Origin of the sequence: Burkholderia catarinensis (genome assembly GCF_001883705.2) — a bacterium.
Lineage (GTDB): Bacteria > Pseudomonadota > Gammaproteobacteria > Burkholderiales > Burkholderiaceae > Burkholderia > Burkholderia catarinensis.
Map to the genome: position 1 here is coordinate 1 of NZ_MDEQ02000034.1, position 55816 is coordinate 55816.

Genomic DNA, 55816 nt, shown 5'->3' on the forward strand with positions numbered 1-55816 from the left:
GCACGCCCGGATGGATCGGCCCAATCCTGCAAGCCGTGCTTACGTAACCATACCAGTACGGTCGAGCGTCCCTGAATTCCGTAGCGTCGCTGCGCCTCTATGTACGTCAGCTCGCCTTTTTCGACCTGCGTCACCACCGACAGCTTAAAAGCCAGACTGTAGTCCCGCTGGGTCCGCTTGATCCCTTGCTCCACTTGGCACCTCTTCGTTTCGGCGAAAAAGTGTCAACCTATTTCAGGACGGGTCACACACAAAGAAAAAGCGCCGGCTTCCGCCAGCGCTTTTTTCGTTTCGGACTGCGGCCGAATCCCGCTCAGGCGGCATCCTGCAGCGGATCGCCCGCTTTCGCGTGCCGTGCGCGCTCGGCGAACGCGTCGCCGATCATCAGCAGGCTCGGTTGTGCGGGATCGAGCCACGCCTGCGCGTCGCCCGCCGCCATCTGCGCGAGCGTCAGCGTCAGCGAGCGCTCACGCGCGGTGCTGCACGCCTCGACGATCGCCACGGGCGTCGCCGGCGCACGGCCGGCGTCGATCAGCTCCTGCGCGATGCCGGGCGCGCTGTCGCGGCCCATGTAGTAGACGATCGAATCGGCGCGCGCGGCTTCGCGGATCTCGTCGCTGCCCGGCGCACGGCTGTGTGTCGCGAACGCGACGCTGCGGGACACGCCGCGCAACGTCAGCGAACGCTTCAGCGTCGCCGCGCCGGCCAGCGCCGCGGTGATGCCCGGCACGACCTCGTAGTCGATGCCGGCCGCCTCGAGCGCGCGCATTTCCTCTTCCGCACGACCGAACAGCATCGGGTCGCCGCCCTTCAGCCGCACGACGCACGCATGCTCGCGCGCCGCATCGACGATCTGCTTGTTGATGAAGTGCTGCGCGGTCGAGCGCTGCCCGCAGCGCTTGCCGACCGCGATCCGGCGCGCGTTCGGCGCGTAGTCGAGCATCGCGGGCTCGACGAGCGCGTCGTGCAGCACGACGTCCGCCTGCTCGAGCAGCCGCGCGCCGCGCACCGTGATGAGGTCGGCCGCGCCCGGCCCTGCTCCAATCAGATACACCTTGCCCATGTTTGTCGCTTCGCTTGGTCGCTGCTACGGCGGCGGCCGGCCCGCGCCGCCGGATGGCGGCACGGTTCGCCGGTTACGCCGAAAATGCCCGGATCATGCCGGCGGCGACCGTGTGGTGCGTCGCCTCGTCGATCAGCACGAACGCGCCCGTGCCCGGATGCGCGTCGTACGTGTCGCAGACGATCGGCTTCTGCAGCGTCAGCGCGACGCGGCCGATGTCGTTCATCTTCAGTTCCTGGCGGTCGGTCGCGTGCGACAGCGTATGCACGTCGAGCACCTGCCTGACCGCACCGATCTTCGCGAACACCGTGCTCGTGGTCTGCTTCAGCAGGTATTTGCGCTGCGTCGACAGCGGCGTTTCGTCGAACCAGCACAGATCGGCCTCGAGCTTCTTGGCCGGCTCGACGGGTTCGGCCGTCGTCACGAACATGTCGCCGCGCGACACGTCGACATCCTCCTCGAGACGGATCGTCACCGTCTGGCCCGCGAACGCGTGCGCGATGGACGCGGTGCCGCCCGGCACCGGCGCGACGATCTCGGCGACCGTTGCGGTGCGGTTCGACGGCAGCACGACGATCTCGTCGCCGACCTTCACCTCGCCCGACTCGATCCGGCCCATGTAGCCGCGGAAATCGTCGGCCGAGCTGCCGTCCTGGCGCGCGACCCACTGCACCGGGAAGCGCAGCGCGTCATGCGCCTGGGTCTCGACCGGCAGCGCTTCGAGCACGTCGAGGAGCGGCTCGCCCGCGTACCACGGCATGCGCTCGCTCGCGCCGACGATGTTGTCGCCCTTCAGCGCCGACACCGGCACGAAGCGCACGTCGGCCAGGCCGAGCTGCTTCGCGAGCGTGACGTATGCGTCGCGGATCTCGTTGAAGCGCGCCTCGCTGTAGTCGACGAGGTCCATCTTGTTGATCGCGACGATCACGTGCTGCAGCGCGAGCAGCTTGACGATCGCGCTGTGGCGCTTCGTTTGCGGCAGCAGGTCCGCGACGCCGTTCTCGACCGTCACGCGCGTCGCGTCGACCAGGATGATCGCCGCGTGCGCGGTCGATGCGCCCGTCACCATGTTGCGGGTGTACTGCTCGTGGCCCGGCGTGTCGGCGATGATGAACTTGCGCTTCGCCGTCGCGAAATAGCGGTACGCGACGTCGATCGTGATGCCCTGCTCGCGCTCGGCTTCGAGACCGTCGGTCAGCAGCGCGAGGTCGAGCTCGTCGCCGACCGTACGCTTGTTCTTCGCGCGCGACAGCGCGGACAGCTGGTCGGACAGCACGGCCTTGCTGTCGTACAGCAGGCGGCCGATCAGCGTGCTCTTGCCGTCGTCGACGCTGCCCGCGGTGATGAAGCGCAGCACGCCGAGGTCTTCGTTGTTCTCGATGATGCTCATGATGTGAATGTCCTCGTGTGCTTCAGAAATAACCTTGCTTCTTGCGCTGTTCCATCGCGGCTTCGGAGGCCTGGTCGTCCATCCGGGTCGCGCCGCGCTCGGTGATCTCGGTCACCGCCGTCTCGGCGATGATCTTCTCGACGACGTCCGCGTCGCTCTCGACCGGGCACGTGCAGCTGATGTCGCCGACCGTGCGGAAGCGCACCTGCGCGAGCTCGCTCGTCTCGCCGTCACGCATCGGCGTGAGCGGCGTGACGGGCACGAGCAGCCCGTTGCGGCGCACGATCTCGCGCTGGTGCGCGTAGTAGATCGACGGCAGTTCGAGATTCTCGCGCGCGATGTACTGCCACACGTCGAGCTCGGTCCAGTTCGAGATCGGGAACACGCGAAGGTGCTCGCCCTTGTGCAGGCGTGCGTTGTACAGGCTCCACAGTTCCGGGCGCTGCGCCTTCGGATCCCATTGGCCGAATTCGTCGCGGAACGAGAAGATGCGTTCCTTCGCGCGCGCCTTCTCTTCGTCGCGGCGCGCGCCGCCGATCAGCGCGGTGTAGCCGTGCTGCTCGATCGTCTCGAGCAGCGTGACGGCCTGCGCGGCGTTGCGCGAATCGGTTTCGCGGCGCAGCACGACCGTGCCGCGCTTGATCGAATCCTCGACGTGGCCGACGACCAGCTCGGCGCCGAGCTCCTGCGCGCGGCGATCGCGGAAGTCGATCACTTCGTCGTAGTTGTGCCCCGTGTCGATGTGCACGAGCGGGAACGGCAGCGTCGTCTTGCGGTTCGCGCCGAGGCCGAACGCCTTCAGCGCGAGATGCAGCACGACGACCGAATCCTTGCCGCCCGAGAACAACAGCGCCGGCTTGCTGCATTCGGCGACCAGTTCGCGCAGGATGTGGATCGACTCGGCTTCGAGCCAGTCGAGGTGGCCCATGCGGCTGTCGGCACCGGTGGGCGGGGCAAAGGCGGATTGCTCGAGCGTCGTGCTCATGATTTCAGTCCTTCTCTTCCGGGTTCGTGCCGCCCGCTTTCCGGGCAGCGCAAGATTCAGTATTTTTGCAAGTGGCTCAGTGCGTGGCGCCGGCTTCGGCTGTCGCAGGAATCGGCGTGATCGCGATGTGCAGGCCGCATTCCTTCGTGTCGCGCGACTCCCACCACCAGCGGCCCGCACGGCTGTCCTCGCCGGGGCGGATCGCTCGCGTACACGGCTCGCAGCCGATGCTCGGGTAGCCGCGCGCATGCAGCGGGTTCACCGGCACGTCAAACGCCTTGAGGTACGCCCACACGTCACTTTCCGTCCAGTCGGCGAGCGGATTGTACTTCGCGATCCCGCGCGCCTCGTCCTGTTCTTCCTCGTGCAGCTCCGCACGCGTGACCGACTGCTCGCGGCGCTGGCCCGTGACCCATGCGCCGACGTCCGACAGCGCACGGTTCAGCGGCTCGACCTTGCGGATGTGGCAGCACGACTTGCGCAGCTCCACGCTCTCGTAGAACGCGTTCAGGCCGTGCTCGGCAACGTACTGGTCGACCGCATCCTGCTGCGGATGAAACTGCTCGATCTCGTAGCCGTAGCGCTCGCGCACGCGATCGATCATGCCGAGCGTTTCCGCGTGCAGCCGGCCCGTGTTCAGCGAGAAGATGCCGATCGACACCCCTTTCGACAGGATCGCATGCGTCAGCAGCATGTCTTCCGCCGCGAGGCTGCTCGCGAACTTCACTTTCTCGTGACGTGCACCGATCTGCGCGAGCAGCGCGTCGAGGCGCTCGACCTTCGCGGCGAGTTCCGGCGTCAGCGCGGTGGCGGTGGTGGTCGCGGTGCTCATGCGCTCACCTTGGCGTCGGCCGCGGCCGCGCGGCGGCGGAACAGCGGCGCCGGCTCGTCGAACGCGCCCTGGTAACGCTGCGTGAATTCCGTGAAGGCATTCAGCGCGTCGTGGATGTCCTTGTCGGCCCGCACCGCGAATGCGTCGAAGCCGCAACGCGACATGTACAGCAACTGGTCACGCAGCACGTCGCCGATCGCGCGCAGCTCGCCCGTCCAGCCGTGGCGCTCGCGCAGCAGGCGCCCGATGCTGTAGCCGCGGCCGTCCGCGAAGCGCGGGAACTCGACGGCGATCAGCGAAATCGCGCCGAAATCGTCCACGAGACCGGCCGGTTCGCTGTCCGGCGCGAGCCACACGCCGAGTTCGTCCTTCGTCTTCGCGGCGACGAGCGCCGCGCGCTCTGCCTGCCACAACGCGAACGGCACCAGCACCTTGCCGGCCGGCAACGCGTCGACCACGGGCAGCGTACCGTCTTCCGCCGCGCGCACGACCTGCCATGCGTCGTCGATCACTGCGCGGTTCTTGATAATCGAAGCCATCTGCAAATTCCCTCTACCCGGTTGGTTACGCGTTCACTGCCTGGCGCGCCGCATACACGCGCTCCTTGAACGGCGCGATGCCGATGCGGTCGTACGTGTCGACGAAGCGCTCGCCGTCGATGCGCGAATCGACGAACGTGTCGATCAGCTTCGCGATCACGTCGGGCACTTCTTCCGCCGAGAACGACGGCCCGATCACGCGGCCGAGGCGCGCGCCGTTCCGGCCCGTGCCCTGCTCGCCGCCGAGCGACACCTGGTACCACTCGGCGCCGTCCTTGTCGACGCCGAGGATGCCGATGTTGCCGACGTGGTGATGACCGCACGAGTTCATGCAACCGGAAATGTTCAGCGACAGGTCGCCGAGGTCGTACACATAGTCGAGATCGTCGAAACGCTGCTGGATCGCCAGCGCGATCGGGATCGACTTGGCGTTCGCGAGCGAGCAGAAGTCGCCGCCCGGGCACGCGATGATGTCGGTCAGCAGGCCGATGTTCGGCGTCGCGAAACCGGCCGCCTTCGCCTTTTCCCACAGCGCGAACAAGTCGCGCTTCTTCACGTTCGCGAGAATCAGATTCTGCTCGTGCGACACGCGCAGCTCGCCGAACGAGTAAGCGTCGGCCCAGTCGGCGACCAGTTCCATCTGCTGGTCGGTCGCGTCGCCCGGCGCCACGCGGTGATCCTTCAGCGACAGCGTGACGGCTGCATAGCCCGGCACCTTGTGCGGCGCGACGTTGCGCTCGACCCAGCGCGCGAACGCCTTGTTCTCGAGCAGGTGCTGTTCGAACGACGCGTCGGTGTCGGCCACCTTCTCGTAGACGGGCGGCGTGAAGTACTGCGACACGCGGTCGAGCTCGGCCTGCGTGAGCGTCGACGGGCCGTCCTTCAGGTGCTGCCACTCTTCCTCGACCTGCTGCGCGAACTTCGCCGGCGACAGCGCCTTCACGAGGATCTTGATGCGCGCCTTGTACAGGTTGTCACGACGGCCGTAGCGGTTGTACACGCGCAGCACGGCTTCGCAGTACGTGATCAGGTGCTGCCACGGCAGGTCTTCCTTGATCACCGCGCCGACGATCGGCGTACGGCCGAGACCGCCGCCCGCGAGGATGCTCGCGACCACTTCGCCCTGCGCGTTCTTCTTCAGGTACACGCCGAGGTCGTGGATCTGCACGGCCGCGCGGTCGTGCTTCGAGCCCGACACCGCGATCTTGAACTTGCGCGGCAACCATGCGAATTCGGGATGGAACGTCGACCACTGGCGCAGGACCTCGGCCCACGGACGCGGATCGATCTCCTCGTCCTGGGCGACGCCTGCGAACTGGTCGGCCGTGATGTTGCGGATGCAGTTGCCCGACGTCTGGATCGCGTGCATCTGCACCGACGCGAGCTTCGCGAGGATTTCGGGCGAGTCTTCCAGCTCGATCCAGTTGAACTGGATGTTCGAACGGGTCGAGAAGTGACCGTAGCCGCGGTCGTGTTCGCGGGCGATGCGTGCCAGCATCCGGAGCTGGTCGCTGCGCAGGTTGCCGTACGGAATCGCGATGCGGTGCATGTACGCGTGGCGCTGCATGTACAGGCCGTTCTGCAGACGCAGCGGACGGAACTCGTCTTCGCTCAACTCGCCCGACAGCCGGCGGCGCACCTGATCGCGGTACTGCGCGACACGCTCGTCGACGATCGTCTGGTCGTATTGGTCGTACTGATACATTCGGGGACCCCAGGGTTTTCGTGGTGACCGCGCGACGTCCTAGCCACGTCGCGCCCGAATCTCCGTTCCGCCGTCACCGCCGCCAGCCGCTGCCGGGTGGATTGCTAATGACGAAAACAGATATCCATATTTGAAAAACTCCGGTGAATCGTAATAAACTCGCCTTATATTTCAAACGACTAAAAAATTCTGTTGATATGCGGAAGGGTTATAAATGAACCTGCACCAGTTTCGCTTCGTGCGCGAGGCCGTCCGGCAGAATTTCAACCTCACCGAGGCCGCCAAGGCGCTCTACACGTCGCAACCGGGGGTATCGAAGGCGATCATCGAGCTCGAGGACGAGCTGGGCGTGGAGATCTTCACGCGGCACGGCAAGCGCGTGCGCTCGCTCACCGAGCCGGGCAGGATCATTCTCGCATCGGTCGAGCGGATCCTGCAGGAGGTTGAAAGCCTTAAAAGGGTCGGGAAGGATTATGCAGCGCAGGACCAGGGCAACCTGACCATCGCAGCGACCCACACGCAGGCCCGCTACTCGCTGCCGGCCGCGATCGCCGAGTTCAAGAAGCGCTTCCCGAAGGTGCACCTGTCGATCCTGCAGGGCAGCCCGACGCAGGTCGCCGAGATGGTGATCCACGACCAGGCCGATCTCGCGATCGCGACCGAGGCGATCTCCGACTACAAGGAACTCGTGTCGCTGCCCTGCTTCCAGTGGCATCACGCGGCCGTCGTGCCGGCCGACCATCCGCTGCTCGAACGCAAGCCGCCGACGCTCGACGATCTCGCGCAATACCCGCTGATCACGTACGACAACGCGTTCGCGGGCCGCAAGAAGATCAACCATGCGTTCGCGCTGCGCGGGCTGTCGCCGGACATCGTCCTCGAGGCGATCGACGCCGACGTGATCAAGACCTATGTCGAACTCGGCCTCGGCGTCGGGATCATGGCCGACATCGCGTTCAATCCCGAGCGCGACCGCAACCTGCGGCTGATCCCGGTCGGCCACCTGTTCGGCAGCAACGTGACGCGCGTCGCGCTCAAGCAGGGCGCCTATTTGCGCAGCTATGTGTATACGCTCGTCGAACTGCTGTCGCCGACGCTGAACCGCAAGCTGATCGAGCAGGCACTCAAGGGCGAATCCGAATCGTACGAGCTTTGATAAGCGCCCCCAGACCTGTCGCGTCGCGCCAGGCCTCCCGAGGGGGTCAGCCCCCAAGGGGACTTCCTGCGGGGCGGAAAACTTGGGACGGCCCGGTGTTTTCCTGAAGCGTCCCCAGACCTGTCGCGTCGCGCCAGCCCCCCGAGGGGACTTGGCACCCCTTTTTGCTGCCTGACGGAGATCCCCGCATGACGCTTCCCGCCCTGTTGCGCCGCGCCGCCGCCGGCGCCCTCATGCTGGCCTGCGCGAGCGCGCATGCCGACCTGAAGGTCGGCGTCGACCTGTCGTCGACCGGCCCGGCCGCCGCGATCGGCATCACGAGCAAGAACGCGATCCTGATGTGGCCGAAGACGATCGCCGGGCAGCCCGTGCAGGTGACGGTGCTCGACGATGCGTCCGACCCGGGCATCGCGGTGCGCAACATCCGCAAGCTGGTCGACGAGGATCACGTCGACGTCGTGGTCGGGCCGAACATCACGCCGGCCGCGCTCGCGGCACTCGACGCGGTGGCCGCCGGGCAGACGCCGATGATCACGCTGGTCGGCTCCGGCGCGATCGTCGAGCCGCAGGAAGGCGCGCGGACCTGGGCGTTCAAGATGGCGCAGAGCGACCGCGCGATGGCCGACGTGATGACGCGCTACATGGCGAACCACGGCGTGAAGACGGTCGGCTTCATCGGCTTCGCGGACAGCTACGGCGACAGCTGGCTGAACGAGTTCACGCGCTTTGCGGACCTGCGCAAGATCCGCGTCGTCGCGACCGAGCGCTTCAACCGCACCGACGCGAGCGTCACGGGCCAGGCGCTGAAGCTGATCGCGGCGAAGCCCGACGCGATCCTGATCGCGGGCTCGGGCACGCCGGCCGTGCTGCCGCAGCGCACGCTGATCGAGCGCGGCTACAAGGGCCCGGTCTACCAGACGCACGGGATCGCGACACCGGAATTCATCAAGCTCGGCGGCAAGGACGTCGACGGGACGCTGTTCCCGACCCAGCCGGTGGTCGTCGCGCACACGCTGCCGGCCGACCATCCGGCCCGCAAGGCCGCGCTCGCGTTCGTCGATGCGTACGAGGCAAGGTACGGCGCCGGCACGGTCACGCAGTTCGCGGGCGACGCGGCAGGCGCCTACCCGCGCCTCGCCGACGCGGTCGGCCGCGCGCTGAAGACCGCGCAGCCCGGCACGCCCGCGTTCCGCGCGGCGCTGCGGCGCGAGCTCGAACGCGCGCACGAGCTCGTCGTGCCGAACGGCGTCGTCAACACGAGCGACAAGGATCATGTGGGGCTCGATCAGCGTGCGAGCGTGATGGGGATCGTCAGGCAGGGCCGGTTCGTCTACCTGAGCCAGTGACGTGCGCGGCCGGCGCCCGGGCGGCTTGCCCGGCGTCGGGATTTCAGCCATAATCCGCGTTTCGCCGCGCACGCTCGCATGCGCGGCCAGCATCAAGCCCAGGTGGTGAAATTGGTAGACGCAGGGGACTCAAAATCCCCCGCCGCAAGGCGTGCCGGTTCGATTCCGGCCCTGGGCACCAGAATTCGCAGCGTCATGCGCTGCACCTGTCGAAACCCGCGCAAGCTCGCTGCTTCGCGGGTTTTTTGTTTTTGCCGCGCGTACCGCAACGCATGCCCCTGCGCAACGGTCCAAGCATCACGGAGATGTGCGGCACGGAGGCACGCCATGCCCATGCACATGATTTCATGCCCGATCTGCCGCGGCGTGCTCGCCATGGCGCTGGCGCTCATGCTGGGCGGATGCGATGTGCTGAGCGCGCCGCCGGTGCCGGACTGGCCGGGGCCGCACGCCCCCTACCCGTTCCCGGACAATATCCCGCATCGCACCGAATGAACCGACGGGAAGACCGCCGGGCCACCCGCCCGCCTTCTTCCGCCGTGCCGGCTCAGGCCATCAACTCCCGCACGAAGTCGAGAAACGCGCGCACCTTCGCGGCAACGAGATTGGACGCGTGGTGATACGCGTAGAGCGGGAATGTCTCGTCCGCCCACTCCGGCAGCAGCAGCACCAGCCGCCCGTCGGCCACGATGTCGCGCGCATAGAGTTCCAGCAGCTGCGCGATCCCCGCGCCGCCAAGGCACGCGCCGAGCAGCATGCCCGTATCGTTGACCATCAGCCGGCCGGCGGCATCGAACGGCACCACCTCGTTGCCGCGATGGAATTCCCATTCGAACGGCCGCCCCGTCACCGGATCGCGGATCAATACGCAACGATGCCCGTCTGCAAGATCCCGCGGATGCCGCGGTTCGCCGCGACGTGCGACATAGGCCGCCGACGCGCAGGTGAGCACGCGCGTCTCGAGCAGCAGCCGCGCGCGGTATGACGACGGTTCCGGAACGCCGAAACGCACCGCCACGTCGAATCCGTCGGCGACTAGGTCGCCCATCCGGTCGCGCACGCTGATCTCGACGGACAGGTCGGGGAAGCGGTCGAGAAATTCCGCCATCCTCGGCGCCAGCACGTAATGACCGAAGGTCGCGTCGACGTTGACGCGCAGCCGCCCCCTGACGCGTGCCTTCGATTGGCCGGCGTCGACCGCCGCCTCCTCGATGCCGGCCAGCAGCGGCGCGACCGCCTCGTAAAAGCGCCGGCCTTCATCGGTCAGCGTGATCGCACGCGCCGTCCGGTTGAAGATCCGGATGCCGACGCGCTCCTCCAGCCGGGCAACGGCACGGCTCACCGCCGGCTGCGTCAACCCCATCGCCTCGCCCGCGCGCGCGAACGTGCCGGCCTCGATCACCGCCGAGAGCACGCCAATACCGCTCAGGAGCCTGCTGTCGAATGCCATAAGACATACTTTTAGTCATTCTTGATCTGATCATTATTCATTATTTTTATTTATCGAGGAAGCCTACATTGAGTCCTGTCGCCGGATCGCACGGCACCTACGAAACAAGGAGCAGGACATGAGCACATCGGAACAGGTCGCCCTCGTCACGGGCTCGTCGCGCGGCATCGGCGCGGAAATCGCACGCCGTCTCGCCCGGGACGGTTTCAGGGTCGTCGTGAACTATGCCGGCGGCGCCGGCCCCGCCCGGGAAGTGGTCGACGCGATCGTCGCCGGCGGCGGCGAAGCCGTCGCGGTGCAGGCGGACGTCGCCGATCCGGCGGCGGTGGCCGCGCTGTTCGACGCGGCCGAGCAGGCGTTCGGCCGCGTCGACGTGGTCGTCAACAGCGCGGGCATCATGAAACTCGCCGCCATCGCCGACTTCGACGACGCTACCTTCGACCAGACCGTCGCGATCAACCTGAAGGGCGCGTTCAACGTCTGCCGCGAGGCGGCAAAGCGCGTGCGCGACGGCGGCCGCATCGTCAACCTGACGTCGAGCGTGATCGGCATGCGCCTGCCGACCTACGGCATGTACATCGCGACCAAGGCGGCCGTCGAGGGCATGACGCAGGTGCTCGCCCAGGAGATGCGCGGTCGCGGCATCAGCGTGAACGCCGTCGCGCCGGGGCCGGTGGCGACCGAGCTGTTCCTGCACGGCAAGAGCCCCGAACTCATCGACCGGATGGCGAAGACGAACCCGCTGGAGCGGCTCGGCCAGCCCGAGGACATCGCCGGCGTCGTCGCGTTCCTCGCCGGCCCCGACGGTACGTGGGTCAACGGTCAGGTCCTGCGCGCCAACGGCGGCATGTGCTGACAACCCGCACGAACGGACCGCCCGTCGCGGCCCGCCCCCCCTATTGCCGGAGATCGATCATGAAGGAAGTCATTCTCGTCACGGGCGCATCCAGCGGCTTCGGCCTGCTGACGGCCCAGGCGCTCGCCCGCGCCGGCCATACCGTCTACGCGTCGATGCGCGAAAGCGCCGGTCGCAACGCGCCGCGCGTCGCCGCCATCGCCGCCTACGCGCACGAACACGGCGTTGACCTGCACACCGTCGAACTCGACGTCGGCGACGACGCGTCCGTCGCTGCCGCCATCGATCGCGTGATCGCGGACAGCGGCCGCCTCGACGTCGTCGTCCACAATGCCGGCCATATGGTGTTCGGCGCGGCCGAAGCATTCACGCCCGGGCAGATGGCACAGCTCTACGACATCAACGTCGTGTCGACCCAGCGCGTGAACCGTGCGGCGCTGCCGCACCTGCGCAGCCAGGGCCGCGGCCTGCTCGTCTGGGTGTCGTCCTCGTCCGCGCGCGGCGGTACGCCGCCGTTCCTCGCGCCCTACTTCGCCGCGAAGGCCGCGATGGATTCGCTCGCGGTGTCCTACGCCGCCGAACTGGCCCGCTGGGGCATCGAGACGTCGATCGTCGTGCCGGGCGCCTTCACCAAGGGCACGAATCACTTCGCCCACGCGGGCAAGCCGGCCGATGCCGCCGTTCAGGCTGCCTACGACAGCGGCCCCTACGCGGGTGTCGCCGACCAGGCGCTGCGGGGCCTCGCCGCCCTCGAACCCGCGGATGCCGATGCCGGCGCCGTCGCGACGGCGATTGCCGGCATCGTCGCAGCTCCGGCCGGCAAGCGCCCGTACCGTGTGTTTGTCGATCCGTCGCAGGACGGCGCGGAGGAGGTGTTCCGCGTCGGCGATCGCATCCGCCGCGAGATGTTCCGCAACCTCGGCCTCGACGACCTGCTCGCGCCCCGCGCCGCCGGGTAAGCGCCTGCGCGGCGGGCCGGCCGGCGCGCGTCAGCCGCGCTCGCAGAACCCGAGGATCGCGTCCGCGACCGCCGCCGGCGCCTCGCGCTGCGGAAAGTGGCCCGCCCCGTCCAGCACCTGCCGCGCGTAGCGTCCCGCAAAGAACCGCTCCCGCCCGGCCGAACCGTCCGGATGATTGCAGGTGTCCGCGCCGCCGTGCAGCACGAGCGTCGGCACCGACAGCACCGGCGCCGGGTTCAGCCGCGCATCGTCGTCGGCATAGGCCGGCGTACCCGGCGCGAATCCCCAGCGATGCCGGTACGAATGCAGCACGACATCGATCCAGTCGGGCCCGTCGAACGCGGCGGCGGCAGCCTCGAAATCGCCGTCGCGATACCAGCCCGGCGGCGACCACGTGTCCCACATCAAGCGGGCAAACGCGCGGCGATCGTCGCGCAACGCCTGCTCGCCGCGCGGCGTCGCCATGAACCAGTGATACCAGTAGTTGCGCGCCTGCTGCAGCGACAGCGGCTGACCGGGATCGTTGGTGCCATAGCCCACCGACAGCATCACGAGATGCGATGCGGCGCCGTCGCGCAGCCCGCACGCGTTCGCGGCCGCCCGGGCGCCCCAGTCGTGCCCGACCACCACGGGCCGCTCGACGCCGAGCGCATCGACGAATTCGAGCAGGTCGCGTCCGAGCGCCGCGAGCTGGCCGCTGCGCGGCACGGCTGCATCGCGAAAGCGCGTGGGCGCAAAGCCGCGCAGCGCGGGCGCGAGCACGCGGTAGCCGCGTGCGGCGAGCGCCTCGGCCACGGCGCCCCAGCCGACCGGGCTGTCCGGCCAGCCGTGCAGCAGCACGGCCACGCGTTCGCCGCGCCGGTTCCATTCGAGATAGGCAATATCGAGCGACGCGGTCGTCGCATGCGCATAGGTCATCATCGTGTGCTCCGTTGGGTCAGCCCGAGCGCACGATGGTAGGCCGGCCTTTCATCACGATTCACGGAGTATCATGATTCATTATTCGAATATCGCGTTGAATTGATCGATGGAATCGCTGACCGACCCCGCGTCGACCTCGCTCGACATCACGCTGCTGCGCACCTTCCTCGAAGTCGTCGACAGCCACGGGTTCGCGCCGGCCGCGGAACGCCTCGCACTGACGCCGTCCGCCGTCAGCGGTCACATCAAGCGGCTCGAACAGGCGGCCGGCACGGTGCTGCTCGCGCGCACGACGCGCCGTATCGCGCTCACGCCGGCCGGCGACACGCTGTACGCGTATGCGCGCAACATCGTCGACATGGAGCGCGAAGTGCGCGCGAGGCTGCGCGGCGCACCGGCGCACGGGCGGCTGCGTGTCGGCGCATCGGAGGATTTCGCGGGCGCGTGGCTGCCGCAGGTGTTGCGCACGTTCCGCGACCGCCACCCGCACACGGCGATCGAGCTGAAGGTCGGCATCACCGCGTCGCTGCTGCGCGAGCAGACGCTCGGCCGGCTCGATGTCGTGTTCGGCAAGCAGTGCCGGCAGGTCGACACGCCGGGAGAACTGCTATGGGAGGAGCCGCTCGTGTGGGCATTCGCGTCGGATCGTACGCTCGACGCCGACGGCGAAGTGCCGCTCGCGCTGTTTCCGCAGCCGTGCGTCTATCGGGAAGCCGCCGTCGCGGCGCTCGCCGCCGCGCTGCGGCCGTTCCGCGTGCTGTTCGAGAGCAGCAGCATGGCCGGCTGCGTATCGGCCGCGCTCGCGGGCTTCGCGGTCACCGCGCTGGCGCGCAGCCAGCTGCGCGACGGCCTGCGCGAATGCGGGCCGCAGGACGGCCTGCCGGCGCTGCCGGCCGCGCGCTTCCATGCGTTCATCGCGAAGCCGGACGGCGCCGCCGCGGCGTTGATCGATGCAGTGCGGGAGGCCGGGCGCGGCCGGCGGTTCGCGGCGCTGCCCGACTGAAACAGGCGCGACGGCACGGGACGCAAACCGGCCGCACCGGTCAGTCGCCTTCGATGCCCGTCGCTTCCCCGGTCCTCGCCAGCGCGTCCGCCATCAGTTCTCCGAACCACTCGACGAACGCATTGAGCCGGCGCGAGCGGTGCCGCCGATGCGGATAGACGGCCGACACGTCCATCGGCGCGGCGCGATGGCCGGGCATCACGTCGACCAGTAGGCCGCTGTCGAGCAGATGCTCGACGTCGAAGCGCGGAATCTGGATCAGCCCCATCCCGGCGATACAGCCGGCGATATAGGTTTCGGCGTTGTTGACGATCACGCGGCTCGGTACCGTCAGCGTGTGCTGCTGGCCGTCCGCGCAGTATTCCCACCCGAGCTCGCGCCCCGTCGTCGGCGACGCATAGCCGATCGCCCAGTGCCCGTGTGCGAGCGCATCCGGATGCTCGGGCACGCCGCATTCGCGCAGGTAGTCGGGGCTCGCGCAGTTGATCAGCGTGAACTGGCCGAGCGGCCGCACGACGAGGCTGCTGTCCGCGAGCCGCCCGACGCGAATCGCGCAGTCGACACCCTCCTGCACCAGGTCGATCGAGCGGTCCGTCGAGCCGAGCGAAAGCTGCAGCTTCGGGTAGCGGCGAAACAGCGACGGCAGCGCGGGCGCCACCATGCGGCGCGCGATCCGGCTCGGCACGTCGACGTTCAGCCGGCCGATCACGTCGTGGTCTCGGCGGCGGAACAGGCGGTCGAGTTCGTCGGCCTCCGCGAGCAGGCGCCGGCCGCGTTCGAGCAGCAGCACGCCGTCGGCGGTCAGTTGCACCTGGCGCGTCGTGCGATGCAGGAGGCGCGTGCCGAGCCCGGCTTCGAGCTGCTGGACGGCCGCCGACACGGTCGCGCGCGGCACGTCGAGCGCATGCGCGGCCTTGATGAAGCTGCCCATCTCGGCAACCTGCAGGAAGATTCTGACCTGATCCAGCTTGTCCATCGGCGGGAAACGTGGTTCGGATGATCGCCGCCGCCAGCCGTCGCACGTCGCGGCAGGGCCCGGCGGTACCGAGAAAACGGGCGCGCGGCCTCGCGGCTGCGCGCCCGTCCATTGTCCACGCAAACGAGCCATTGCGGTGCGCCGCGCGCCCGCGACGGCCGCCGGCGCGGCCCGTTATCCCGGCCGGTTACTTGGTCGTATAGCCGCCGTTGATCAGGATCGTCTGGCCCGTGATCCACCAGCCGTCGGTCACGAGATGGCGGATGAACGGCACGACGTCCTCGATATCGGTCAGGCCCGTCTTGCTGAACGGCGACAGCGCGGCCGCCGTCTTGTGATACGCAACCGCATCGGCGCCTTCGGCCGGGTAGAAGAACGGCGTGTCCATCGGGCCCGGCCCGACGGCCGTCACCGAAATCCCGCGTGCGCCGTACTCCTTCGACGCCGCGCGCGTGAAGTGCTCGACCGGCGCCTTCGACCCTTCGTATGCCGCATAGAACGGCGTGAACGCGCCGAGCAGCGACGTCACGAGCGTGACGAGCTTGCCGTGATCCTCGAGGTGCCGCCCCGCTTCCTTGATGAAGAAGAACGCCGACTTGCTGTTGACCGCGAACATCTCGTCGTACTCGGCCTCGCTGATCTCGGTGAACGGCTTCTTCAGCACCTTGCCGACCGTGTTGATCGCGATGTCGATCTTGCCGAAGCGCTGCTTCGCGTCGTCGAACAGCTTCTCGACCGCGGCGGCCGTCGTCAGGTCGGCCTGGAACGTCGCGGCGTCGGCACCGGCCGCGCGCACCGCGGCGGCCGTCGCCTCGGCCTGCGCCTGCGATGCCGCGCTGTTGTAGTGAATCGCCACCGCCTTCGCGCCGTGGCTCGCCAGGTCCCGCGCGATCAGGCCACCGAGATTCTTTGCGCCGCCTGCGATCAGGACGACCTTGTCTGCGAGCGTATGAGTTGCCACGGTTGACTCCTTTTTTCGTTGAGCGAAGCTAGGAGTGTAGGCACGCGCGACTTGCCGGTCAGCCGGTCGCGGCTGGATGGATTATCCAGAAAATAGATCCAATCGGAACGACGCAGTGCGGTCTGCCGCACCGACAAGGGCGCCGGAATCCGCGTTCGATTGCGCAACCGCCGCCGGCTCAGCGCGCGTACAGCGCCGCGTCGATCTTGCCGAGCAGCCACTGCATGCCGGCCAGATGCTGCTGGTCGTGGCTGCACAGGTAATGGACGAGCCCGCGCACGGTCAGCGAACCGTAGCCGTCGAACTCGCCGGTGCGCGCGAGCTGGTCGGGCGTGAGGCGCGACACGAGTTCCAGCGTCTCGCGTCGCGCCTCGCGGATCGCCGCGAGCACGTCGGATGCATACGCGTCGTTGTAGCGGCGCTCGATCGCGAGCGCGTCGCCGTCGATCGACACGAGCAGCGGCCGGTCTTCGTCGAGCATCCGCCGCAGCCGCACGTGATAGCCGTCGATCTCGATGTCGCGCACGTGGCAGAGCTGCCCGAGCGGCGAGAAGTGCTCGCTCGGGATTCCGGCCCAGTCGTCGGGCGTCCAGCGCGCGTAGCCGTCGGGCACGGCAGCGAAATGCGCTTCGAGCAGACGGGGGAAATCGGCGAGTGCGTCGAGCGTCGTCGGAGTCATGCGGGAAGCTCCCTGTCGGATAAGGGCGGCGGCAGCCCTGGCACGGGCCTGCCGCCGCCGTTGCGTCATTTCACGCTGAAGCCGTACGCCCCCTGCGTGCGGTGCCCGTCGGTCGCGACGGCCACCCATTTCACCGTATAGGCGCCTGCGCCGACCGCCGTGAGCGGCACCGTCATCCGCTTGCGGTTCGACGCTTCGATGCGCGCGTTGCCGTCCGACACCGTCTTGCCGTCGCCGTCGACGACGACGATCGAGCTGAACGCCGGCTCCAGCGGCTCGGTGAAGTCGATCGTGACGGCAGCCGGTGCGGCGGCCACCGCCGCGCCCGCCGCCGGGTCGCTCTTGGCGAGATGCGCGTGAGCGAACGCGGCCGACGAAACGGTCGCGGCAAGGATGACGGCGGCAGCCCTGCGGCCGAGCGGGAACGAAGCGAAATGCATGGACTTTCCGTGAACAATGAACGGGCGCCGCGCGCGGCGCGGTTCCGGCAGCTTACCAGCGCATGCGCGTTCATGCCGCTCGCGCGTCGCCGCTTGATAGAATGCGCGCGCTATGGATCTCGAAAGCATTCTCTACACCCAGGGCTTCGGCTCGCGCCGCCAGTGCCGCGGCCTGATCGAAGCGGGCCGCGTCGCCGTCGCGGGCACCGGCGCGACCGACCCCGACGCCGCGTTCGACACCGACGGGCTCGTGTTCTCGGTCGACGATACGGCATGGCCGTTCCACGCGCATGCGTACCTCGCGCTCAACAAGCCGGCCGGCTACGAGTGTTCGCGCGATCCGCAACACCATGCGAGCGTGTTCAGCCTGCTGCCCGCGCCGCTCGTCGCGCGCGGCGTGCAGTGCGTCGGGCGTCTCGACCAGGATACGACGGGCCTGCTGCTGCTGTCCGACGACGGCCAGTTCGTCCACACGTACACGTCGCCGAAGCGCAAGGTGCCGAAGACCTACGTGGCGACCGTGCGCCACCCGCTCGACGACGCGCAGCTGCACGCGCTGCGCACCGGCGTGCAGCTGCATGGCGAGCCGAAGCCGATCGCGGCGGTCGCCGCGGACGCGCGCGACACGCACGTGCTCGCGCTGACCGTCCTCGAAGGCAAATATCACCAGGTCAAGCGCATGGTCGCGGCGGCAAGCAATCGCGTCGAGTTGCTGCACCGCGAGAGCATCGGCGGCTTCGCGCTGCCCGGCGACCTCGAACCGGGCGCGTGGCGGTGGCTCGACACCACCGACCTTTCAGCGTTGCGCAATCCCGTCAAAACCCTGTAAGGGAAAATCCGCACGATCGTTCGGTGCCCGGCCGCATCTCGGCCGCACGATCCCCCGCTATACTGAAACCACAAGCTGTACGAGCAGCGATGCAGGGGGAGACATCATGAACATCAACCATTCTTTCGAACTGTCGTCCGTGACGATCGCGTTCGCGGTCGTCGGCGTCATCGTGATCGGCGGCCTGCTGGCCGCGATGCACCTGAAGCACAAATATCATCCGAACCTGATCGGCGCGCTGATCGGCGCGCTGTTGTGCTTCCTGCTGATCGAGGCGTTACCGGCGCTGACCTGATGCGCTGCCCGGCGCGAGCGTTTGAAGGAAATCGTCTACCGTCGGATATCGCAACGTCACGCACAATTCGGCCTTGAGCCGTGCATTGGACAGGCGCCGCGACTCGCGCATGAATGACAGCAGCGTCGGTTCGAGCTGGCGTTCGGCGTCCGCGCGGCTGACGCGCGGCGGCCTCGGCAGGCCGAGCACCTGCGCGACCCGGTCGAAATACTCCCCCATCCGCAGTTCGCTGTCGTCCGACGCGTGCACGGCGCGCGCCGGCTTGCCGCGCTCGGCCGCACGGCGCAGGATCGCCGCGAGATCGTCCGCGTGGATGTGGTTCGTGTAGACGTCGTCGTCCGGCTCGAGCGCCGGCGTGCCGCGCTCGAGCCGCGCGACCGGCAGACGATTCGCCGCGTAGATGCCGGGAATGCGGACGATGCGCGCGGACAGCACGCCGCGCACCGTCGCCGCGCGCAATTGCCGCTCGGCCGACACGCGCCGGAACGCGCGCGGATTCGCGGGGCGCAGCGGGTGCGTTTCGTCGATGCGCGCGCCGCCGCAGTCGCCGTATACGCCCGTCGTGCTGGCATAGACGAGCCTCGGCGCGCGAAGGCCGTCGGGTACAATACGCGCTGCCCGGACGGGCGCGCCGGCTTGTCGGGCAGCGGCGCGCAGCGTTCGGAGCCGGCCGACCGCCGATGCCGGCGGCACCGGCGGCCGTCGCGCAGGTACGGACATTGCGGCGATCAGCGCACGCGTGCGCCGGTCGTCGCGGCCGTCGGACTGCGGCGGCGCGAGATGCAGGATCGTGCGGGCAAGCCCCGCGAGGCGGCCGAGCGTCGCCGGGCGATCGAGGTCGCCGACGATCGGCGTCGCGCCCGCGGCGCGCAGTTCGTCGCGGCGGGCCGGGTGGCTCGTCAGCGCGAAGATCCGCAGGTTGCGGCGCGAGTCGCGCCATTGCGCGACGCAGCGCATGCCGACGTCGCCGCAGCCGACGATCAGTGCGCGCGGCCGGCGCAGGATTCGTGTCGCGATCATGTTGGTTGCGAAATCAGTAGCCACCGCTGCGCGACGCGCAACGGGTTTGCATTGTAGCTGCCGTGCGCGATATGCACGGTCCCCACATTTTGTTCTAGTTTGGTTCTATGGCATTCAACGTCACTCTCAAGCAAAGCGGCCGGCAATTCCAGGTCGAGTCGGACGAAACCGTGCTGGCGGCCGCGCTGCGCCAGAACGTCCACCTGCCGTACGGCTGCAAGAACGGCGCGTGCGGCTCCTGCAAGGGCCAGATCGTGTCGGGCCAGATCGAACAAGGCCCGCACGCCGCGTCGGCGCTGTCCAATGACGAGCGCACACGCGGCCTCGCGCTGCTGTGCTGCTCGAAGGCGCAGTGCGATCTCGAGATCGACGTGCGCGAGATCGCCGGCGTCGACGGCGTGCAGGTCAAGAAGCTGCCGTGCCGGATCGCCGCGCTCGAACGCAAGGCCGACGATGTCATGGTCGTGAAGCTGCAGTTGCCGGCCAACGAACGCCTGCAGTATCTCGCGGGCCAGTACGTCGAGTTCATCCTGAAGGACGGCTCGCGCCGCAGCTACTCGATGGCGAACGCGCCGCACGAGGAAGGCCCGGTCGAGCTGCACATCCGCCACATGCCGGGCGGCAAGTTCACCGATCACGTGTTCGGCGCGATGAAGGAGCGCGACATCCTGCGCTTCGAAGGCCCGCTCGGCACGTTCTTCCTGCGCGAGGATTCCGACAAGCCGATCGTGCTGCTCGCGTCGGGCACGGGCTTCGCGCCGATCAAGGCGATCATCGAGCACGTGAAGCACACGGGCATCACGCGCCCGATGACGCTCTACTGGGGCGCCCGCCGCAAGAAGGACATCTACCTCGGCGAGCTCGCCGAACAGTGGGCGCGCGAGATCCCGAACTTCACGTACGTGCCGGTGCTCTCCGAGCCGGACGCCGGCGACCAGTGGGCAGGCCGCACGGGCTTCGTCCATCGCGCGGTGATCGAGGACCTGCCCGATCTGTCAGGTCACCAGGTGTACGCGTGCGGCGCGCCGGTGATGGTCGAATCCGCGCAGCGCGACTTCACTCAGCACCATGCGCTGCCGGCCGACGAGTTCTACGCGGACTCGTTCACGAGCGCCGCCGATCTCGCGCATCCGGTCTGAGGCCCGCGCGCCCGCGTCCCGCGCTGCACGCCGTGATGTCATATCCGTGGCATCGCGGCGGTTTACAGTGGGGCGCGGGATGCCTTATGCTTGCGCACATGAACTGCTTCCTGTCCGCTCTCCGACGTCGCCGCTCGCCGCTCCGCCCGGATGCCGCAGGCTCGTCACGGACTCGCGCGTAACCCGCACCTCGCTTCACCGGTTACGCACAAGCTGTTCGAACTCACCAGCCACGGCCTTCCGTGGCTTTTTTATTGCCCGCTTCCCTTTCAACGCCCGCTGGAGTCTGCTGCCATGCCCCTGAACGATTATCCGATCGACTCGCTGATGTACATCACGAACCGCCCCGACATCGTGTTTACGCACGGCAAGGGTTCGTGGCTCTACGATCACACGGGCAAGCGCTATCTCGACTTCATCCAGGGCTGGGCCGTCAACAGCCTCGGCCACTGCAACGACGGCATCGTCGAAGCACTGAAGACGCAGGCCGAAAAGCTCCTGAACCCGTCGCCCGCGTTCTACAACGAACCGATGGCGAAGCTCGCGGGCCTGCTCACGCAGCACAGTGTGTTCGACAAGGTCTTCTTCACGAACAGCGGCGCGGAAGCGAACGAAGGCGCGATCAAGCTCGCGCGCAAGTGGGGCCGCAAGTTCCGCAACGGCGCGTACGAGATCATCACCTTCGACCACAGCTTCCACGGCCGCACGCTCGCGACGATGTCGGCAAGCGGCAAGCCTGGCTGGGACACGATCTACGCACCGCAGGTGCCGGGCTTCCCGAAAGCCGAGCTGAACGACATCAACTCGGTCGAGAAGCTGATCACCGACAAGACCGTCGCGGTGATGCTCGAGCCGATCCAGGGCGAAGGCGGTGTCATTCCGGCGACGCGTGAATTCATGCAGGCGCTGCGTGCACTGACGAAGCAGCACAACCTGTTGCTGATCGTCGACGAGGTGCAAAGCGGCTGCGGTCGCGCGGGCACGCTGTTCGCGTACGAACTCGCCGGCATCGAGCCGGACGTGATGACGCTCGCGAAGGGCATCGGGGGCGGCGCGCCGCTCGGCGCGCTGCTGTCGAAGGCCGATGTCGCGGTGTTCGAGGCCGGCGACCAGGGCGGCACGTACAACGGCAACCCGCTGATGACGGCGGTCGGCTATTCGGTGATCTCGCAACTCGTCGCGCCGGGCTTCCTCGAAGGCGTGCGCGCGCGCGGCGAATACCTGAAGCGCAAGCTGCTCGAACTGTCGGAGGAGCGCGGCTTCGAGGGCGAACGCGGCGAAGGCCTGCTGCGCGCGCTGCTGCTCGGCAAGGACATCGGCCCGCAGATCGTCGAGAAGGCGCGCGACATGCAGCCCGACGGCCTGCTGCTCAACGCCGCGCGGCCGAACCTGCTGCGCTTCATGCCCGCGCTGAACGTGACGACCGAAGAGATCGACCAGATGATGGCGATGCTGCGGTCGATCCTCGACACGCTGTAAGGAAACCGCCGCGATGGATGCCGCCGCCGATGCTGTCGCTATCCGCCCGTTCGAACGCACCGACACCGATGCCGTGCTCGCGGTATGGCGCGACGCGTTCCCGCAGTACGACGAAGCCGGTGCGCCGCCGCACCGTGATCCGCTGCGATCGATCGGGCTGAAGCTCGCAACGCAGCCGGAACTGTTCTTCGTCGCGACCAGCGGCGCGCGCGTCGTCGGCACGCTGATGGCGGGTTTCGACGGACATCGCGGCTGGCTCTATTCGTTCGGCGTCGCGAACGACGCGCGGCGGCTCGGCGTCGGCCGCGCGCTGATCGCGCACGCGGAAAGCGTGCTCGCCGCGCGCGGCTGCCTGAAGATCAACCTGCAGGTGCTGCCCGGCAACGACGACGCGTGCCGCTTCTATGCGGCACTCGGCTATCGCGTCGAGGAGCGCATCTCGTTCGGCAAGACGCTGCCGGCCGCGTGACGCCGCCGGCGCCCCCTATCAGCGCGTGATCGGCCCCGCGCCCGGCAGCGGATTGCCGAGCGCGTCGGTCGGCACGGCCTGCTGCTCGAACGCCGCGAAATACGCGGCCCACTGCGTATCGCTCACGCGGACGATCAGCGCGCCGTCCTGCCATACGTCGTTGTGGTCGTTATGATCGTCGCCCGCGCGATGCAGGTAGTTCGGGCCCGTCGAGCCCTGGTTCATGTGCGTGTCGTGGATCCCGTTGCCTTCCGTATAGGTGCGGCCGAACACGACGACGTCGAGGCCCTGCGACTGCGCGGCGCTGACGAGCCGCAGCAACGACGGAATCGGCTCCGGGTTCTCGGTGCCGTCCATGACCGCACTCGCGCGCCATGCGCCCGTCTCGTTCAGGATATCGCTGCGCAGGTAGTCGAGCGCGGGCAGCGCGGCCTGTCCCGTGAGGTCGGTGTAGCCTTCGGCCGCGGCCGCAAGCGTCTGCGTGACGGGATGGTGGAAATCGTAGACGAGCTTGTAGTTCAACAGGTCGTCCGCATCGCTGGTGCCGACATTGATCGCGACATCCCAGTCGCCCGCCGGCAGCGCCAGCGTCAGGTGGATGTGATACTGGATCTCGCTGCCGTGCGGCGAGCCCTTCAGCTTCGCCACCGATGTCACCTTCGCCTTCACGAAACCGTAATCCAGACTCATGCGTGTTCTCCGTGTCCCGATGGGCCGTCGATGCTACGCGGCCCGTGTGTCGGTTTGCCGGCGACCGGCATCGGGCGGCCGACCCTGCCGATCCCGCGCCGCATGCGCGGCGCAACTGTCGAATGGAGTCGACTTCGCGCGCACAGTTCGACTCGAATCGCACAACACGAAAAAAAAGGCTGTCACGGCATCCCGTGACAGCCTTTCGAAAGCCCTGGTGCGGCGCGCGCGGCCTGTGCCGTCGCGCGTCACCGGGCCTGCTCGTTCACTCGCTCATTCGCCCAGATACGCAGCCCGCACCTTCGGATCGTCGAGCATCTTCTTCGCATCGCCTTCCATCGTGACCGTGCCCGAGTCCATCACGTAGCCGCGATCGGCCGCCTGCAGCGCGAGGCGTGCGTTCTGCTCGACCAGCAGCACCGTGATGCCCTCCTTCGAGATCTCGCGCACCACTTCGAAGATCTTCTCGACCATGATCGGCGACAGGCCCATCGACGGCTCGTCGAGCAGCAGCAGCTTCGGCTTGGAGAGAATCGCGCGCGACATCGCCAGCATCTGCTGCTCGCCGCCCGACAGCGTGCCGGCCAGCTGCGTCGCACGCTCCTTCAGGCGCGGGAAGAAGCCGAACATCCGGTCGACGTCCTTCTTGATCTGCTCGTTGTCGTTGCGCAGGTACGCGCCCATCTGCATGTTCTCGATGATCGACATCCGCGCGAAGATCCCGCGGCCTTCCGGCACCATCGCGAGGCCGCGCTTGAGCAGTTCGTGCGACGGCACGCCCTTGATCGACTTGCCGTCGTATTCGATGTCACCCGCCGAATACGCCTTCAGGCCCGTGATCGCCTTCATCGTCGTGGTCTTGCCGGCACCGTTCGCGCCGATCAGCGTCACGAGCTCGCCCTGGCTGACTTCCATGTCAACGCCCTTGACGGCCTGGATGCCGCCGTAGTTGACCTGCAAGCCCTTGATTTTCAACATTGCCGCTGCCATCAGTGCACCCCTGCGCCGAGATATGCCTCAATCACCTTCGGATTCTTCTGCACGTCCTGCGGCAGACCCTCGGCGATCACCTTGCCGTAATCGAGCACCGTCATCCGGTTGCACAGCCCCATCACGAGCTTCACGTCGTGCTCGATCAGCAGGATCGTGCGGCCGTCCGAGCGGATCTTGTCGAGCAGGCGCGTGAGTTCGACCTTCTCGGTCGCGTTCATCCCGGCCGCCGGCTCGTCGAGCGCGAGCAGCTTCGGGTCGGTAGCGAGCGCGCGGGCGATTTCCAGCCGGCGCTGGTGGCCGTACGACAGGTTGCGCGACGTGTAGTCGGCATACTGCAGCACGCCGACGTATTCGAGCAGCTCGATCGCGCGCTCCTTGATCTCGCGCTCTTCCTTGCGCTCGGCCGGCGTCTGGAACACCGCGCCCAGCAGCCCGTGCTTGGTGCGCACGTGGCGGCCCACCATCACGTTCTCGAGTGCGGTCATCCCGCCGAACAGGCGGATGTTCTGGAACGTGCGCGCGATACCCGTCTTCGCGACCTGGTGCACCGCGGTCGGCTTGTATTCCGTGCCATCCAGCTTGAACTCGCCGGAGTCCGGCGTGTAGAGGCCCGTGATCACGTTGAAGAACGTCGTCTTGCCGGCGCCGTTCGGGCCGATCAGGCCGTAGATCTCGCCTTCGCGGATCTGCAGGCCGACGTCGGACAGTGCCTGCAGCCCGCCAAAGCGTTTGTTCACGCCCTGCACGGACAGTCGGATTTGCTTGTCGCTCATGTGGTTATCCCCTTGTCCGTTGGTTAGGCGCGCACCGGCTTCTTGGCACGCTTCGCCAGTTTCGCGATCTTGTCCTCATGCTTCGGCGCGGGCCACAGGCCTTCCGAGCGGTACAGCATGATGATCACCATCGCGAGGCCGTACAGCGCCTGACGGATCACTTCCGTATCGACGATGTCGTGACCAAACAGCGCGTGCTGCAGCGGGCTCATCGTCGAGCGCAGGAATTCCGGGAAGATCGCGAGCAGCACCGCGCCCAGGATCACGCCCGGGATATGGCCCATGCCGCCGAGCACCACGCATGCCAGCACCACGATCGATTCCCAGAACGTGAACGATTCCGGCGACACGAAGCCCTGGAACGAACCGAACATCGCACCCGACAGGCCACCGAACGACGCGCCCATCGCGAACGCGAGCAGCTTCACGTTGCGGGTATTGATGCCCATCGCCTTCGCCGCGATCTCGTCCTCGCGGATCGCCGCCCACGCGCGGCCGATACGCGAGTGCTGCAGGCGCGTACACACCCAGATCACCAGCAGCGAGCACAGCACGAACAGGTAGTAGTACAGGTAGACCGACGGCAGCTGGATCCCGAACAGCGAGTGCGTCTGCGCGAGGCTGAAATCCCCGACGTGCACCGGATCGATGCCCGTGATCCCCTTCGGGCCGTTGGTGATGTTCACCGGACGGTCGAGGTTGTTCATGAAGATCCGCACGATTTCACCGAAGCCGAGCGTGACGATCGCCAGGTAGTCGCCGCGCAGGCGCAGCGTCGGCGCGCCGAGCAGGATCCCGAAGGTGGCCGCCAGCGCCATGGCGACCGGCACGATGATGAAGAACGGGATGTGCAATCCGTTCGGCGCCAGCGCCGCGATCCACTCGAACTGCGAGCTCAGGTGCGGCGAGCTCAGGAGCGCCGCCGTGTACGCGCCCACCGCGTAGAACGCGATATAGCCCAGGTCCAGCAGGCCGGCGAAGCCGACCACCACGTTAAGGCCCAGCGCGAGCATCACGTACAGCATCGCGAAGTCGAGCACGCGGACCCAGTAGTTGCCGCCGGCCGAGCCGATGATGATCGGCGCCGCGATCACGAAGGCCGCGGTCAGGATGCCGATGATGACGGTCTTCGCGGTGTTGCGCTCTTCGACGAGCGACGTCGAGGATTCGATCGGTTGAATGGATGTCATGTTGTTTGCTCCCCTTCCGTTACGCGCGATCCGCGACACGTTCGCCCAGCAGGCCCGACGGTCGGAACACCAGCACGATGATCAGCACGATGAAGGCGAACACGTCCTGGTAGTTACTGCCGAATACGCCGCCCGTGAGGTTGCCGATGTAGCCCGCACCGAGCTGCTCGATCAGGCCGAGCAGCACGCCGCCGACCATCGCGCCGCCGAGGTTGCCGATCCCGCCGAGCACCGCGGCGGTGAACGCCTTCATGCCGGGGATGAAGCCCATGTAGAAGTGCACGTTGCCGTATTCGGACGCGATCATCACGCCGGCCAGCGCGGCAAGCGCGGAGCCGATCATGAACGTCGCGGAAATCACGAAGTTCGGGTTCACGCCCATCAGGCTTGCCGTATTCGGGCTTTCGGCGATCGCACGCATCGCGCGGCCGAGCTTGGTCTTGTGCACGAGCAGCAGCAGGCCTGCCATCACGATGAACGCCACCGCGATGATCACGATTTCAGTCACCGAGATCACGGCGCCGGGCGTCGTGTCGGTTGCCTTGATCACGTTGATCGGGTCGGTCGGCAGCAATTGCGGGAACGGCAGCGGGTTGCGCGACCAGATCATCATCGCGGCCGTCTGCAGCAGGATCGACACGCCGATCGCGGTGATCAGCGGCGCGAGGCGCGGCGCGCGGCGCAGCGGCCGGTACGCGACCCGCTCGATCGTGAAGCCGACGAACGCACAGACGACCGCGGCGATGCCAAGGCCGATCGTCAGCGTCGCCACGTTGCCGAGTCCGGGAAAATGGTTCTGCAGCACGGTGATGGCCGACAAGGCGACCATCGCGCCGATCATCAGCACGTCGCCGTGCGCGAAGTTGATGATGCCGAGAATGCCGTACACCATCGTGTAGCCCAACGCGATGATGGCGTAGACACTGCCGAGCACCAGCCCGTTGAGAACCTGCTGGACGAAAATATCCATTTGAAGCTCCTTGGCCCGTGCTGCCGGAGGACGTTGCGCCCCGCGGGTAAGCGAGGAATCGCGCCTTCTCGGCGACACTGCGGGTACTAGTCGATACCGGTAAGGGTGGATCGTCCCGGCGCGCGCCGCCCGGCCTGTACGGCCGAACCTGCCGCCGGAGCGGATACAAAAACGGCACCGCACTGTTCCGGTGCCGTCATGAGTCCCGTCGCTAAATCGTCACGACATCGAGGACGGTGTTCGTGGCCTCCTTGAAGTCGTGGGGCAGCATGCCGAGACGGCCATCGTCCGGTTGCCCGGCATCCGTGCCTTTTTCCGTCCGGTGCGAGGCAAGCCCCGCACCCGGGCAGATCGGATTCCGTGCCGCGTCGCCTCGCAAGACACCGCGAAAGCGTTGCCCGACATTCGTCAGGACTGCATCGGAATCCATCGTACGAACCAGCCCGCGCGCCGCGACTCCACCGCTCGCGGCAACACGCTGTTTCGTCGAATCGAAATGAAAGGGGGCCGGTGACATCGGCACGCTGCCCGCATCGCCGCACACACGCGGCGCCGTGACCGGCATCCGTCGAGCGGCGCGCGCGGTCGCTGTCGCGCCACGATCGGCGGCTTGTTGCATGGCAACCTGCGTACCCGCTACCTGACCGTTCGTCAGGCCAAGCGCGTTGATTTCCTCGATCGTCAAACGTGCCCCGTTTTCCTTGTCCTTGCCCAATTGCGCGATACGGCATACCGATGACGCCGCCTCACCGGTTCCGGCGGCGCGCACGCCGCTGGCCGGCGGTGCCGCGAACACCGCAGCCTCCCAGCCCGCCCCGCCGTCGCTCTTTTTGCTGCAACCGGCAAGCATTGCAACCGGTGCGGCGACGGACACGGCGTAAGCCAACTTCACATGCATTGAATGGTCTCCCGCGCCTTGCCAAAATCCGATTTCAAAGCCATTCCGGCTTGAAAACGGGCGCATTGTAACTCCATTTATAGGACGCCAATAATCCTGATTCGATGGGGTTTTCCTGCATTGCAACCAATTTTGAGAGACAGTTAGGAACACGCGGGGCAACCTGGTTGCACCGCGAATCCGCATAATGGTTGCGATCGCGATTTCGACGGACAAAAAAAAGCGCGCCGGGAGGCGCGCTTCGGTGTTCCGCAGGTGCGATGCGTCAATCAGGCAGCAGGCGGCAGGTTCAACCCGCGCGGCAGCGGAAACGACACGTTTTCCTCGATGCCGTCGAGCGCGCGAACGTTGCGCACGCCGAGCTCGCGCAGCCGCGCGATCACGGCCTGGGCGAGCACTTCGGGCGCCGACGCGCCGGCCGTCACGCCGATGCGGCGCTTGCCTGCGACCCATGCCGGATCGATCTGGTCGGGCGCATCGACCATGTACGCGGCCACGCCGCGCTTCTCGGCCACTTCGCGCAGGCGGCTCGAATTCGAGCTGTTCGGGCTGCCGACGACGATCACGACGTCGCACTGCGGCGCCATGAACTTCACCGCGTCCTGGCGGTTCTGCGTCGCGTAGCAGATGTCCTGCTTCTTCGGCTCGCGGATCTTCGGATACTTCGCCTTCAGCGCCGCGATGATCTCGGCCGCGTCATCGACGGACAGCGTCGTCTGCGTGACGAGCGCGATGCGCTCGGGATCGGCGAGCACGAGCTTCTGCACGTCTTCGACGCTCTCGACGAGATGCATGCCGCGCTCGACCTGCCCCATCGTGCCTTCGACTTCGGGATGGCCCTTGTGCCCAATCATGACGATGTCGACGCCGTCCTGGCGCATCTTCGCCACCTCGACGTGCACCTTCGTGACGAGCGGGCAGGTTGCGTCGTAAATGCGCAGCCCGCGCACGTCGGCCTCGTCGCGCACGGCCTTCGATACCCCATGCGCGCTGAAGATCACGGTGTTGCCGGCCGGTACTTCCTCGAGTTCCTCGACGAAGATCGCGCCTTTCTTCTTCAGATCCTCGACCACGTACTTGTTGTGGACGATCTCGTGACGGACGTAGATCGGCGCACCGTGCATCGCGATTGCACGCTCGACGATCTCGATCGCGCGGTCGACGCCCGCGCAGAAACCGCGCGGCTGGGCCAGCAGGATTTCGGCATCGGCGGCGACGGTCTGCCCGGACAGCGTATCGGTGGTACTCATGATTACAGGATTCCGATGATTTTCACTTCGAACGTGAGCGCCTGGCCCGCGAGCGGATGATTGAAGTCGAACAGCGCCGAGGTCTCGCCGACCTCCTTCAGCACCCCCGCGTAACGGCCGCCGTCCGGCGCGTTGAACTCGATCAGTTCGCCCGGCGTGAAATCGTCGCCGACCATCCCGTTCTCGCGCAGCGTCGACAGCGTCACGCGCTGGAGCATGTCGGGATTACGGGGGCCGAACCCCTGTTCGGGCGCTAGCTGAAAAGTCGAGTGGTCACCGACCCTGAGCCCGATCAGAATCTGTTCCAGCGAGGGCGCCAGTTGCCCCGCGCCAAGCAGCAGCGTGGCCGGCTTGTCGGAGAAGGTGTTGACGATGTCGGCGCCGTCGGCCAGCGCCAACCGGTAATGCAACGTGACGTGGGAACCGGGCTTCACTTCGGATAGATCGATGAGGCTCATGAATTACTCGTTCAGTCGGCGCCCGAAACGGCCGAAAGGCCCGGCGCAAAGCCAATATTGTAAGTCACCTGAGCGCGCAAGGCGGAAAGTGCGACGACGTCGCGCACACTGCCCGCCGCCAATGGAGTTTCGACCATGCTGTCACCCTGCCTCACCCCGCCGCCGGCCGAATGCCGCGACACCGCCGATGCGCCGGCCGATCCGGCGGGCCGCGCGCGCCCGTCCGGGCGGCGCAAACGCCGTCCGGGCAACTGGCGGCCCGAGCGGCCGCGAGAGCGGTTGCTGGAGCGCGGACCGGCCGCGCTGACCGACGACGAACTGATCGCGCTGCTGCTCGGCACCGGCCAACCCGGGCACGACGTCTTCGTCACCGCGCGCGCCTTGGTCAAGCAGTTCGACACGTTGCGCGGGCTGCTCGAGGCGACCACCGACGATTTCGAGGCGCACCCCGGCATCGGCCCTGCGCGCTCCGCGCGGCTGATCGCGGTCACCGAGATCGCGCGGCGCGTGCTGAAGGAGAAAGCGCGCGAGCGCAAGCAGATCGATTCGCCCGGCGCGGTCGAGGATTATCTGCGGCTGAAGATCGGCGCGCGCCAGCAAGAAGTGTTCGCCGCAGTCTACCTCGACGCGCGCCACTGCCTGATCGACACGGAGGAAATCACGCGCGGCTCGCTGACACGCATGGCCGTCTATCCGCGCGAGATCGTGCGCCGTGCGATGGCGCAGAACGCCGCGGCGCTGATCGTCGCGCACAACCATCCGTCGGGCGCGGTGCAGCCGAGCGCGGAAGACCGCCGCCTGACCCGCGCGCTGCGCGACGCCCTGCTGCTCGTCGATGTGCAGCTGCTCGATCACATCGTCGTCGGCACCAGCGACACTTTTTCGTTCGCGCGTGCCGGTTGGCTATAGACTGTGCCCCGGCGGCCCGCCCCAGGGCGCCGTAACGACGAAGCGAAATTAGGTTTGATTTTCCTGAACTTTTTCTGCTAGAATCGTCGTCTGTATTTTTTCCAACCACCAGTTCTAGCCATCGAAGGGCCTTGTCTGTAAGGGCTACGGCGTTCTGAGTGCAGCCATGGATCACGTGGCAGTGCGATGGAACCTTCACCGGCGATCGAACCCCGAATTTAGCGTATTAGGAGTGCTCTCATGGCACGCGTATGCCAAGTAACTGGGAAAGCGCCGATGAGCGGCAACAACGTTTCCCACGCCAACAACAAGACGAAGCGCCGCTTCCTGCCGAACCTGCAAAACCGCCGGTTCTGGGTAGAGAGCGAAAACCGCTGGGTGCGCCTGCGCGTCTCGAACGCCGGCCTGCGCCTGATCGACAAGAACGGCATCGATTCCGTGCTCGCTGACCTGCGCGCACGCGGCGAAGCCTAAGCCCAAGGAGCATAATCATGGCAAAAGGCGCACGCGACAAGATCAAGCTCGAGTCGACCGCTGGTACGGGTCATTTCTACACGACCACGAAGAACAAGCGCAACATGCCGGAAAAGATGGCGATCAAGAAGTTCGATCCCGTCGTCCGCAAGCATGTGGAATACAAAGAAACCAAGATCAAGTAATCTCCGGTTTCTGCCAGCCTGACGGCGAATGAAAAGCCCCGCACATGCGGGGCTTTTTGTTTTGCGCGCACGTGCGAGCCCAACGCGGTATGCTCTCCCCTTTCCGCGGCCACGGTCGACGGAACGCATAAGATTAAAAGCGTAACGATGGAGATGCAGCATGAAATTCGACGTGGCGATCGTCGGCAGCGGCCTGGCAGGGCTGTCGGTCGCACTCAACCTGGCCAGCACCCGACGTGTCGCGCTGATCGCGAAACGTTCGATGATGGAGGGCGCAAGCGATAACGCACAGGGTGGCATCGCGGCCGTCCTCGACTCGGCGGACAGCATCGAGAACCACGTCGACGACACGCTGGTCGCCGGCGGCGGCCTGTGCGACGTAGGCGCAACGCGCTACATCGTCGAGCACGGCCGCGAAGCGATCGAATGGCTGATCTCGCAAGGCGTGCCGTTCACGAAGGACGACGCGGCGGAACTCGGCTTCCACCTGACGCGCGAAGGCGGCCACAGCCACCGCCGGATCATCCACGCAGCCGACGCGACCGGCCATGCCGTGCTCGCGACGCTGTCGGAGCGCGCGCGCCAGCATCCGAACATCACGTTCTTCGAAAACCACCATGCGATCGACCTGATCACGTCGGACCGGCTCGGCCTGCCCGGCCGCCGCTGTCACGGCCTGTATGCGCTCGACGTCGACAACGACCGCACGATCACGATCGAGGCGCCGCATACGGTGCTCGCAACGGGTGGCGCCGGCAAGGTCTACCTGTACACGACGAACCCCGACACGGCGACCGGCGACGGCATCGCGATGGCGTGGCGCGCGGGCTGTCGCGTGTCGAACATGGAATTCATCCAGTTCCATCCGACCTGCCTGTTCCATCCGTATGCGAAGTCGTTCCTGATTTCGGAGGCCGTGCGCGGCGAAGGCGGCCTGCTGAAGCTGCCCGACGGCACGCGCTTCATGCCCGCGCACGATCCGCGCGCCGAGCTCGCGCCGCGCGACATCGTCGCGCGCGCGATCGACTTCGAGATCAAGAAGCGCGGGATCGACTGCGTGTATCTCGACATCAGCCATCAACCGGAAGCGTTCCTGCGCGAACACTTCCCGACGATCCACGCGCGCTGCCTCGAATTCGGCATCGACATCGCGAAAGAACCGATTCCCGTCGTGCCGGCCGCGCACTACACGTGCGGCGGCGTCGTGACCGATCTCGCCGGGCGCACCGATCTGGCGGGCCTGTATGCGGTCGGCGAAACGTCGTACACGGGGCTGCACGGCGCGAACCGGCTCGCGAGCAACTCGCTGCTCGAATGTCTCGTGATCGGCCGCGCAGCGGCCGAGGCGATCGAGGCAGCAGGCTTCGATGCCGAAACGCCGGCCACGCTCCCCGCGTGGGACGAAAGCCGCGTGTCGGATGCGGACGAGGAAGTCGTCGTCGCGCACAACTGGGACGAGTTGCGCCGCCTGATGTGGAACTACGTCGGCATCGTGCGCACCGACAAGCGCCTCGAGCGCGCCAAGCACCGGCTGTCGCTGCTGCGCGACGAGATCCACGAGTATTACGCGAACTTCCGCGTGACGCGCGACCTGCTCGAACTGCGCAACCTCGTCGACGTGGCGACGTTGATCGTGAAGAGCGCGCACTCGCGCCGCGAAAGCCGCGGGCTGCACTACAGCCGCGACTGGCCGCACACGCTGCCGAAGGCGCTGCCCAGCGTGCTCACGCCGCGCGCGCGCCGCTGAACGGCGCGCCCTTCCCGGCTGCGGCCGCCGCACAGGAAAAAAGCCGTTGGCGCGCAAACGCCAACGGCTTTCTTGTCTGATCGCGGGACGCCCGGTCAGTCGACGATCCGCATCGAATAGTCCGTTGCGCGCACGTCCTTCGTCAGCGCGCCGATCGAGATGCGATCCACGCCCGTCTCCGCGAACGCGCGCACCGTATCGAAATTGACGCCGCCCGACACTTCGAGCACGGCTTTGCCATCCGCCACGCGCACCGCTTCACGCATCATGTCGACCGTGAAGTTGTCGAGCAGCACCGACTGCGCGCGATGCGCGAGTGCCGTGTCGAGCTGCGCAAGCGTCTCGACCTCGACCTGCACGGGCACGCCCGACTCCAGCGCGAACGCCGCGTCGAGTGCCTCGCCGACGCCGCCCGCCGCCGCGATGTGGTTCTCCTTGATCAGGATGCCGTCATACAGCGCGAGACGCTGGTTTTCGCCGCCGCCGACGCGCACCGCGTATTTCTGCGCGAGCCGCAGGCCCGGCAGCGTCTTGCGCGTATCGAGGATCTTCGCGCGCGTGCCTTCGACGCGATCGACGTAACGGCGCGTCGCGGTCGCGACGCCCGACAACAGTTGCAGGAAGTTCAACCCGTTGCGCTCGGCCGTCAGCAGCGCGCGCGCCGGCCCTTCGAGTTCGCAGACGGTCGAATCGGGCGTCATCCGGTCGCCTTCGCGATAGCGCCATTGCACGACAATCGCCGGATCGATCCGGTTGATCACGGCCTCGAACCACGGCACGCCGCACAGCACGGCTTCCTCGCGCACGATGATGCGCGCGCGGCGACGTCCGCCGGCCGGCACGAGCCGCCCGGTCTGGTCGCCGTTGCCGACGTCTTCCGCAATCGCATCGGCCACGTTGCGCGCGATCGCATCGTCGAATGCCGCACCGTATTGCTCGCGGACGCTGTCGAACAGCGGGGAGACGGCAGTGGCGCCGCCTTCCTCCGGGGGAGCTGTGCATGGGACCGGAGTAAGCGCCGAAGCGCCAACTTCGGTCGACAGCGAACGAACGTGAGCGTGGGGGCCGTTCATTATGCAGCTCCCACGTTCGCAAACAGTTGCTGGTCGCGCTGCAGATCGCCGCTCGCCTGCACGCGCTTCTTGTGCGCGGCCGCGAAATCGAGCATCCGGTCGATCGGCAAGCGTGCGCGTTCACCGATCGCGGGATCGACGAAGATCTCGTTGTGACCGCGTTCGAGCACGTCGGCGAGGTTTGCGAGGCCGTTCATCGCCATCCACGGGCAGTGCGCGCAGCTCTTGCAGGTTGCGCTGTTGCCGGCCGTCGGCGCGGCGATGAAGGTCTTGCCGGGCGCCGCGAGCTGCATCTTGTGCAGGATGCCGAGATCGGTCGCGACGATGAAGTGCGTCGCATCGAGCTTGACCGCCGCATCGATCAGTTGCGTGGTCGAGCCGACGACATCGGCCTGCGCGACGACGTTTTCCGGCGACTCGGGATGGACGAGCACCTTCGCATCCGGATACTCGGCGCGCAACAGGTCGAGTTCGATACCCTTGAACTCGTCGTGGACGAGGCACGAGCCCTGCCACAGCAGCATGTCTGCGCCGGTTTTCTTCTGAATATAGCTGCCGAGATGGCGATCGGGCGCCCAGATGATCTTCTCGCCGCGTGCGTGCAGGTCGGCGATGATCTCGAGACCGATCGACGACGTGACCATCCAGTCCGCGCGTGCCTTCACGGCCGCGCTGGTGTTCGCGTAGACAACGACGGTGCGGTCGGGATGCGCATCGCAGAACGCCGAGAATTCGTCGGCCGGGCAGCCGAGATCGAGCGAGCAGGTCGCATCGAGGTCGGGCATCAGGATCCGTTTGTTCGGGCTCAGGATCTTTGCGGTTTCGCCCATGAAGCGCACGCCGGCGACGACCAGCGTCTGCGCGTCGTGATCGCGGCCGAAGCGGGCCATTTCGAGCGAATCCGCGACGCAACCGCCCGTTTCGTCGGCCAGCTCCTGCAATTCGGCGTCCACGTAGTAGTGCGCGACCAGCACGGCCTTTTCACGCACGAGCAACGCCTTGATGCGTGCCTTCAGCGCGGCGCGCTCTTCGGCGGACGGTGCATCGGGCACCTTTGCCCACGCCTGCCCCACGCCGCACACGGTCCCTGCTGCGATGGGCCGGTCGTACTCGACGGGTTTGATCGTCGATTGCATCTCCATATCTCCTGTCGACCAGAGTTAGCGCTTTAGTGCTTACTCTGGTCCCATGCTTCGCGGTCGACCAGAGTTAGCGCTTTAGCCTGCTTACCCCAGTCCCATCCCCTGTGCTCGCCCCGGGGCACCACTTTCGCGCGGCCCCAAGCCTCATACAAAATTCGGCCCTGCCGATCATCCGTCGAAAACCGGCGGCCCAAATGAAAAAACCCCGCCAACGCGGGGTTTGTGACGTCCTTAGATTCTAATCGATTTCGAATCAGGCGTAGCGACGCAGGCGCATCGCGAATTCCTGCAGCGCCTTGATGCCGCTTTGTTCCGCGCGATGACACCAATCCTGCAATTGCGCGAGAAGCTGTTCGCGCGACGCGGTCGAACGATCCCAGATCGCGGCGAGATCCTGGCGAAGCTGGAAGTACGTCTGCAGCTTCTGGCTGTTCGCGAAGATTTCCGGCAGCAGCTTCTTCTGCGGCTCGTCAAGGCCGTCGGCGTCCTTATGGAACCACTTGCGCGCGCCGCGCATCAACTGGTACTTCTCGCTCGAACCGAGTTCCTTCAGGTGCGCGAGCTCCTGGCGGTACGCACGCTTCACGGCCTTGCCGTAGCTCGCCATTACTTCGTAGCGGTTCGACAGCACGGCCTGCAGCGTTTCCTGGTCGAGCACCATCTTCGGCTTGTTCAGGCGCGGCGTCGGCGCGACCTTCTTCACCTTCGCGAGACCGAACGCCGACATGATGCGGATGTACATCCAGCCGATGTCGAACTCGTACCATTTGTTCGACAGCTTCGCCGACGTCGCGAACGTGTGGTGGTTGTTGTGCAGCTCTTCGCCGCCGATCACGATGCCCCACGGGAACAGGTTCGTGCTCGCGTCGGCCGAGTTGAAGTTGCGATAACCCCAGAAGTGACCGAAGCCGTTGACGACGCCAGCCGCCCAGAACGGAATCCAGACCATCTGCACGGCCCACACGGTCAGGCCGATCACGCCGAACAGCGCGACGTCGATCACCATCATCATGCTGATGCCGAGAATCGGGTACTTCGAATAGAGATTGCGTTCGACCCAGTCGCTCGGCGTGCCGTGGCCGAACTTGCGCATCGTCTCTTCATTCTTCGCTTCCGCGCGATACAGCTCGGCGCCTTCGAGGAACACCTTCCAGATGCCGCGCGTCTGCGGGCTGTGCGGATCTTCCTCGGTTTCGCACTTCGCGTGGTGCTTGCGGTGAATCGCGGCCCACTGACCCGTCAGCATGCCGGTCGTCATCCACAGCCAGAGGCGGAAGAAATGGCTCGCGATCGGATGCAGCTCCAGTGCGCGGTGCGCCTGGCAACGGTGCAGGTAGACCGTCACGCCGATGATCGTGACGTGCGTGACGGCGAGCGCGAACAGCGCGACCTGCCACCACGAGAAATGCAGGAGCCCGTGGGAAAGAAAATCGAGCAGGGAATTCAACAAGGCAGTTACCTGTGATGAGAGCGACGCCGGCTCGCGCAGACGTCAGAAAAATGAAAGCATACCGCGTACAGACCAGAATTTTACTGCAACCGTTCCAAGTCTTTGTAAAAAATGAACATTTTCTTGCCCTGACGCAACTCGATCAGTCCACGGGCGGACTGGGAAAGGCCCGCGATCCGGTTCCGACCGCGGGGTCGATACGATTGACGGCCGATGCGCGCTACGCAGCCGGCGCGCGCCCGTCCACCGCGCCGTTGCCGGCCGCCGGACCACTAGCCGCCGGATCGCCGGCCGCCGGATCGTGCGCGGCTGCCGTGCCGGCGGCAGGAAAGCCGTCCGGCAGCCCGACGACGCGCACTTCGCGTTGCGGGAACGGAATCGAAATCCCGTGCTCGCTGAACAGCCGCCAGATGTTGCGGTTCACGGCCGAACGCACGCCCGACGTGCCTTTCGCCGAATCCTCGATCCAGAAGCCGAGTTCCAGGTCGATCCCGTCCGCACCGAAACTCACCAGATACGGGGTCGGTGCGGGCTCCGCCAGCACGCGCGGCACGCCCTTCGCCGCGTCGGCGAGCAGCGCGAGCGCGTGCTCGACATCGCTCGTGTATGCGACCTGCACCGCGACCTTCGCATAACCGCGCGTCAGGTACGACGACTGGTTCTGCACGACATCGGTGATCAGCTTCTCGTTCGGGATCAGCGTCTCGTTGCCGTCGAGGCCGCGCACGACCGTGTAGCGCGTGCGGATCTGCGTGACGACGCCCTGCAGCCCGCCGACGCTGATCGCGTCGCCGAGCCGCAGCGACCGGTCGAGCAGGATGATGAAGCCCGACACGTAGTTGCTTGCGATCTTCTGCAGCCCGAAACCGAGGCCGACGCCCACCGCGCCGCCGAACACGCCGAGCACCGTCACGTCGATGCCGACCAGCGACAGCCCGATCAGGATCGCCGCGAACACGAGCAGCGCGCGGCCGACCCGCGACAGCACGACCTTCAGGTTCGCGTCGAGCGTGCTCGCGCGCGTGAGGCGATCCTCGAGCACCGAGCCGAGCCACATCGCGACCATCAGCGTCACGCAGACCCACAGCGCGCCGGAGATCAGCGACAGCAGCGTGAGGTGCGCGTTCGCGACGCGGAACTGCACGCTGTCGAGCCAGCCGAGCACGTCGCGCTGGATGCCGAGCACGGTCAGCACCATCGCGGCCCACACGACGGTCGACACGATCTTCTCGACGATCGACAGCCACGCATGCGTGTGGCCATCGCGCGCGAACACGCGCCGCGCGAAGAAGAACAGCACGTAGATCAGCCCGATGCCGAACAGCGGCACGAGCGCGAGCGACAGCAGCGACGTCGACATGAACGGGTCGAACGCGAGCTGCGCGCCACCCGCGAAAACGCCGCCGAACAACGGGAACAGCGCGCGCTTCAGGCTTTGCGCGCCCGCGCCGGGCGCGCGTCCGGCCGCCCGGCGGCGCGCATCGATCCGGCCGTGCACGAAGCGCGCGGCCACCCAAGCGAAACACAGCGCACCGACGAGGATCGCCGCCTGCCAGATCATCACCGGCTGGTGGAAATCGCGCATCACCGATGCCAGCCGGTGCGACAGCAGCCGGCTCTGCAGATTCTCCATCGTTCGTCCGGGCCGTCGTTACTGCGCAGCGCGGCGTTCGAGCACCGCGGCGAAGAAGCCGTCGGTCGCGTGACGGTGCGGCCACAGCGACAGGTAGTCGCCCGTCTCGATCGTGATGCGCTGCTCTTCCAGCACCTTCTGCGCAGGCACCAGCACGAACTCGGGATGGTCGGCCAGGAACTGCTCGACGATGCGCTCGTTCTCCGCGTCGAGCACGCTGCAGGTTGCGTAGACGAGCCGGCCGCCCTTCTTCACGAGGCGTGCGGCGCTCGCGAGGATCGACGCCTGTTTCGGCGCCAGCTCGTCGATCGCCGTGCGCGTCTGGCGCCACTTCAGGTCGGGGTTGCGGCGCAGCGTGCCGAGGCCGCTGCACGGCGCATCGACCAGCACGCGGTCGATCTTGCCGGCGAGCCGCTTGATCTTCGCGTCGTGCTCGCTGTCGATCAGCACGGGGTTCACGTTCGACAGCCCGCTGCGCGCGAGGCGCGGCTTCAGCTTCGCGAGGCGCTTTTCCGACACGTCGAATGCATAGAGGCGCCCGGTCGAACGCATCATCGCGCCCAGCGCGAGCGTCTTGCCGCCCGCGCCCGCGCAAAAATCGACGACCATCTCGCCGCGGCGCGGTGCGACCAGCGAGCACAGCAGCTGGCTGCCTTCGTCCTGCACCTCGATCGCGCCTTCCTCGAACAGCCTCAGGCGCGTCAGCGCCGGCTTGCCGACCACGCGCACGCCGAACGGTGAAAACGGCGTCGCGCCCGCGTCGATGCCTTCCGCGCGCAGCCCGTCGATTACCTGATCACGGCTGGCCTTCTGCGCGTTGGCGCGCAGGTCGAGCGGCGCCGGATAATTCAACGCGGCGGCGAGCTGCGCGAGCTCCTCGGCGTCGAAACGGGCCGACAGCGCCTGGTGGATCCAGTCGGGCAGGTTCGTGCGAATGCGCACCGGCAGGCTCGCCGGGTCGATTTTCGACACGTGCTCGAGCCACGCGGACTCGGTGTCGGACAAAAACGGCCTCAGCGCGTTGCGGCCGGCCGTCTGCATCAGGCCGAGCAGCGTGAGGCGCCGCGCGGGGGTGCCCGTGCCGCTCTCGGCGAGATGCGAAAACTCCATCTTCCGGCGCAGCACCGCGAACACCGCCTCGGCGATCACGCCGCGCTCGGCATGCCCGAGCTTCGGGTGCGCGCGGAAAAACCGGCTCGTCGTCGCGTCGGCGGGGCCGGCGAACTTCAGCACCTCGGCCAGCAAAGTCTCGGTCTGGCCGATCAGGAATCCGTGCAGTTTCATACGCCCTCACTCGTTTCGGTATGCGGTTGATCCGCGAAAATCCAGCGCGCCTCTTCCGGCGCCACCACTGCACGGCCGTTCTCGAGACGCAAACGCCCCTCGACGAACCAGCGTACCGCGCGCGGATACAGCACATGCTCGACCGTCAGCACGCGCTGCGCGAGCGCGGCTGCATCGTCGCCCGCGCGCACGGGCACCGCGCCCTGCGCGACGATCGCGCCGCTGTCGAGTTCGGGAATGACGAAGTGCACGCTCGCGCCATGCAGCGCGACACCGGCGTCGAGCGCCTGCTGGTGCGTGTGGATGCCCTTGAAGCTCGGCAGCAGCGACGGATGGACGTTCAGCAGCCGGCCCTCGTATCGTCTGACGAATGCCGGCGTGAGGATGCGCATGAAGCCCGCGAGGACGACGAGATCGGGCGCGAAACGGTCGATCTCGGCGGCGAGCGCCGCGTCGAAGCTGTCGCGGCCGTCGAACGACCGGTGGTCGACCACCGCCGTCGCCACCCCGTGCGACGCGGCAAAAGCCAGGCCGGCCGCATCGGGCCGGTTGGCGATCACGGCGGCAACCTCGGCCGGCCAGCGTTCCCGCGCGCACGCGCGGACGATGGCCTCCATGTTGCTGCCGCGACCGGAAATCAGGATCACGAGTTTTTTCATCCGCGAATTTTACCATTCGCCCCCGCGTTTCCCGCCTTCTCGGCCGCCGACCCGCCCGAACGTTTATAATCTTCTGCTTTGCGGCATCCCACCGCCCATTCCCCGACGCTGCATCCGCTATCGTGAAAGTCTTCCGCGGCCTGCCCAACGCCGAGAGCCGCGCGCCGTGCGCGCTGACGATCGGCAACTTCGACGGTGTCCATCGCGGCCACCAGGCCCTGCTCGCGCGCGTGCGCGCGGCAGCGGACGCGCGCGGCCTGCCCGTGTGCGTGATGACTTTCGAGCCGCACCCGCGCGAATTCTTCAACCCGGCCGGTGCGCCGCCGCGCATCGCAATGCTGCGCGACAAGCTCGAGGCGCTGCGCGATCACGGCGTGGATCGCGTCGTCGTCGAGCACTTCAACCACACGTTCGCGAGCCAGTCGCCGCAGGCGTTCGTCGAGCGCACGCTGGTGAACGGGCTGCACACGCGCTGGATGATGGTCGGCGACGATTTCTGCTACGGCGCGAAGCGCGCGGGCACCTTCGACACGCTGAAGGCGGCCGGCGAGCTGCACGGCTTCGAGGTCGAGCAGATGGGCACGGTGGCCGGCAGCGACGGCACGCGCATCTCCAGCTCGGGCGTGCGCGCCGCGCTCGCGGCCGGCGATCTCGCCGCGGCCGCGCAGGCGCTCGGCCACGGCTATGCGATCAGCGGCCACGTCGCGCACGGGCTGAAGCTCGGCCGCGACCTCGGCTTCCCGACGCTGAACCTGCCGATCGCGCACAAGCGGCCGGCGCTCGCGGGCATCTTCGTCGTGCAGGTGCACGGCCTCGGCCCCGACCCGCTGCCGGGCGTCGCGAGCCTCGGCCTGCGCCCGACCGTCGACGATTCGGGCCGCGTGCTGCTCGAAGTCCACCTGCTCGACTGGCACGGCGATGCGTACGGCAAGCTCGTCCGCGTCGAATTCCTGAAGAAGCTGCGCGACGAGGCGAAATTCGACGATCTCGAGGCGCTGTCGCGCGCGATCGCGCTGGATGTCGCGAATGCGCGCGCGTACTTCATCGAGCGCGATCGTGCGCCGGGCAGCCGCGCCACGGGCTTCTCGACGTCGGCCACCGACCGAATTAGCTGATCCGGACGGCGGCGCCCCGCGCCGCACCCTCGCGCCGCCCACTCGCGCGCATACCCGATTCACGACGCACGAGCGTCCCCCGATTTGATAGCGATCCCATCATGAGCAACAAGAAAGCCGATTCGAAACCGCAGGCCAAGTATCCGGTCAACCTGCTCGACACGCCGTTCCCGATGCGCGGCGACCTGCCCAAGCGCGAGCCGCAGTGGGTCAAGGAATGGGAAGAGCGTGGCATCTACGACAAGATCCGCGCAGCCAGCCAGGGCCGGCCGAAGTTCATCCTGCACGACGGCCCGCCGTATGCGAACGGCGACATCCACCTCGGCCACGCCGTCAACAAGATCCTGAAGGACATCGTCGTCAAGTCGCGCAACATGGCCGGCTTCGACGCGCCGTACGTGCCGGGCTGGGATTGCCACGGGATGCCGATCGAGATCCAGATCGAGAAACAGTTCGGCAAGTCGCTGCCGGCGGCCGAAGTGATGAGCAAGGCACGCGCGTACGCGACCGAGCAGATCGAGAAGCAGAAGGTCGGCTTCAAGCGCCTCGGCGTGCTCGGCGACTGGGCCAATCCGTACAAGACGATGAACTTCGTCAACGAGGCGGAAGAAATCCGCGCGCTCGGCAAGATCATCGAGAAGGGCTATGTGTACCGCGGGCTGAAGCCGGTGAACTGGTGCTTCGACTGCGGCTCGGCGCTCGCGGAAGCGGAAGTCGAGTACAAGGACCGCACCGATCCGACGATCGACGTGATGTTCGCGTTCGCGGAGCCTGAAAAGACCGCGCAGGCGTTCGGCCTGCCGGCACTGCCGCGCGCCGAGGGCGGCATCGTGATCTGGACCACCACGCCGTGGACGATCCCCGCGAACCAGGCGCTGAACCTCCATCCGGAAATCGTCTACGCGCTGGTCGACACCGAGCGCGGGCTGCTGATCATCGCGGAAGAGCGCGTCGCCGCGTGCATGGCCGATTTCAAGCTGACGGGGCGCGTCGTCGCGACCGCGTCCGGCGTGAAGCTCGCGAACCTGCGCTTCCACCACCCGCTCGCATCGGCCCACCCCGGCTACAAGCGCACCGCGCCCGTCTACCTCGGCGACTACGTGACGACCGACACGGGTACCGGCGTCGTGCACTCGTCGCCCGCGTACGGCATCGAGGACTTCATGTCCTGCAAGGCGCACGGGATGACCGACTCGGACTTCATCAACCCGGTGATGGGCGACGGCCGCTATATCGAATCGCTGCCGCTGTTCGGCGGCCTGTCGATCTGGGATGCGAACCCGAAGATCGTCGAGGCGCTGAACGCGGCCGGCTCGCTGCTGCGCAGCGAGAAGTACACGCACAGCTACATGCACTGCTGGCGCCACAAGACGGCGATCATCTACCGTGCCACCTCGCAGTGGTTCGCCGGCATGGACGTGACGCCGCGCGACGGCGGCAAGACGCTGCGCGAAGCGGCGCTCGAAGGCATCGACGCGACCGCGTTCTACCCGTCGTGGGGCAAGCAGCGCCTGTTCAGCATGATCGCGAACCGTCCCGACTGGACGCTGTCGCGCCAGCGCCAGTGGGGCGTGCCGATGGCGTTCTTCGTGCACAAGGAAACCGGCGAACTGCACCCGCGCACGCTCGAACTGCTCGAGGAAATCGCGAAGCGCGTCGAGCAGTCGGGCATCGAGGCCTGGCAGTCGCTCGACCCGCGCGAGCTGATCGGCGACGACGCGAACCTGTACGAAAAGAACCGCGACACGCTCGACGTGTGGTTCGACTCGGGCACGACGCACTGGCACGTGCTGCGCGGCTCGCACAAGGATCAGCTGCAGTTCCCGGCCGACCTGTACCTCGAAGGCTCGGACCAGCATCGCGGCTGGTTCCACTCGTCGCTCTTGACCGCATCGATGATCGACGGCTGCGCGCCGTACAAGGGCCTGCTCACGCACGGCTTCACGGTCGACGGCGAAGGCCGCAAGATGAGCAAGTCGCTCGGCAACGGCATCGACCCGCATGAAGTCGCGAACCGACTCGGCGCGGAAATCATCCGCCTGTGGATCGCATCGACCGACTACTCGGGCGAGCTCGCGATCTCCGAGGAAATCCTGAAGCGCGTGACCGAAGGCTATCGCCGCATCCGCAACACGCTGCGCTTCCTGCTCGCGAACCTGTCGGACTTCGACTATACGCAGCACGCGGTGCCCGTCGACGAATGGCTCGAGATCGATCGCTATGCGGTCGCGTTCTCGGAGCAACTGCAGACGGAACTGCTCGGCCACTATGAGAAGTACGAATTCCACCCGGTCGTCGCGAAGCTGCAGACGTATTGCTCGGAAGATCTCGGCGGCTTCTACCTCGACGTGCTGAAGGACCGCCTGTACACGAGCGCGGCCGATTCGCGCGCACGCCGCTCCGCGCAGACGGCGCTGTACCACCTGACGCACGGCCTGCTGCGCGTGCTCGCGCCGTTCCTGTCGTTCACGGCTGAAGAAGCGTGGAAGGTGTTCCAGCCGGCCAGCGACACGATCTTCACGGAAACTTACTACGCGTATCCGGCAGTCGCCGGCTCGGCCGCGCTGATCGAGAAGTGGGCGCTGCTGCGCGATGTGCGCGGCAACGTGACGAAGGCGCTCGAGGAAGCGCGCACCGCGAACCGCATCGGTTCGTCGCTGCAGGCGGAAGTCGCCGTGCATGCGAGCGGCGCGCGTTACGACGCGCTCACGAGCCTCGGCGAAGACCTGAAGTTCGTGCTGATCACGTCGGCCGCGACGGTCGTCAAGGTCGACGACGAAGCGCAGGAGAGCGTCGACGTAGCTGCGTCGAAGTACCAGAAGTGCGAACGCTGCTGGCACTACCGTGAAGATGTCGGCGCGCACGCCGATCATCCGACGCTGTGCGGCCGCTGCTTCTCCAACCTGTTTGAAAACGGCGAAATCCGGAGCGCTGCTTGACTATGGCGAAAACCCTGTCGAAACCGGCCAGCGGCGCGCTTGCGCCCTGGCTCGGCATTTCGCTGATCGTGATCCTGTTCGACCAACTGTCGAAGATCGCGATCCTGAAAACGTTCGCGTACGGCGCGCAGCACGCGCTGACGTCGTTCTTCAACCTCGTGCTGGTGTACAACCGCGGCGCCGCGTTCGGCTTCCTGTCGACCGCGGGCGGCTGGCAGCGCTGGGCGTTCACCGCGCTCGGGATCGGCGCGACGCTCGTGATCTGCTTCCTGCTGCGCCGCCACGGCCAGCAGCGGCTGTTCAGCCTGTCGCTCGCGCTGATCCTCGGCGGCGCGCTCGGCAACGTGATCGACCGGCTCGTCTACGGCCACGTGATCGACTTCCTCGATTTCCACCTCGGCGCCTGGCACTTCCCGGCGTTCAACCTCGCCGATTCCGCGATCACGATCGGCGCGGTGCTGCTGATCTACGACGAACTGCGTCGCGTGCGCGGCTCGCGCTAAGCGCGCATACTCGGCGTCGACGGCCGGCTTCGCGCCGGCCGTTCCGTTCGCCCCTTGGAGGCCTGAGTTGGCACACGCAGAACTCGCAGGAAAACACCTCGTTCTCGGCCTGACCGGCGGCATCGCCTGCTACAAGATCGCCGAGCTCACCCGGCTGCTCACGAAGGCCGGCGCGACCGTGCAGGTCGCGATGACCGAAGCCGCCACCCAGTTCATCACGCCCGTCACGATGCAGGCGCTGTCGGGCCGGCCCGTCTATACGAGCCAGTGGGACGCGCGCATCGACAACAACATGGCGCACATCGACCTGTCGCGCGAAGCCGACGCGATCGTGATCGCGCCCGCGTCGACGGATTTCCTCGCGAAGCTCGCGCACGGGTTCGCGGACGACCTGCTGTCGACGCTGTGCGTCGCGCGCGACTGTCCGCTGCTGGTCGTCCCCGCAATGAACCGCCAGATGTGGCAAAACCCGGCCACGCAGCGCAACGTCGCGCAACTGCGCGCGGACGGCGTGTCGGTGCTCGGCCCCGATTCGGGCGCGCAGGCGTGCGGCGAAGTCGGCGATGGCCGCATGCTCGAACCCGAGGCGATCTATGAAGCAATCGTCGCGCACTTCGCGCCGAAGGTGCTCGCGCACCGGCGCGTGCTGATCACGGCCGGCCCGACGTTCGAGCCGCTCGACCCGGTGCGCGGCCTCACGAACCGCTCGAGCGGCAAGATGGGCTTCGCGCTCGCGCGCGCCGCGCAGCAGGCCGGCGCCGACGTGCATCTCGTCGCGGGGCCGGTGGCGCTCGACACGCCGTGGGGCGTCTACCGCCAGGACGTGCAGACCGCACAGCAGATGTACGACGCGGTGATGCAGGCCGTCGCCGATGCCGACATCTTCATCGCGGTGGCCGCGGTCGCCGACTGGCGCGTCGATCAGCCGGCCGAGCACAAGATGAAGAAGACGGCCGACCGCAAGATGCCGGCGCTCGCGTTCGTCGAGAACCCCGACATCCTCGCGTCCGTCGCGGCGCTGCCCGATCCGCCGTTCTGCGTCGGGTTCGCGGCCGAAAGCGGCGACCTCGATGTGCACGGCGACGAGAAGCGCAAGCGCAAGAACGTGCCGCTGCTCGTGGGCAACCTCGGCCCGCTGACGTTCGGCCGCGACGACAACGAAGTCGTGCTGTTCGAGGCCGCCGGCCTCACGCGCCTGCCGCGTGCGCCGAAGGACGAACTCGCGCATGCGCTCGTCGCGGAAATCGCGAAGCGCCTGCCCGACAACCGCCTGATCTGATCTCTCGCGCGGCGGCCTCGCCGCCGCGCCCTTCCCGACCGATTCGACGACCGCATGAAACTCGACCTGAAGATTCTCGACGCGCGCATGCGCGACTACCTGCCCGCCTACGCCACCACCGGCAGCGCGGGCCTCGACCTGCGCGCATGCCTCGACGCACCGGTCACGCTGCAGCCGGGCGAAACGACCCTCGTGCCGACGGGCCTCGCGATCCATCTCGCCGATCCCGGCTATGCAGCGCTGATCCTGCCGCGCTCGGGCCTCGGCCACAAGCACGGAATCGTGCTCGGCAACCTCGTCGGCCTGATCGACTCCGACTACCAGGGCCAGCTGATGGTCTCGACGTGGAACCGCGGCCAGGCCGAATTCGTGCTGAACCCGTTCGAACGGCTCGCGCAGCTCGTGATCGTGCCGGTCGTGCAGGCTCAGTTCAACATCGTCGATGACTTCGCCGAAAGCGATCGCGGCGAAGGCGGCTTCGGCAGCACCGGCCGCCACTGAGCGACGCAACGCAAAAAAGGGGCCGAGGCCCCTTTCTTTTTTCCCTTCGCCGTTACTGATCGACCGGCTGCGCGATCCGCGCGGGCGCCAGTTCGCGTCGCCGCGCCTGCGCGACGCTCGCGTAGATCACCAGCGCGACCAGCACGCCGAGCAGCACCGCCGACGAGCCGACCGTGCCGAGCGCGAGGCCGCCCTTCGCAACCGGCTTCGTCAGCAGGTCGCCGACCGTCGCGCCGAACGGACGCGTGAGCACGAATGCGGCCCAGAACAGCAGCACACCGGAGATCCGCGTGAAGTAGTGCGCAAGCACGATCACCGCGAGCAGCCCGCCGATCAGCAGCGCGCCGCCGCCGAAACCGAGCCCCGAGCTGTCCGCGAGGAAATCGCCGAGCGCGGTGCCAAGCGTGTTCGAGAACAGGATCGCGATCCAGTACAGCAGCTCGACCTTGCGCGTACGGATCAGGTCGACCGACAGCGATTCGCCGCTGAGCCGCCAGACCGCGAAGATCGCCAGCAGGATCGCGACGAGGATCGACGAGCCGGCCGCATAGCCGAGGCCGAGCGTACGGTCCATGAAGTCGGACATCGTCGTGCCGGCCGTGCTCGTCGCGACGATCACGGCCCAGTAGATCGCCGGGCGATAGCGCGCCGTCTTGAGCTGCGCGCCCAGCGTCACCAGAAAGAAGCCGAACAGCAGGATCGAGCTCACCGCGTAGCCGACGTTCAGCGTCATCGACAGCAGGTCGCCGCCGGTTTCGCCGAGCGTCGTCGCGCAGATCTTCATGATCCAGAACGCGAGCGTGATTTCAGGAAGTTTGTTCATTCGAACCCCTTTTACAGGAAAGCGGCGAGCCGGCGCGTGCCGGCCCGCCTTGCAGACAGGATCGAATGTAGCCGCCGCCGGCTTAACGGAACCTTAGCAAGGGGGAAGAACGGTGCGGCCGGCACGAACACGCCCGTCAACGTGCGTGTTCGTGCCGGTAGTGCAGCGCATACGCGAGCGTCAGCAGCACGACGAACACGACGCCGACCAGCATCGTCATCCGGAATTCGCGCGTGAACGCGGTCGTCAACAGGATCGCCGCGACGAGCCCCGCACCGAGCAGGCTGCCGAACGGATGCCCCCACATCCGGAACGAGAGCGCGGGGCCGCGATACTGCGACCGGAAGCGCAGGTGCGTGACGAAGATCATCAGCCACGTGAACAGCGCGCCGAACATCGCGATCGCCATCATCACGGTGAACGCCGTATCGGGCGCCAGCGCGACCAGCACGGCCGCCACCGCGACGCCGCTCGTCGAAATCCACAGCGCCGCGCGCGGCACGCCGTTCGTGCCGAGCCGGCCGAACACCGCGGGTGCGAGCCGCGCGCGCGACAGGCTGAACATCATCCGCGTCGTCACATAGAGCTGGCTGTTCATCGCCGACAGCGCCGCGATCAGCAGCACGAAGTTGATCACGCCTGCCGCGTACGGCACGTGCGTCGCGGCCATCACCTTCACGAACGGGCTTTCGTCGGTGCCGGCCTGCGTCCACGGCACGATCGCGAGCATCAGCGACAGCGTCAGCAGGTAGAACAGCACGAGCCGGAACACGGTCGAGCGGAACGCACGCGTGACCGCGTGCTGCGGGTCGCGCGCCTCGCCGGCCGCGATCGCGACGGCTTCGATGCTCATGTAGCTGAAGATCGCGACGATCACCGCAACCCAGGCGCCCCACGGCCCCTTCGGCATGAAGCCGCCATGCGCGGTGTAGTTCGCGAAGCCGATGCCCGATGCGGCCGGCGCCGACCACACGAGATAGGCGCCGAGCACGATGAACACGACGATCGCCGCGATCTTCAGCAGCGAGAACGCGTATTCGACCGAGCCGTACAGCGTGACGCTCGCGAGGTTCACCGCGATCAGCAGCACGGAGAAGCCGATCACCCAGTACCAGCCGGGCACGGCCGGAAACCAGTACTTCATGAACACGGCGATCGCGCTGATCTCGGTGCCGATCGCGAACACGACCGCGAACCAGTACGCATAGCGCACGAGAAAACCCGCGAGCGGGCCGACGTAGTGCTCGGCATACGCGCCGAACGAGCCGGCCGTCGGATGCGCGACGGTCATTTCCGCGAGCGCGCCCATCAGCAGCAGCGCGATCAGCGCACCGATCGCATACGAGACCAGCACGCTCGGGCCGGCGAGCCCGATCGCGAACCCGCTGCCGAGGAACAGCCCCGTGCCGATCGCGCCGCCGATCGCGATCATCGCCATCTGCCCCGACGTCAGCGCGTGGCGCAACCCTTGTTCGCGCGCGACGATGCTGTCGAACGACCGTTGTTGTTGTGTCACTGCGTTACCACTCCCCTGCCCCACCATCGCGCCGCCGGCGCCAGATAAAGCGAAACGGCGCGGAGAACTTCCCGCGCCGTTCGCATGAACAACGAATTATCGCTTACTCGACTTCGACCGTCTCTTCGTTCGGCTTGTGCGGCGGATTCGCCAGCTTGTCGAACGACAACTGCACCTTGTCGCTTTCGTCGACATCGACCGTCACGTGACCGCCGTTGACGAGCTTGCCGAACAGCAGTTCGTCGGCCAGCGCGCGACGGATCGTGTCCTGGATCAGCCGCTGCATCGGCCGCGCGCCCATCAGCGGGTCGAAGCCGTGCTTCGCGAGATGCTTGCGCAACGCGTCGGTGAACAGCGCGTCGACCTTCTTCTCGTGCAGCTGTTCCTCGAGCTGGATCAGGAACTTGTCGACCACGCGCATGATGATTTCCTCATCGAGCGAGCGGAAGCTGATGATCGAATCGAGGCGGTTGCGGAACTCCGGCGTGAACAGGCGCTTGATGTCGGTCATCTCGTCGCCCGTTTCGCGGCGCGTCGTGAAACCGATCGTCGCCTTCTGCATCGACTCGGCGCCGGCGTTCGTCGTCATGATGATGATGACGTTGCGGAAATCCGCCTTGCGGCCGTTGTTGTCCGTCAGCGTGCCGTGGTCCATCACCTGCAGCAGCACGTTGAAGATGTCCGGATGCGCCTTCTCGATTTCGTCGAGCAGCAGCACGCAATGCGGCTTCTTCGTGACGGCTTCGGTCAGGAGCCCGCCCTGGTCGAACCCGACGTAGCCCGGCGGCGCGCCGATCAGGCGGCTCACCGCGTGACGCTCCATGTACTCCGACATGTCGAAGCGGATCAGCTCGATGCCGAGCGTGAACGCGAGCTGGCGCGCCACTTCGGTCTTGCCGACGCCGGTCGGGCCGGAGAACAGGAACGCGCCGATCGGCTTGTCCATCTTGCCGAGGCCCGCGCGCGCCATCTTGATCGATGCCGCCAGCGCGTCGATCGCCGGATCCTGGCCGAACACGACGCTCTTCAGGTCGCGGTCGAGCGTCTGCAGCTTGCTGCGATCGTCCTGCGACACGCTCTGCGGCGGCACGCGCGCGATCTTCGAGATGATTTCCTCGATCTCGCCCTTGCCGATCGTCTTCTTCTGCTTCGACTTCGGCAGGATGCGCTGCGCGGCGCCCGCCTCGTCGATCACGTCGATCGCCTTGTCGGGCAAATGACGATCGGTGATGAAGCGCGCCGACAGTTCGGCCGCGGCCGACAGCGCACCCGACGAATACTTGACGCCGTGATGCTCCTCGAAGCGCGACTTCAGACCGCGCAGGATCGCGACCGTCTGCTCGACGGTCGGCTCGGTCACGTCGACTTTCTGGAAGCGCCGCGACAGCGCCGCATCCTTCTCGAAGATGCCGCGATACTCGGTGAAGGTCGTCGCGCCGATGCACTTGAGCACGCCCGACGACAGCGCCGGCTTCAGCAGGTTCGACGCATCGAGCGTGCCGCCCGACGCGGCGCCCGCGCCGATCAGCGTGTGGATTTCATCGATGAACAGGATCGCGTGCGGACGCTCCTTGAGCTCCTTCAGCACGGTCTTCAGGCGCTGCTCGAAATCGCCGCGGTACTTGGTGCCCGCGAGCAGCGCGCCCATGTCGAGCGAGTAGACCTGCGCGTTCGCGAGGATGTCGGGCACTTCACCGCGCGTGATGCGATAGGCGAGCCCTTCCGCGATCGCGGTCTTGCCGACGCCGGCCTCGCCGACGAGCAGCGGATTGTTCTTGCGGCGACGGCACAGCACCTGCACGACGCGCTCGACCTCGGGCTCGCGACCGATCAGCGGATCGATGCGGCCGTCCTTCGCCATCTGGTTCAGGTTCTGCGTGAACTGCGCGAGCGGCGTTTCCTTCTGCGCATTCGCGTCTTCGCTTTCCGCGCTCGCGTCGGCCGACTTCGCGGCTTCGCCGCTGTTCGTCTTCGCGATGCCGTGCGAAATGAAGTTCACGACGTCGAGGCGCGTGACGCCCTGCTGCTGCAGGTAATACACCGCGTGCGAATCCTTCTCGCCGAAGATCGCGACCAGCACGTTCGCGCCGGTGACTTCCTTCTTGCCGTTCGACGTCGACTGGACGTGCATGATCGCGCGCTGGATCACGCGCTGGAAACCGAGCGTCGGCTGGGTATCGACATCGTCGGTACCCGGGACGGTAGGTGTGTTGTCGTGGATGAAATTGCGCAGGTTCTGACGCAGGTCCTCGATGTTTGCCGCGCACGCGCGCAACACCTCGGCTGCCGTCGGATTATCCAGCAGGGCCAGCAGCAGATGCTCGACCGTAATGAACTCATGGCGCGCCTGGCGTGCTTCCATGAACGCCATGTGCAGGCTGACTTCCAATTCCTGGGCAATCATGCTTCCTCCATCACGCACTGCAGCGGATGCCCGGCCTGCCGCGCATGGGTAACGACTTGCTCAACCTTGGTCGACGCGATGTCCCGCGTATAGACCCCACATACCCCTCGCCCTTCGCGATGGACCTTCAGCATGATCTGCGTGGCCGTCTCGCGATCCTTCTTGAAATACTCCTGGACGACCATCACGACGAACTCCATCGGCGTGAAGTCGTCGTTCAGCAGCACCACCTTGTACATCGAAGGCGGCTTGAGCTTCTGCTGCTTGCGTTCCAGGACGGTGCTGTCCTGCTTGTCCGGGATAATCGCCATACACCCATTCTAAACAACTCGGACAGGCCCGCAATCCTGCCATTACCCGACCGACCGGCCGGCGCCCTCCCCGGAATCCCGGAACACGCGATCGCTCTCGCGCCACACGAAAGCCGGCTGCGGTGCCGGCTTTCACGCGTGGCGCGGAACACGAACCTTCAGGGGGAATCGCACCGGAACGTCGCATCCGCATCCAGTATCCCACAAGCCGGGACGACTCGAACGCGTGTCACTCGAGCCTGGTATATGAGCCGATTATGCGGCTTTTCAAGTCCCCGCGCTTGGCCGCATGCTGCAAAGCAAAGCCGGAAAAACCCTGAAAATGGGTTCTTTACAACGACCCTCTAACCGTCTAAAAATTCCTCTTGACACTCCAATAAAGAGCGCCAACAATCAAGCTGGCACTTTTTTCAAATTGCCAGTTGGCAAAATGAAAGAGGCCGAGGTGAGCTTGTGAGGGGGGAACGGCTGCATTTTCAGGTCGTTTAGCTTTTCGAGCGTGCTCGTGGTAAGTAGCAGCGACTGTGTGACAGGGGAAGTAGGTATGGCAACTGGTATCGTTAAGTGGTTCAACGACGCGAAGGGCTTCGGTTTCATCACTCCCGACGAGGGCGGTGAGGATCTGTTTGCGCACTTCTCGGCTATCACCATGAATGGCTTCAAGACGTTGAAGGAAGGCCAGAAGGTGAGCTTTGACGTCGTTCAAGGACCGAAGGGCAAGCAAGCGTCGAACATCCAGGCCGCATAAGGCATCGGATATCGGACGAAGAAACCCGGCGCAATGCGCCGGGTTTCTTTTTTTTCAGGCCGGCCAATTGATAATCGATTGGCCGGCCTTTTTGTTCAATCCCGATAATTGAACACGTATTGTCTTGTCACGCACGCAGAATAGATACTCATCCCGCACGTGAAACACATTCACCGTTTCGTTACACGACCTTCAGCGTGCCCATCATGCCGAGATCCTCGTGTTCGAGAATGTGGCAATGAAACATGCGCTCGCCGGGCATGTCTTGTGTGACGAGAATCGTCACAGTTTCGCCGCTACGTACGTTCACGGTATCGCGCCATGCGCGGAACGGTTCGCTCGCGCGCGAGCCGTCCGACGCGCGCTCGATCACCTGGAACTGCGTGCCGTGCAAGTGGAACGGGTGATCCATATCGGTGGCATTGCGGATCTCCCAGCGCTCGACGTCGCCGCGGCGGCTCGTCAGCGTCGCACGGTGCGGTGCGTAGGTCTCGCCGTTGATCGTGAAGCGCATGCCCGCCGGACGGCCGTGTGCCGCACCCTTCATCATCGCATCCATGTCCATTTCCTCGCCGAACGCGACCGTCTTGTGCGCAACCGGTTCGCCCAGCGGCGGCACCGCGCGCAGCGTGGCGGGCCGCTCGCGTGCGGCAGCAGGCGCAAACGCGACGTCGGCCAGCGCCAGCGCCGGATCGGGCGGCAGGCTGCCGTGACCGTCGTCGTGCGACATCGCCATCTTGCGGCGATCGTATTCGGCCGCCTGCAGCACGGCGCGTGACGCGCGATCGCCGGCGCGCACCAGCAGCTCCGCTCGCTCGCCCGGCGCGATCAGCAGCGACGTGACGCGGCGCGGCGCGTCGAACAGCCCGCCGTCGGTGCCCGCGTGTTCGAACGCGCGGCCATCGTCGAACGCGATGCGCAGGTAGCGCGCGCTGCACGCATTCCACACGCGCCAGCGCTCGTCGCCCGCGACGTCGATCCGCGGCCGGCGCGCGCCGTTGACCAGCACGAACTGACCCTCGCGGCCGTTCATCCAGTCCATCATGTCGTTCGGCGCGATCGTGCCGTCGCGCGCGAGCTTCAGGTCCGACACGAACAGGTTGCGCTCGGGCCAGCCGGCGAGCGGATCGTCCGCCGCGCGCACCACGAACGGGCCGGCCAGCCCGCGAAACACCTGCTCGGCCGTCATCATGTGCGGATGCGGGTGGTACCAGTAGGTGCCGGCGCTCCCCTTCGGCAGCGTGAAGCGATACACGCGCGACGCGCCGGGCGCGACCGGATCGGACGGGTTGCCGTCCTGGTCGGGCGGCACGGGCAGGCCGTGCCAGTGGATCGTCGACGGCTGCGGCAGCTTGTTCACGAACCGGATCTCGACCGTGTCGCCTTCGCGCACGTCGATCAGCGGACCGACGACGGGGCCCTGCGTGCCCGCGCCGAACTGCCAGAACGGGGTCGGCCGCGCACCGTGCAGCATCGGGCGCGCCACGGGCTGCGCCACCAGCGTGGCCCGGAACGTGCCGGGCTCGCGGCTTTCGTTCGCGAGCGTGCGCAGCGCCGCAAGCGGTGCGCCGGCCGGCAGCGCGTCGGCGGCCGCGAGCGCGGCCGGTGCAGGCTTGCCATGCTGCCCGTGCCCCGCCATCCCTGACATGCCCGACATGCCGGGCATGTCGTCCATCTGGTCCATGCCGCCCATGCCCGCATGACCGGCATGCTGCGCCCACGCGGTACGCGCAAACAGCGACGCGGCCGCGACGCCGATGGCGCGCGACAGGAAGGTTCTCCGTATCATCAATCGTTCCTCGTTATCCATGCTGTGTCGCGCGACCGCCGCAACGCGCGCGCCGGCCAGCCGGAACGCCGATGCGCGACGCGAAACCCGATGCCCGCGTCATCATAACCGCAGGCCCCGATCGAAAAACGCCGCCGCCAGGCGGGTGGCGATACGCCGCAGGGCCGCGCTGCCAGTCGACGCGCATCGACCGGCAGCGTCGATCGGCGATGCACTCCCCGGCGCCGGCGAGCCGCAGCCCGCACTCATCCACGCCTTTGCGACATCCGGCTGGGCGCCCGACGCCCGCCGTTCGGCCCCACTTTGGCGCTCGTCGCGTCATCGATTCTCGAAACCGCCAATATTTCACGATGCGGAACAAGTCCCTGCGTTGTAAAAATTCGTGGTGCAGGGCACAAATTTCCCGTTTCGCGATGCCAAAAAACGTTCCGCAATACAAAACGAAAGAAATAACGCCATGTTTTTAAACATGAATTTTTGTTTCGAGAAGCTGTTCTACGCGCACCATCCGGCTGCGCGCCGGACGTAGACTTTGTTCCATTCACTGACGCTTCGCCACGACGTTCGATACCGAACCCGGCGCAAGGAGCCAGTCGAGCCACAGCCGGCCGAGCCGGCGGGCGGCACAACAGAATCGCTTGTGATCAGAAAGGGAGAACGGAAATGAAGGGATTTCGCTTTGGTTCAGCGCTCGGGTCGTTCTACATCCTGCCGGGTAACGGCGGCTGGGAAGCGACGTTCGGCAACGCCCTGCTCGGCGCGTTCTCGTGCCCCGAAGTAGCGGCCGACCATATCTCCCGCGGAGACTGCGAGCAACTGTCCGAACTGGACACGGCGACGCTCGAAGTGCCGCACGAAATCGCCGAGTGGGAAATCGTTCACGTCTGAATGGCAAGCCCGCCAGGAAAAACGCCCCGGGCATCCGGGGCGTTTTGCTTTTGCGTCGCGCGGCGGACGGCAAAACCCGCCACGCCGGCATGCACGTTGGCTCGCGCGATTGCGCGGCCCGCGTCAGGCGATCGCGTCGACGATGCCGTTCAGCGTCGCGCTCGGGCGCATTGCCTGGCTCGTCAGGTCGACGTTCGGGCGATAGTAGCCGCCGATGGCCTGCGCGGTGCCCTGCGCGGCCGCCAGCTCTTCCAGGATGCGCGCTTCGGCGTCCGACAACGCCTTCGCCACGCCTTCGAACTGCGCCTTCAGCGCGGCGTCCTCGGTCTGCTCGGCGAGCGCCTGTGCCCAGTACAGGCACAGGTAGAAGTGGCTGCCGCGGTTGTCGAGGCCGCCGACCTTGCGCGCCGGCGACTTGTTCTCGTCCAGGAACTTGCCGGTCGCCTGGTCGAGCGTCTTCGCGAGCACGACTGCCTTCGGGTTCTGGTACGCGTGGCCGAGGTGTTCGAGCGACGCAGCCAGCGCGAGGAATTCGCCGAGCGAATCCCAGCGCAGGAAGCCTTCCTCGACGAACTGCTGCACGTGCTTCGGCGCGGAGCCGCCCGCCCCCGTTTCGAACATCCCGCCGCCGGCCATCAGCGGCACGATCGACAGCATCTTCGCGCTGGTGCCGAGCTCCATGATCGGGAACAGGTCGGTCAGGTAGTCGCGCAGCACGTTGCCGGTGACC

The 55816-nt window shown here is 66.7% G+C and carries 55 protein-coding genes, 1 tRNA gene and 1 pseudogene (1 of these 57 cut by a window edge); 23 read left to right on the top strand and 34 right to left on the bottom strand.

Annotated features, from left to right (window positions below):
- From BFF94_RS33230 to BFF94_RS33260, 7 genes and pseudogenes are all read right to left on the bottom strand, one after another.
- Positions 1-194, bottom strand: a pseudogene (locus tag BFF94_RS33230) (IS3 family transposase); the annotation flags it as partial.
- 119 nt (positions 195-313) lie between these two features.
- Positions 314-1063: a uroporphyrinogen-III C-methyltransferase gene (gene cobA / locus BFF94_RS33235; RefSeq protein ID WP_219140298.1), complete on the bottom strand. Its 750-nt coding sequence runs from the start codon at positions 1061-1063 to the stop codon at positions 314-316.
- A gap of 73 nt (positions 1064-1136) precedes the next feature.
- Positions 1137-2453: a sulfate adenylyltransferase subunit 1 gene (locus tag BFF94_RS33240; RefSeq protein ID WP_128843172.1), complete on the bottom strand. Its 1317-nt coding sequence runs from the start codon at positions 2451-2453 to the stop codon at positions 1137-1139.
- Positions 2454-2475: 22 nt separating this feature from the next.
- The gene (gene cysD / locus BFF94_RS33245; protein WP_128843171.1) at positions 2476-3438 is read right to left on the bottom strand and encodes a sulfate adenylyltransferase subunit CysD; all 963 of its coding nucleotides are present in this window, start codon (positions 3436-3438) and stop codon (positions 2476-2478) included.
- Positions 3439-3514: 76 nt separating this feature from the next.
- Complete coding sequence (locus BFF94_RS33250) at positions 3515-4270, bottom strand: phosphoadenylyl-sulfate reductase (protein ID WP_128843170.1); 756 nt, start codon at positions 4268-4270, stop codon at positions 3515-3517.
- Positions 4267-4809, bottom strand: a complete 543-nt coding sequence (locus tag BFF94_RS33255; RefSeq protein ID WP_219140299.1) for a DUF934 domain-containing protein — start codon at positions 4807-4809, stop codon at positions 4267-4269. The genes BFF94_RS33250 and BFF94_RS33255 overlap by 4 nt, the downstream gene beginning before the upstream one ends.
- A 25-nt stretch (positions 4810-4834) precedes the next feature.
- The gene (locus BFF94_RS33260; protein ID WP_128843169.1) at positions 4835-6514 is read right to left on the bottom strand and encodes a nitrite/sulfite reductase; all 1680 of its coding nucleotides are present in this window, start codon (positions 6512-6514) and stop codon (positions 4835-4837) included.
- A gap of 214 nt (positions 6515-6728) precedes the next feature.
- On the opposite strand from BFF94_RS33260, the gene BFF94_RS33265 reads away from it, so the two are divergent.
- From BFF94_RS33265 to BFF94_RS33280, 4 genes are all read left to right on the top strand, one after another.
- On the top strand, positions 6729-7670 hold the full coding sequence (locus BFF94_RS33265; protein WP_128843168.1) for a CysB family HTH-type transcriptional regulator: 942 nt from the start codon (positions 6729-6731) through the stop codon (positions 7668-7670).
- Between the two features lie 188 nt (positions 7671-7858).
- On the top strand, positions 7859-9016 hold the full coding sequence (locus BFF94_RS33270) for an ABC transporter substrate-binding protein (protein ID WP_219140300.1): 1158 nt from the start codon (positions 7859-7861) through the stop codon (positions 9014-9016).
- 96 nt (positions 9017-9112) lie between these two features.
- Positions 9113-9197 (top strand) — tRNA-Leu (locus tag BFF94_RS33275).
- 146 nt (positions 9198-9343) lie between these two features.
- On the top strand, positions 9344-9511 hold the full coding sequence (locus BFF94_RS33280) for a hypothetical protein (protein WP_164497730.1): 168 nt from the start codon (positions 9344-9346) through the stop codon (positions 9509-9511).
- Positions 9512-9563: 52 nt separating this feature from the next.
- On the opposite strand, the gene BFF94_RS33285 is transcribed toward BFF94_RS33280, so the two are convergent.
- Positions 9564-10466, bottom strand: a complete 903-nt coding sequence (locus BFF94_RS33285; RefSeq protein WP_128843167.1) for a LysR family transcriptional regulator — start codon at positions 10464-10466, stop codon at positions 9564-9566.
- A gap of 118 nt (positions 10467-10584) precedes the next feature.
- Here BFF94_RS33285 and BFF94_RS33290 point away from each other — a divergent pair, with 118 nt between their 5' ends.
- Together BFF94_RS33290 and BFF94_RS33295 are read left to right on the top strand one after the other, a co-directional pair.
- The gene (locus BFF94_RS33290) at positions 10585-11322 is read left to right on the top strand and encodes an SDR family oxidoreductase (protein WP_219140301.1); all 738 of its coding nucleotides are present in this window, start codon (positions 10585-10587) and stop codon (positions 11320-11322) included.
- Between the two features lie 59 nt (positions 11323-11381).
- Complete coding sequence (locus BFF94_RS33295; protein ID WP_128843166.1) at positions 11382-12281, top strand: SDR family oxidoreductase; 900 nt, start codon at positions 11382-11384, stop codon at positions 12279-12281.
- A 30-nt stretch (positions 12282-12311) separates the two neighbouring features.
- Here the strand turns inward: BFF94_RS33295 and BFF94_RS33300 are convergent, their stop codons facing one another.
- Positions 12312-13202, bottom strand: a complete 891-nt coding sequence (locus tag BFF94_RS33300; protein WP_219140302.1) for an alpha/beta fold hydrolase — start codon at positions 13200-13202, stop codon at positions 12312-12314.
- Between the two features lie 106 nt (positions 13203-13308).
- On the opposite strand from BFF94_RS33300, the gene BFF94_RS33305 reads away from it, so the two are divergent.
- A complete protein-coding gene (locus BFF94_RS33305; protein ID WP_219140303.1) occupies positions 13309-14205 on the top strand; it encodes a LysR family transcriptional regulator in 897 nt (298 codons plus the stop codon).
- Between the two features lie 40 nt (positions 14206-14245).
- On the opposite strand, the gene BFF94_RS33310 is transcribed toward BFF94_RS33305, so the two are convergent.
- From BFF94_RS33310 to copC, 4 genes are all read right to left on the bottom strand, one after another.
- The gene (locus BFF94_RS33310) at positions 14246-15181 is read right to left on the bottom strand and encodes a LysR family transcriptional regulator (RefSeq protein ID WP_219140304.1); all 936 of its coding nucleotides are present in this window, start codon (positions 15179-15181) and stop codon (positions 14246-14248) included.
- A 187-nt stretch (positions 15182-15368) separates the two neighbouring features.
- Positions 15369-16142, bottom strand: a complete 774-nt coding sequence (locus BFF94_RS33315) for an SDR family oxidoreductase (protein ID WP_128842016.1) — start codon at positions 16140-16142, stop codon at positions 15369-15371.
- A 178-nt stretch (positions 16143-16320) separates the two neighbouring features.
- On the bottom strand, positions 16321-16821 hold the full coding sequence (locus tag BFF94_RS33320) for a DinB family protein (protein WP_128842017.1): 501 nt from the start codon (positions 16819-16821) through the stop codon (positions 16321-16323).
- 65 nt (positions 16822-16886) lie between these two features.
- Positions 16887-17261 (bottom strand): copper homeostasis periplasmic binding protein CopC, encoded by a 375-nt coding sequence (gene copC / locus BFF94_RS33325; protein WP_128842018.1) that lies wholly within the window; start codon positions 17259-17261, stop codon positions 16887-16889.
- A 112-nt stretch (positions 17262-17373) separates the two neighbouring features.
- Between copC and BFF94_RS33330 the strand changes: the two genes are divergently transcribed.
- Both BFF94_RS33330 and BFF94_RS33335 read left to right on the top strand, forming a co-directional pair.
- The gene (locus tag BFF94_RS33330) at positions 17374-18090 is read left to right on the top strand and encodes a pseudouridine synthase (RefSeq protein ID WP_219140305.1); all 717 of its coding nucleotides are present in this window, start codon (positions 17374-17376) and stop codon (positions 18088-18090) included.
- 106 nt (positions 18091-18196) lie between these two features.
- Positions 18197-18385 (top strand): hypothetical protein, encoded by a 189-nt coding sequence (locus tag BFF94_RS33335; RefSeq protein ID WP_128842020.1) that lies wholly within the window; start codon positions 18197-18199, stop codon positions 18383-18385.
- Here BFF94_RS33335 and BFF94_RS33340 read toward each other — a convergent pair.
- Positions 18368-19405, bottom strand: coding sequence for an NAD-dependent epimerase/dehydratase family protein (locus BFF94_RS33340; RefSeq protein WP_219140306.1), 1038 nt, complete (start codon positions 19403-19405; stop codon positions 18368-18370). The genes BFF94_RS33335 and BFF94_RS33340 overlap by 18 nt on opposite strands.
- A 107-nt stretch (positions 19406-19512) precedes the next feature.
- Between BFF94_RS33340 and BFF94_RS33345 the strand changes: the two genes are divergently transcribed.
- The 3 genes from BFF94_RS33345 (at position 19513) to BFF94_RS33355 (ending at position 22492) form a co-directional block, all read left to right on the top strand.
- Complete coding sequence (locus tag BFF94_RS33345; RefSeq protein ID WP_128842021.1) at positions 19513-20544, top strand: CDP-6-deoxy-delta-3,4-glucoseen reductase; 1032 nt, start codon at positions 19513-19515, stop codon at positions 20542-20544.
- A 294-nt stretch (positions 20545-20838) separates the two neighbouring features.
- Positions 20839-22023, top strand: a complete 1185-nt coding sequence (locus BFF94_RS33350; RefSeq protein ID WP_128842022.1) for an acetylornithine transaminase — start codon at positions 20839-20841, stop codon at positions 22021-22023.
- Positions 22024-22036: 13 nt separating this feature from the next.
- A complete protein-coding gene (locus BFF94_RS33355) occupies positions 22037-22492 on the top strand; it encodes a GNAT family acetyltransferase (protein ID WP_128842023.1) in 456 nt (151 codons plus the stop codon).
- A gap of 18 nt (positions 22493-22510) precedes the next feature.
- Here the strand turns inward: BFF94_RS33355 and BFF94_RS33360 are convergent, their stop codons facing one another.
- The 8 genes from BFF94_RS33360 to BFF94_RS33395 all read right to left on the bottom strand — a co-directional run bounded on the left by BFF94_RS33360 (position 22511) and on the right by BFF94_RS33395 (position 29714).
- Entirely contained in the window at positions 22511-23182 is a 672-nt protein-coding gene (locus tag BFF94_RS33360) for a DUF2278 family protein (RefSeq protein WP_128842024.1), read from the bottom strand.
- Positions 23183-23455: 273 nt separating this feature from the next.
- Positions 23456-24172 (bottom strand): ABC transporter ATP-binding protein, encoded by a 717-nt coding sequence (locus BFF94_RS33365; protein ID WP_128842025.1) that lies wholly within the window; start codon positions 24170-24172, stop codon positions 23456-23458.
- On the bottom strand, positions 24172-24948 hold the full coding sequence (locus BFF94_RS33370; RefSeq protein WP_128842026.1) for an ABC transporter ATP-binding protein: 777 nt from the start codon (positions 24946-24948) through the stop codon (positions 24172-24174). Before BFF94_RS33370 ends, BFF94_RS33365 begins: the two co-directional genes overlap by 1 nt.
- Positions 24949-24971: 23 nt before the next feature.
- Entirely contained in the window at positions 24972-26138 is a 1167-nt protein-coding gene (locus BFF94_RS33375) for an ABC transporter permease subunit (protein ID WP_128842027.1), read from the bottom strand.
- Between the two features lie 19 nt (positions 26139-26157).
- A complete protein-coding gene (locus BFF94_RS33380; RefSeq protein ID WP_128842028.1) occupies positions 26158-27108 on the bottom strand; it encodes a branched-chain amino acid ABC transporter permease in 951 nt (316 codons plus the stop codon).
- Between the two features lie 211 nt (positions 27109-27319).
- Complete coding sequence (locus tag BFF94_RS33385) at positions 27320-28006, bottom strand: amino acid-binding protein (protein ID WP_128842031.1); 687 nt, start codon at positions 28004-28006, stop codon at positions 27320-27322.
- A gap of 269 nt (positions 28007-28275) precedes the next feature.
- The gene (gene ispH, locus BFF94_RS33390) at positions 28276-29256 is read right to left on the bottom strand and encodes a 4-hydroxy-3-methylbut-2-enyl diphosphate reductase (protein ID WP_128842029.1); all 981 of its coding nucleotides are present in this window, start codon (positions 29254-29256) and stop codon (positions 28276-28278) included.
- 2 nt (positions 29257-29258) lie between these two features.
- Entirely contained in the window at positions 29259-29714 is a 456-nt protein-coding gene (locus BFF94_RS33395; protein ID WP_128842030.1) for an FKBP-type peptidyl-prolyl cis-trans isomerase, read from the bottom strand.
- A gap of 135 nt (positions 29715-29849) precedes the next feature.
- Here BFF94_RS33395 and radC point away from each other — a divergent pair, with 135 nt between their 5' ends.
- The 4 genes from radC (at position 29850) to nadB (ending at position 33029) form a co-directional block, all read left to right on the top strand.
- Positions 29850-30623: a RadC family protein gene (gene radC / locus BFF94_RS33400; RefSeq protein WP_219140307.1), complete on the top strand. Its 774-nt coding sequence runs from the start codon at positions 29850-29852 to the stop codon at positions 30621-30623.
- A gap of 240 nt (positions 30624-30863) precedes the next feature.
- A complete protein-coding gene (gene rpmB, locus BFF94_RS33405) occupies positions 30864-31097 on the top strand; it encodes a 50S ribosomal protein L28 (RefSeq protein ID WP_004186391.1) in 234 nt (77 codons plus the stop codon).
- Between the two features lie 17 nt (positions 31098-31114).
- The gene (gene rpmG, locus BFF94_RS33410) at positions 31115-31282 is read left to right on the top strand and encodes a 50S ribosomal protein L33 (protein WP_006478046.1); all 168 of its coding nucleotides are present in this window, start codon (positions 31115-31117) and stop codon (positions 31280-31282) included.
- 160 nt (positions 31283-31442) lie between these two features.
- Complete coding sequence (nadB, locus tag BFF94_RS33415) at positions 31443-33029, top strand: L-aspartate oxidase (protein WP_128843350.1); 1587 nt, start codon at positions 31443-31445, stop codon at positions 33027-33029.
- Between the two features lie 95 nt (positions 33030-33124).
- Here nadB and nadC read toward each other — a convergent pair whose 3' ends face one another.
- The 6 genes from nadC to purN all read right to left on the bottom strand — a co-directional run bounded on the left by nadC (position 33125) and on the right by purN (position 40270).
- The gene (nadC, locus tag BFF94_RS33420) at positions 33125-34102 is read right to left on the bottom strand and encodes a carboxylating nicotinate-nucleotide diphosphorylase (RefSeq protein ID WP_246637472.1); all 978 of its coding nucleotides are present in this window, start codon (positions 34100-34102) and stop codon (positions 33125-33127) included.
- Entirely contained in the window at positions 34102-35238 is a 1137-nt protein-coding gene (gene nadA / locus BFF94_RS33425; RefSeq protein ID WP_128843349.1) for a quinolinate synthase NadA, read from the bottom strand. The genes nadC and nadA overlap by 1 nt, the downstream gene beginning before the upstream one ends.
- A gap of 259 nt (positions 35239-35497) precedes the next feature.
- Positions 35498-36694 (bottom strand): DesA family fatty acid desaturase, encoded by a 1197-nt coding sequence (locus BFF94_RS33430; RefSeq protein ID WP_128843348.1) that lies wholly within the window; start codon positions 36692-36694, stop codon positions 35498-35500.
- Positions 36695-36914: 220 nt separating this feature from the next.
- Positions 36915-38327 (bottom strand): mechanosensitive ion channel family protein, encoded by a 1413-nt coding sequence (locus BFF94_RS33435; RefSeq protein WP_219140308.1) that lies wholly within the window; start codon positions 38325-38327, stop codon positions 36915-36917.
- 18 nt (positions 38328-38345) lie between these two features.
- Entirely contained in the window at positions 38346-39611 is a 1266-nt protein-coding gene (locus tag BFF94_RS33440; RefSeq protein ID WP_128843346.1) for an RsmB/NOP family class I SAM-dependent RNA methyltransferase, read from the bottom strand.
- The gene (gene purN, locus BFF94_RS33445) at positions 39608-40270 is read right to left on the bottom strand and encodes a phosphoribosylglycinamide formyltransferase (RefSeq protein WP_128843345.1); all 663 of its coding nucleotides are present in this window, start codon (positions 40268-40270) and stop codon (positions 39608-39610) included. The genes BFF94_RS33440 and purN overlap by 4 nt, the downstream gene beginning before the upstream one ends.
- A 122-nt stretch (positions 40271-40392) precedes the next feature.
- Here purN and BFF94_RS33450 point away from each other — a divergent pair, with 122 nt between their 5' ends.
- From BFF94_RS33450 to dut, 5 genes are all read left to right on the top strand, one after another.
- Complete coding sequence (locus BFF94_RS33450; RefSeq protein ID WP_219140309.1) at positions 40393-41385, top strand: bifunctional riboflavin kinase/FAD synthetase; 993 nt, start codon at positions 40393-40395, stop codon at positions 41383-41385.
- Positions 41386-41486: 101 nt separating this feature from the next.
- Positions 41487-44324, top strand: a complete 2838-nt coding sequence (gene ileS / locus BFF94_RS33455; RefSeq protein WP_128842786.1) for an isoleucine--tRNA ligase — start codon at positions 41487-41489, stop codon at positions 44322-44324.
- Between the two features lie 2 nt (positions 44325-44326).
- Positions 44327-44827, top strand: a complete 501-nt coding sequence (gene lspA, locus BFF94_RS33460) for a signal peptidase II (RefSeq protein WP_128842787.1) — start codon at positions 44327-44329, stop codon at positions 44825-44827.
- A gap of 67 nt (positions 44828-44894) precedes the next feature.
- Positions 44895-46106: a bifunctional phosphopantothenoylcysteine decarboxylase/phosphopantothenate--cysteine ligase CoaBC gene (gene coaBC, locus BFF94_RS33465; RefSeq protein ID WP_219140310.1), complete on the top strand. Its 1212-nt coding sequence runs from the start codon at positions 44895-44897 to the stop codon at positions 46104-46106.
- A gap of 54 nt (positions 46107-46160) precedes the next feature.
- The gene (gene dut, locus BFF94_RS33470) at positions 46161-46607 is read left to right on the top strand and encodes a dUTP diphosphatase (RefSeq protein ID WP_048022604.1); all 447 of its coding nucleotides are present in this window, start codon (positions 46161-46163) and stop codon (positions 46605-46607) included.
- A 52-nt stretch (positions 46608-46659) separates the two neighbouring features.
- On the opposite strand, the gene BFF94_RS33475 is transcribed toward dut, so the two are convergent.
- The 4 genes from BFF94_RS33475 to clpS all read right to left on the bottom strand — a co-directional run bounded on the left by BFF94_RS33475 (position 46660) and on the right by clpS (position 51661).
- Positions 46660-47430 (bottom strand): COG4705 family protein, encoded by a 771-nt coding sequence (locus tag BFF94_RS33475; protein WP_128842785.1) that lies wholly within the window; start codon positions 47428-47430, stop codon positions 46660-46662.
- Positions 47431-47566: 136 nt separating this feature from the next.
- Complete coding sequence (locus tag BFF94_RS33480; RefSeq protein WP_128842784.1) at positions 47567-48946, bottom strand: amino acid permease; 1380 nt, start codon at positions 48944-48946, stop codon at positions 47567-47569.
- A 103-nt stretch (positions 48947-49049) separates the two neighbouring features.
- Positions 49050-51350: an ATP-dependent Clp protease ATP-binding subunit ClpA gene (gene clpA, locus BFF94_RS33485; protein ID WP_128842783.1), complete on the bottom strand. Its 2301-nt coding sequence runs from the start codon at positions 51348-51350 to the stop codon at positions 49050-49052.
- A complete protein-coding gene (gene clpS / locus BFF94_RS33490; protein WP_006398529.1) occupies positions 51347-51661 on the bottom strand; it encodes an ATP-dependent Clp protease adapter ClpS in 315 nt (104 codons plus the stop codon). The genes clpA and clpS overlap by 4 nt, the downstream gene beginning before the upstream one ends.
- Positions 51662-52205: 544 nt before the next feature.
- Between clpS and BFF94_RS33495 the strand changes: the two genes are divergently transcribed.
- Positions 52206-52409 (top strand): cold-shock protein, encoded by a 204-nt coding sequence (locus BFF94_RS33495; RefSeq protein WP_006478030.1) that lies wholly within the window; start codon positions 52206-52208, stop codon positions 52407-52409.
- Positions 52410-52590: 181 nt separating this feature from the next.
- Here the strand turns inward: BFF94_RS33495 and BFF94_RS33500 are convergent, their stop codons facing one another.
- A complete protein-coding gene (locus BFF94_RS33500; RefSeq protein ID WP_219140311.1) occupies positions 52591-54198 on the bottom strand; it encodes a multicopper oxidase family protein in 1608 nt (535 codons plus the stop codon).
- 663 nt (positions 54199-54861) lie between these two features.
- Here BFF94_RS33500 and BFF94_RS33505 point away from each other — a divergent pair.
- Positions 54862-55086, top strand: coding sequence for a hypothetical protein (locus tag BFF94_RS33505; protein WP_006490888.1), 225 nt, complete (start codon positions 54862-54864; stop codon positions 55084-55086).
- Between the two features lie 123 nt (positions 55087-55209).
- Here the strand turns inward: BFF94_RS33505 and BFF94_RS33510 are convergent, their stop codons facing one another.
- Positions 55210-55816, bottom strand: the 3' end of a protein-coding gene (locus BFF94_RS33510) for an NADP-dependent isocitrate dehydrogenase (RefSeq protein ID WP_128843302.1). Its footprint extends 1622 nt past the window's final position; 607 of the gene's 2229 nt are visible here — the last part of the coding sequence; the start codon falls outside the window, past its right edge; the stop codon is at positions 55210-55212.

Excerpts from the sequence above, each read along its gene's own strand:
- cobA (WP_219140298.1), bottom strand. The coding sequence starts at position 1,063 with ATGGGCAAGGTGTATCTGATTGGAGCAGGGCCGGGCGCGGCCGACCTC.
- BFF94_RS33240 (WP_128843172.1), bottom strand. The coding sequence starts at position 2,453 with ATGAGCATCATCGAGAACAACGAAGACCTCGGCGTGCTGCGCTTCATC.
- cysD (WP_128843171.1), bottom strand. The coding sequence starts at position 3,438 with ATGAGCACGACGCTCGAGCAATCCGCCTTTGCCCCGCCCACCGGTGCC.
- BFF94_RS33250 (WP_128843170.1), bottom strand. The coding sequence starts at position 4,270 with ATGAGCACCGCGACCACCACCGCCACCGCGCTGACGCCGGAACTCGCC.
- BFF94_RS33255 (WP_219140299.1), bottom strand. The coding sequence starts at position 4,809 with ATGGCTTCGATTATCAAGAACCGCGCAGTGATCGACGACGCATGGCAG.
- BFF94_RS33260 (WP_128843169.1), bottom strand. The coding sequence starts at position 6,514 with ATGTATCAGTACGACCAATACGACCAGACGATCGTCGACGAGCGTGTC.
- BFF94_RS33265 (WP_128843168.1), top strand. The coding sequence starts at position 6,729 with ATGAACCTGCACCAGTTTCGCTTCGTGCGCGAGGCCGTCCGGCAGAAT.
- BFF94_RS33270 (WP_219140300.1), top strand. The coding sequence starts at position 7,859 with ATGACGCTTCCCGCCCTGTTGCGCCGCGCCGCCGCCGGCGCCCTCATG.
- BFF94_RS33280 (WP_164497730.1), top strand. The coding sequence starts at position 9,344 with ATGCCCATGCACATGATTTCATGCCCGATCTGCCGCGGCGTGCTCGCC.
- BFF94_RS33285 (WP_128843167.1), bottom strand. The coding sequence starts at position 10,466 with ATGGCATTCGACAGCAGGCTCCTGAGCGGTATTGGCGTGCTCTCGGCG.
- BFF94_RS33290 (WP_219140301.1), top strand. The coding sequence starts at position 10,585 with ATGAGCACATCGGAACAGGTCGCCCTCGTCACGGGCTCGTCGCGCGGC.
- BFF94_RS33295 (WP_128843166.1), top strand. The coding sequence starts at position 11,382 with ATGAAGGAAGTCATTCTCGTCACGGGCGCATCCAGCGGCTTCGGCCTG.
- BFF94_RS33300 (WP_219140302.1), bottom strand. The coding sequence starts at position 13,202 with ATGATGACCTATGCGCATGCGACGACCGCGTCGCTCGATATTGCCTAT.
- BFF94_RS33305 (WP_219140303.1), top strand. The coding sequence starts at position 13,309 with ATGGAATCGCTGACCGACCCCGCGTCGACCTCGCTCGACATCACGCTG.
- BFF94_RS33310 (WP_219140304.1), bottom strand. The coding sequence starts at position 15,181 with ATGGACAAGCTGGATCAGGTCAGAATCTTCCTGCAGGTTGCCGAGATG.
- BFF94_RS33320 (WP_128842017.1), bottom strand. The coding sequence starts at position 16,821 with ATGACTCCGACGACGCTCGACGCACTCGCCGATTTCCCCCGTCTGCTC.
- copC (WP_128842018.1), bottom strand. The coding sequence starts at position 17,261 with ATGCATTTCGCTTCGTTCCCGCTCGGCCGCAGGGCTGCCGCCGTCATC.
- BFF94_RS33330 (WP_219140305.1), top strand. The coding sequence starts at position 17,374 with ATGGATCTCGAAAGCATTCTCTACACCCAGGGCTTCGGCTCGCGCCGC.
- BFF94_RS33335 (WP_128842020.1), top strand. The coding sequence starts at position 18,197 with ATGAACATCAACCATTCTTTCGAACTGTCGTCCGTGACGATCGCGTTC.
- BFF94_RS33340 (WP_219140306.1), bottom strand. The coding sequence starts at position 19,405 with ATGATCGCGACACGAATCCTGCGCCGGCCGCGCGCACTGATCGTCGGC.
- BFF94_RS33345 (WP_128842021.1), top strand. The coding sequence starts at position 19,513 with ATGGCATTCAACGTCACTCTCAAGCAAAGCGGCCGGCAATTCCAGGTC.
- BFF94_RS33350 (WP_128842022.1), top strand. The coding sequence starts at position 20,839 with ATGCCCCTGAACGATTATCCGATCGACTCGCTGATGTACATCACGAAC.
- BFF94_RS33355 (WP_128842023.1), top strand. The coding sequence starts at position 22,037 with ATGGATGCCGCCGCCGATGCTGTCGCTATCCGCCCGTTCGAACGCACC.
- BFF94_RS33360 (WP_128842024.1), bottom strand. The coding sequence starts at position 23,182 with ATGAGTCTGGATTACGGTTTCGTGAAGGCGAAGGTGACATCGGTGGCG.
- BFF94_RS33365 (WP_128842025.1), bottom strand. The coding sequence starts at position 24,172 with ATGGCAGCGGCAATGTTGAAAATCAAGGGCTTGCAGGTCAACTACGGC.
- BFF94_RS33370 (WP_128842026.1), bottom strand. The coding sequence starts at position 24,948 with ATGAGCGACAAGCAAATCCGACTGTCCGTGCAGGGCGTGAACAAACGC.
- BFF94_RS33375 (WP_128842027.1), bottom strand. The coding sequence starts at position 26,138 with ATGACATCCATTCAACCGATCGAATCCTCGACGTCGCTCGTCGAAGAG.
- BFF94_RS33380 (WP_128842028.1), bottom strand. The coding sequence starts at position 27,108 with ATGGATATTTTCGTCCAGCAGGTTCTCAACGGGCTGGTGCTCGGCAGT.
- BFF94_RS33385 (WP_128842031.1), bottom strand. The coding sequence starts at position 28,006 with ATGCATGTGAAGTTGGCTTACGCCGTGTCCGTCGCCGCACCGGTTGCA.
- ispH (WP_128842029.1), bottom strand. The coding sequence starts at position 29,256 with ATGAGTACCACCGATACGCTGTCCGGGCAGACCGTCGCCGCCGATGCC.
- BFF94_RS33395 (WP_128842030.1), bottom strand. The coding sequence starts at position 29,714 with ATGAGCCTCATCGATCTATCCGAAGTGAAGCCCGGTTCCCACGTCACG.
- radC (WP_219140307.1), top strand. The coding sequence starts at position 29,850 with ATGCTGTCACCCTGCCTCACCCCGCCGCCGGCCGAATGCCGCGACACC.
- rpmB (WP_004186391.1), top strand. The coding sequence starts at position 30,864 with ATGGCACGCGTATGCCAAGTAACTGGGAAAGCGCCGATGAGCGGCAAC.
- rpmG (WP_006478046.1), top strand. The coding sequence starts at position 31,115 with ATGGCAAAAGGCGCACGCGACAAGATCAAGCTCGAGTCGACCGCTGGT.
- nadB (WP_128843350.1), top strand. The coding sequence starts at position 31,443 with ATGAAATTCGACGTGGCGATCGTCGGCAGCGGCCTGGCAGGGCTGTCG.
- nadC (WP_246637472.1), bottom strand. The coding sequence starts at position 34,102 with ATGAACGGCCCCCACGCTCACGTTCGTTCGCTGTCGACCGAAGTTGGC.
- nadA (WP_128843349.1), bottom strand. The coding sequence starts at position 35,238 with ATGCAATCGACGATCAAACCCGTCGAGTACGACCGGCCCATCGCAGCA.
- BFF94_RS33435 (WP_219140308.1), bottom strand. The coding sequence starts at position 38,327 with ATGGAGAATCTGCAGAGCCGGCTGCTGTCGCACCGGCTGGCATCGGTG.
- BFF94_RS33440 (WP_128843346.1), bottom strand. The coding sequence starts at position 39,611 with ATGAAACTGCACGGATTCCTGATCGGCCAGACCGAGACTTTGCTGGCC.
- purN (WP_128843345.1), bottom strand. The coding sequence starts at position 40,270 with ATGAAAAAACTCGTGATCCTGATTTCCGGTCGCGGCAGCAACATGGAG.
- ileS (WP_128842786.1), top strand. The coding sequence starts at position 41,487 with ATGAGCAACAAGAAAGCCGATTCGAAACCGCAGGCCAAGTATCCGGTC.
- lspA (WP_128842787.1), top strand. The coding sequence starts at position 44,327 with ATGGCGAAAACCCTGTCGAAACCGGCCAGCGGCGCGCTTGCGCCCTGG.
- dut (WP_048022604.1), top strand. The coding sequence starts at position 46,161 with ATGAAACTCGACCTGAAGATTCTCGACGCGCGCATGCGCGACTACCTG.
- BFF94_RS33475 (WP_128842785.1), bottom strand. The coding sequence starts at position 47,430 with ATGAACAAACTTCCTGAAATCACGCTCGCGTTCTGGATCATGAAGATC.
- clpA (WP_128842783.1), bottom strand. The coding sequence starts at position 51,350 with ATGATTGCCCAGGAATTGGAAGTCAGCCTGCACATGGCGTTCATGGAA.
- clpS (WP_006398529.1), bottom strand. The coding sequence starts at position 51,661 with ATGGCGATTATCCCGGACAAGCAGGACAGCACCGTCCTGGAACGCAAG.
- BFF94_RS33495 (WP_006478030.1), top strand. The coding sequence starts at position 52,206 with ATGGCAACTGGTATCGTTAAGTGGTTCAACGACGCGAAGGGCTTCGGT.
- BFF94_RS33500 (WP_219140311.1), bottom strand. The coding sequence starts at position 54,198 with ATGATACGGAGAACCTTCCTGTCGCGCGCCATCGGCGTCGCGGCCGCG.
- BFF94_RS33505 (WP_006490888.1), top strand. The coding sequence starts at position 54,862 with ATGAAGGGATTTCGCTTTGGTTCAGCGCTCGGGTCGTTCTACATCCTG.